Raw genomic sequence first — 57,289 nt, forward strand, 5'->3', positions numbered from 1 at the left:
CGTGACCGCCGGCGGTATCGACACCCATATCCATTTCATCTGCCCGCAGCAGATCGAGCACGCCATCGCCAGCGGCGTTACCACTCTCATCGGCGGTGGAACCGGTCCTGCGCATGGAACCTACGCCACCACCTGCACTCCGGGGAAGTGGAACATCCACCGCATGCTGGAATCGGCCGACGCGTTCCCTATCAATCTCGGATTTCTTGGAAAAGGAAACTGCTCCTCACCCGAACCGCTTCGCGAACAGGTTCTGGCAGGTGTCATTGGCCTCAAACTCCATGAGGACTGGGGCACCACCCCCGCCGCCATCGATACTTGTCTAACGGTCGCTGATGAATTCGACATCCAGGTTGCCATTCACACCGACACGCTCAACGAAGCCGGCTTCGTCGAAAGCACGCTTGCCGCATTCAAAGGCCGCACGATCCACACCTATCACTCCGAAGGGGCCGGTGGAGGACACGCTCCCGACATCATTCGTGTCTGCGGGGAGGCCAACGTCCTGCCATCCTCTACCAATCCGACACGTCCCTTTACGACCAACACCATCGACGAGCATCTGGACATGCTGATGGTTTGCCACCACCTCGACTCGCGCATCCCGGAAGACGTCGCCTTCGCCGAAAGCCGGATCCGCCCGGAGACCATAGCGGCGGAAGATCGGCTTCATGACCTTGGTGCGATTTCGATGATGTCATCTGACTCGCAAGCCATGGGCCGCATCGGCGAAACCATCACCCGCACTTGGCAGACGGCCCACAAGATGAAAGTGCAGTTTGGAAAACTTGAAGGTCCGAGCCATCCCGCCGCGGACAATTTCCGCGCCCTTCGCTACGTTTCGAAATACACGATTTGCCCGGCCATCACCCACGGTATTGCTCACGAGGTCGGCAGTATTGAAGTCGGAAAACTTGCTGACATTGTGATTTGGAAACCCGCCTTCTTTGGGGTGAAGCCGGAAACCATTCTTAAAGGCGGCCTCATCGCCTGGGCCAACATGGGAGATCCCAACGCCTCCATTCCCACGCCTCAGCCGACGATGTATCGCCCGCAGTTCGGAGCTTTCGGCAAGGCCGTCGCGTCCACCTCGGTCACGTTCGTCAGCAGGATCTCTCTTGAATCGGGGGCTCTCTCAGAACTCGGCCTGACCAAGCGTCTCGTCGCCGTGAAAAATTGTCGCACCGTCACCAAGAAGGATCTGCCGTTCAACGACTCGTTGCCGAAGATCACCGTTGACCCCGACACCTACACGGTCACTGCCGACGGCGAGGAGTTGCGTTGTGAGCCGATGTCCGTGCTGCCGATGGCGCAGCGTTATTTCCTTTTTTGATTCCCGTCGGAAATTGCGACATGTGAAAGCGCGGGATTGAACCCGTGCGGGTCTTTGCATTCCGGATGAGATAGTCCGCGTGCCGGAAATCCATGGCATCGAAATAGCTTGGTTCCGCGAAGAGGAAATGTAACCTAGTCGGCAATGTTTGCGACCTGAATCTCGTTTCACACGCTCCAGTTTGCTTGAACCGGCAGGCAGTGTTTGTTGAAACCGAGGAACTTCCCGATCCCGATGAAAGCACAATCACTAGTGACTGATGGGGCCCGAAATCTCCCGGCGGCGGGTGTTCGGGAAACCAAATCCGGCGATGCCGCCGATAGCTTGGTTTCGATTCTGGCGGATGCCGGAATCCGCATCAATCCCGCCAATCCCGAACCGTGGGATATCATCGTGCGGGACGAGCAGCAGTTCGCCCGCCGCATCCTGTCCCCGCTGAAAAACGGGCTAACTGAACTCGGGGACATGTATGTCGAAGGGATCTGGGAATGTGATGATATCGCAGGCTATTTTCACCGTTGCCTGTCATCCGGGCTCAACGCCCGTTTCTATCATGCCCTGCCGAATGTCCTTCAGTATTGGGCCGGTCGGCTGTTGAACCGGCAGACCAGGCCCCGCGCCGCCCGCGATATTGCGAGCCATTACGATCTGGGTCCGGTTTTCGAAGTCACGCTCGACCCGACGATGGCTTACACCTGTGCCTATTGGAAAGAAGGAGTCACCAATCTGGCGGATGCCCAGTTGGCAAAGTATGATCTGGTTTGCAGGAAGCTCCTTCTCGAACCCGGCATGACAATCCTCGATACCGGCTGCGGTTGGGGCGGCTTTCTGAAATTTGCTGTCGGGCAATACGGACTTGATCATGGACTGGGAGTGTCGCTGTCGAAGGATCAGGTAGCGTTGGGAATGGAACGTTGTAAAGGTCTGCCGGTCTCTTTGGTTTTGCAGGACTATCGTGATGTGGAGGGCCAGTTCGACCGTGTCTCCTCCATTGGAATTTTCGAACATGTGGGCCCGAAAAACCACCGCACCTACTGCGAGAAAGTGCATGAGGTCCTGAAGCCGGGCGGCCTGTTCCTGTTGCATACCTTCGGCAACATCAATGCCTCGCCGACCCTGAATACTCCGGAAGTCGAATGGGTCACCAATCATATTTTTCCGGGTCTCGTGAATCCCAGCTTCGGCCAGATCGCCGCCGCCGCCGACGGGCTGTTCACTCTGCTGGACGTGCAGGAATTCGGTGCCTACTACGATCCGACTCTGATAGCGTGGCATGATAATTTCGTCAAAGGATGGCCTTCCATCAAGCATCTCTACGACGAGAGTTTCTATCGAAAATGGCGCTATTACCTGCAGATCTGCGCTGGGGCTTTCCGCTCCGGAAATTTCCGTCTGTGGCAGACGGTTTTCGGGAAGGGCTACGAAGGAGTGTATCAGGCGATCAGGTAAGGTGCTGACAGGGTTCTCTTGTGAATCGACGATTCATTCCGTGGAATGAATTGTGGCTCAATGCGGTGCGCTCCCGGAAGTTCTTTTCGGCATGACATCTGCTCATCATGCGATGAACATGTCGCGACTCTTTTTCATCCGCCACCCATGCATCTGATCCTGCGCAAGCTCGCGGAGACATCTCTCCGATCACCCGACGGACAAATCGTCCTCTCGGCCGAGCGTCGGCAGTTTCTCAAACGCCGCTGGCGGGGGAGCGCTGAAGATGGGACGGAATTCGGATTCGATTTGGAGGATCGCCTCACGGATGGCTGTGTCATTTTCCAACAGAACGGTTGTGACTATGTTGTTCGGCAACTTCCGGAGACGGTCTATCAGATTTTATGTGGAACACCTGATCAAGCCGCGCTCGTAGGCTGGAAAGTGGGCAACCTCCATCTTCCCGCACAGATTGTTGAAGGTGCGATTTGGGTCCTGCACGATGAGGCGATGGCCCAACTCTTGGAACGCGAAGGATGGGAGTATTCCGAACCCGAGGTTCTTTTCACTCCCATGAAGGCGATGGCCCATACCCCATGAGTGCCGATCCCACACTCTGGCTTCTCCAGGCCAATGACACGGCTTATCCGTCCGGTTCCTACGCCCATTCCTTCGGTCTTGAAGAGCTGGTGGAATCCGGCGTCGTTAGGTCTGCACAGGACTTGGAGAATTTCATCGAAAAACAAATCCTACCCGCGCTTCTGATTTTTGAAATCCCTCTCTTCGCCCGTTCGCATGCGGCGGTGAATTCGGGGGATTCAAAAGCGATGTTGGAAATCGACCAAGAGCTCGATGCGTGGAGGATTCCCGCAGAACTCCGCGACGCCAGCCGCCGGATCGGTTCGCAGCGTTTGGACTTGTTAGCGCAGCTCGATCCTTCGCCGCTCGTCCTCCGCTACCGCGAACTTTCGCCGCGCAGCCACCATCTTGTTGTTACGGCGCTGGAGCTTTCGTCGCTGCCGGTCAGCCAGGCGGCGCGCGCGTTTGCTTTCCAAGCCATCGTCGCGCTGACTGCCGCTTCGATGAAGCTGATGCGCATCGGTCAGACCTCCTGTCAGTTGATCGCCCGTCGGTCGCTGGTGAAACTGGGAGAAAAAATCGACGATTCACTTTCCCAACCCGTTGACGGTTGGTTCAATCCGCTTATCGAAATCGCCTCACTTCGTCATGCCCGCGCCAACCACCGACTCTTCATTTCCTGACAAACGTCCTTTCCGTCTCGGTGTCGGCGGCCCTGTCGGCTCCGGGAAAACGATGTGCGTGCTCCGTCTCAGCCAGTGGCTCAAGGACGAGATCTCGCTCGCCGTCATCACCAACGACATTTACACCCGCGAGGATGCCGAGTTCCTTCTCCGCGCGGGCGTGCTGCCAGCCGACCGGGTCATCGGAGTCGAAACCGGTGGCTGTCCGCACACGGCGATCCGCGATGACACGAGCATGAACATGGCGGCTGTCATTGATTTGGAAAACCGCCATCCGGATTTGAAACTCATCCTCATCGAGAGCGGCGGTGATAATCTATCAGCCACGTTTTCTCCCGAGTTGGTGGATGCCTACATCTATGTGATCGACGTTGCGGAAGGAGACAAAATCCCGCGCAAGGGCGGTCCGGCCATCCGCACCAGCGATCTGCTGCTCATCAACAAAACCGAGCTCGCGCCTTACGTCGGAGCGGACTTGGAAGTCATGGCCCGCGATGCGAAGATGCAGCGCGGAACGAGACCTTTTCTCTTTGCCGATCTCAAATCCGAAAAAGGAAAGGACGATCTCCTCGCCTGGCTGAAGCATGAGTATCTCTTCGTCTGAGCCCAACGTTTCCGGCAGTTCCATCAACGGACATCTCGATCTCCGTTGCGAGGTCCGTGCCGATGGCGTGCCCTTCATTTCTCGGCAGAGCTTCCGTGCGCCGATTCATTTGAGCAAATCGCATCTCGACCAAGGACATCTCGTTCAGAGCATCGTCAACCCGACTGCCGGCTTTTTCGATGGGGATCATCTGGAATCTAACATCCATGTCGCCTCCGGTGCGAAACTGGTACTCAGCACGCCGTCGGCCTCACGGGTTTACCGCACCCGCTCGGGAGCGGCGGCGGTGAGTTGCCAACATTTCCGGGTGGAGGAGAATGCATCGCTCGAATGGATCCCCGAGCCGTTCATTCCACATGCCGGTGCACGCTATGTCCAACGGACGAGGATCGATCTCGATCCGGCGGCGAGCCTGCTATTCTTCGATTGGATCGCGCCGGGGCGGGTGGCGATGGGGGAGGTTTTTTCCTATCAGCATCTGCGTTGGGAGCTGGATTTGTTTCTGGGTGAGAAGCTCATCGCTCGCGAGCGCTATGATCTCAAACCTGGCGATGACAGCTTGGAAGCGCTGAGGGCGAAATTTCCAGCAGCGCATTACCTCTCCGTCTATGCCGCAGGGGAGATGGCGGAGAGCTGGCCTGCAGAAGCTTTGGATGCGCTCAACGGCGATGATGTTTATCTCGGCCACGGCCCGCTGATCGGAGGAGTGCATGTGATCCGTGCGCTTTGTCGGGACAGTCTAGCGGCGAGGAGGCTGCTGGAAACACTTCGTCCGCTGCTTTACACCGCCGCGGGAAGCAAGCCGCCGGCGCTGGGGCGGATTTTTTGTTAGTCCGCCTCTTGGGAAAATGAAAAGGCGCGGATTCGTTTCCGAGATCCGCGCCTTATACATATCCCCCCGCGCGAGGGATAGCGGCAATGATTGCAGATGGTTTCCCCCCGGAACCCGATCTGCTTGCAGCAAGCGCGAGGTGGAAAACAACTACCCGGATACTACGGGTATGTAAATAATAAAGTTTTTAAAATTTAATTCCCCGACCCAAAATAATGCCTGAGTGCCTCGACCGAGCCGTGGCCATGGGACGCGCGGGTGACGAGGCCGCCGGTGGCGATGATCTTCCGTTTAATATCGTCCACGGCGTTGGCAGGGCAGGCGGTCATTCCGGCGTTGGCGGGATCGAGCATTTCTAAATCGTTGTGGCTGTCGCCGATGGCGAATCTGCGACCGACCGGGAGCTGATAATGATCCGCGACGTGGCTCAGGCTGCTGCCTTTCTGGAAATCCCGATGGCCGAAGCGCAGATAGATCGAATTCCGCTGCCAGGAGAAATGCGGTTCGGCGGCGACGATGGGCCCGATGTGATCGACGATCCATTCCATTTCCTCCTCGGTCTTGGAGATGATGCCGGCAGGTTCCCCCTCGAGTTCGATCCATTGAGCACCGGTGTGTTGTTCGACCTCCTGGCGGAGTCGGGCGAGGAGTTTTTTCGAGTGCTTGAAAAGTCCGTGGATTTCCTTTTCGCAGCGTTTGTTCCATTTCGTTTCGGGCAACCATCGGCCGAAATTGTTGGGAAAATACACCTCGCGCTCGCGGGCGACCACCCAGTCCGGCAGAAACGGGAACGCACTCTCAATGAAACCCTCAACCATCTGCGGCATTGAGCGGCCGGTGTTGATTCCCCAGACGATACCCTGCTCCTCGCGCAATTTGCGGATGAGTTCGAAAAAACCGACCGGCACCGGCGGATACTCGGCAGCGCAGTGCAGGGTTCCGTCGAAATCGAAGGAGAGGATCGTGGTGGCGGTGGAGGGGGCTGGAAGGGGCGTCATCGCTTATTTTTTCAGGGCATCGCGGCACCAAGCCAGGGCCATCAGCGAGTAGCCGGTGCCGTAGGCCTGATGATAGTCGTAGAGGGGATAGTCCCACCAGGAGCCGTCTTTTTCCTGACGCTCCAACAGAATCGATGCGAGGCGTTTCGCGTAGGCGGCGTGCTTTTCCTTGGGCAGCAATCGAACGGACTCGGTGAAATAATAGATGCCGTAGTAGTAGAAATAACCGGCGATGCGGAACTGCCCTTCGTGGGGCACAGGGCGCTTGCGGACGTTGCTGAGAAATCCCTCGCGCGCGAGGAATCTGTCCGCCCAGGTAGTTAGAACCTCGTCGGTGACGGTCTTTTCCCCGAAGACGCGGAGGGCTGCATTGCAGGCCTGCGAACGGCCGAGCGAACCGGCGGGGCGGTTGATGTCCACCCGCGGACGCATCCGGTGGGCGAATGAGTAAACGTAGGAAAAATCCGGTGTGCGCTGGGCGTTGACGCCGGCGATGGCGTGCTGGACGAGCTTGTCATTGAGTTTCACGCCCATGACATCGCGGGCGTGGTTCATGGCTAACAGGACCGTGGCGGTGGTGAACGATGTGGGAATGCCGGAGGGGACCTGGGTGGTGAGGCTATCGAGATCGAGATAGCCCCAGCCGCCGTTGACGTCTTCGTAGCGGTCCACGAGTTCGATCTGTTCCTGGCCGAGGCGGACCCATTCGGCCTTTTTTACGGGATCGGTTTCCCGCTGATAGAGACGGGTCATGGCGCGGAGTCCGTAGGCGTGGCCCCAGACGTTGTAGGTGGTGGTGGGGTCGGCGCGGCGGAGTTTCGGCAGCTCGGAGGCGGTCCATGCGGCGGCTTTTTCAATGGCGGCATTCACCTCCGGCCGCGCGTCGGCGGAGTCGATGAGGCCGGTTAGGGCCAGTCCTGAAGTGCCGGCCTGATAGGCCTGGTGGGCGCCGGGAAGCGGGGCGTAGATGTTGAGGTCCTTGGTATTCCGGGCGCTGCCCCAGGACCCGTTTTTGTTCTGATGGGTGAGGAGAAAATCGACACCACGTGTGATCGAAGCGTCGATGGCGGCGGGAGTGGCTTCGGCCGCCGAAGACACAAGACTGCAAGACGTAAGACATAAGAAGTAGAGAAGAAAAGAAGCGGCGGGATGACGTGGCATGAACTTTATCTCTCTTCCGTCTTCAAGTCTTATGTCTTGGGTCTTACTTCTCCGGCACCACGATGACCTGGCCGACTTCGAGACCGGAGACGATTTCAGTTTCATCGCTGGAAACCCGGCCCCGTTTGACCGGACGGCGTTCGGTCTTTCCGTCGGCGAGCTTGACCTCGACTGTCCATCCGGATGCCCCGAAGGCGAGAGCTTTGTTAGGAACGACGACAGCAGCGGCTTGTTGGTAGGCAATCAGACGGATCTGGGCAGTGGCTCCCGCGGCGGGTGTCAGATCCTTGGGCCAGGTGAGCGAGAAATCGGCGCGATAGGTGCCGTCCGCGCCGGGCGCGCCAGCCAAGGTGGCAAGCTTGACGGGGATTTCCACATCCTCGCGTCCGGCGAGGGTGGCGATGCCCGACAGGTCCGGCTTGAGTGAGCGCGCGGTGGCGTCGTCCAGGAACGAGATCAGTTCGAGTTTTACGCTGTTAGGAACGAAAGTGGCAAACGCGGTGTGAATCGGAGGACGGCCGTGCGGAACAAGGGCCTCCACAACTTTTCCCGGAGTCCAGCGGCCTTTTTCGATGGGACCGTGATAGAAGAATCCGTCGCCGGGTGCCTTGATTTCAAACAAGGCGCGGTCCGCTTCGAGTTGGGCGAGCTCTTCCTTTGCGCGCTGGTTGGCAGTTTTCAGTGACTCGAGCTGGATTTTGCCTTGCTCAATGGAGCGGGGGATTTCGGCCTCGGCTTTCTTGAGATTGATCGCCGTATCGCGTTCGTTGTTGGCGAGGGTGGTTGCTTCGCGTGGCAGGGTGACTTCGAGGGTACGCTTGTGATCGAGCGTTTCCATGCGGAGTGCGAACTCGGCGGCGGCCACGGCATCCTGCTGGCGGACCAGGATGATTTCCTCGGTCTCTTCGGTGACGTCATCCGCCTGATACATCTTGGTAAGCTGCCGGAGTTCCTCGCGCTGGTTGCCGAGGATTTGCTCGCTGCGCTTGAGGGATTGGGCGGCGGTTTCCTCGGAGGACTTGCGGCGGATCTTGGTGAAATAGGCGTTCTCCTCGGCGGCGATTTCCGCGGCGCGGCGGAGGGCGTCCAGTTTGTTAGGCGCGGTTTCCTGGAGGAGCTTGTTGTCGAGTTCGGCCTGTTGGAGGGCGAGTGTGCCGGCTTCCAACGCGCGCCGGGCATCGACGAGTTTTTTGTCGATGTCTTCGGGATCGAAGCTAACAAGAATATCGCCTTTCGCGACCTTGCTGCCGTGCGCTGCGATTTTCGTGATGGTGAACTCGGCCCACGCTTTCGGATCGAGCTGGATCAAGGTGCCGTCACCGACGGGAAGGGCGACAGCGCTGACGGATTTCTCAACGACGAACGGCTGTTGCTCGATCGTGATTTCACCGGCGTGGGATGCGGCGGCGATCAAGGCGGGAATGAGGTGCAAAGGGGTGATACGGGCCATGGGACGACGCAATCAAACACGCCATCCGTGAAAGATCAATCCACCGCTTTGCCTTTCCGCGCGAGCCAGATCGGCAGGAAACGCGGCTTTCTGGCATTTGGCGAGGAGGGGACGGTGAATTCGGCAACCTCGAAACCGGATCCCTGGAGGCGACGGGTGAGATTGGCGACGTGACGTGAGCCGGCGATGGCGAGCAAACCGCCCGGTTGGAGCGCTTCGAAGGCGGCGGAAACCCAGCGGCGTTCATCGATCCAAGTGCGGTTGCGCGGGCCGGTTGGCGAGGCATCGAGGTGGACGAGGATGGCGTGGAGCGAGCCGTCCTGGCGGATGAGCGCCTGCGGGCTGCAATCGTTTTCTAACAAAATACGGGGTTCCACGAGTAGCGGGCTGTCGGGAATATGGGTGCGGTGCCATTCGGGAATCGCGGCCATTGGTTCGGCAACGATGAAAGTGGCGCGTTTCTGCGGGAGTTCCTTGGCGACCGCGGCGATGGTGTGGCCGAGGCCTAGACCGCAGAACCAGATCTTCGGCTGGCGGGCCGGACGGAAGGGAGCGCAGGCGAGCCGGGCGAGTTCTTCCTCGGCGGCACGGGTCGCCGGGCCGCAGATCTGCTGGCCGTGGACGAGGAGGAACTTGCGTCCGTCGTGTTCCTGGAGTTCAAGGACGTTGCCGTCGGGCAGTTCTGTTTCTGCTAGAGTGATTCGTGGTTTCATGGAGCTTGGAAGCGGTCTTGCCCGCGCGGGGCTTAGCGGATGAATGGTGCCGTGTCCACTGAAGCCGGAAAATCGATTTTGAAAACCCTGATCCGGCTAAAAGAAAACCCCGGCCAGAAGGCCGGGGTTTTTTTGGTTTTTTTTGTCGATGGAAAAGAGGCCGGAGCCTCCGGGGATCACAGGCTGCCCTTGAGGACGGAGGAAGGCTTGAAACCGACCGACTTCGATGCGGCGATCTTCATGGCTTCTCCGGTCTTCGGGTTGCGACCTTGACGAGCGGCCCGCTTCTTGACTTCGAAAGTTCCGAAACCAATGATTTGGACTTTTTTGTCCTTCTTCACACCTTTGGCGATGGAAGAGAGAACGGCTTCGAGGGCTTCATCGGCAGCACGCTTGGTGGCGTCTTTTCCGAGGGCGGCTTGGATGGCTTCAATGAGTTCAGCTTTGTTCATGGCAGCGACGTTTCTGCGAATGCGGTCGGTTGTTGGCAAGAGAAAATCTGATGAAACGACCGCGATTTTTTTCCAGCGACTGCTTGACTTATGCGGGTTTCAGGGTGCCGGAGCGGCTTGGATAGACCGGGTGGAGTTGTCGTTGGCGCAGATGCCATTCGGTTAGCGGACCGCATGGCGACCTCGGATGTGCACCGTAATTCGCTGCGGAATCGGGGATGCCCGGAAGAGGCTGGCTAAATGGCGTGAGGGGAAAAGTTTCGTGCGACCGAAGGATTTGCGGTTGAATTCACAATCCGCTCTGTAGAAATCCGATCACTTGTTAAGCTGCTCGCAATGCTGTGAAACGTTGATCAGCAAAGGATTTTTCGGAGCTTGTGAAATTTTTCACAAATAGATCTTGCGAAGGTTGGTGACGATCCTTTAAAGACCCCGCGCCCACCGTCAGCGGGTTTCCTGCATGCGTTTTTTCCTTTCCACAGCCATTTTCTGGATCTTGAGCCCGCTCGCCGCGTTCGCGGCGGAGGAGGGTGAACATCACGCGCTGCCTCTGCATGCGGAGAGGATTTTCGGCGATCTGCCGATCACCAACTCGATGGTCATGACATGGGTCGCGGCATTGATCGTGATTGTTTTTGCGAAGCTTGCCACCCATCAGATGAAGGCCGTTCCGACCGGTCTGCAAAACCTCGCCGAGTGGCTGGTGGAAAGCCTGTATGGATTTCTGGAAGGTATCCTCGGTGCTCACCTGGTGAAGCGCACATTCTGGTTTTTCGGTGGGGTTTTCATTCTGATTCTATTCACCAACTGGATCGGATTGCTTCCGGGCGTCGGCACCATCGGTTGGGAGACGGTTGATGGCCACGGTCACCAAGGATTCTTGCCTTTCCTTCGTGGTGGAAATGCTGACCTCAACATGACGGCGGCGTTGTCTTTGATCTTCACGGCGCTGTGGTTCTACTGGGCGGTGTCGGAGAACGGCCCGGTTGGTTTCCTGAAACACATTTTCGCTCCCAAGGGTCATTTCAGCGGATTCATGAAGGTTTTCATGATTGTGATCTTCTTCGTCGTCGGTGTGATCGAGGTGTTCTCGATCCTCCTCCGCCCTGTGGCGCTTTCCTTCCGGTTGTTCGGTAACATTTTCGCAGGTGAAACGATGTTGGAAACCATGATGAATCTGGTTCCAAAGCAGATCGCGTTCCTACCCGCGCTGCCATTTTACTTCCTCGAGTTGCTGGTTGGTTTGATCCAAGCCCTCGTCTTCATGCTTCTGACTTCCGTTTTCCTCAAACTGATCTGCGACCACGGCGACGATCACCACGAAGAAGCCCATTGATCCTTTCCCGCCCTGACCATGACATGATCGTGGGGAGCGGAAAAACAAACACAGCAACACCACAATAAATTCATGAACACCATCATCGACCTCAGCCCGTTCCTTGGCGAAATCACCGGCAGCGTGCAAAACGGCATGGCCGCCATCGGCGCCGGCCTCGGCATCGGACTCCTCGGCGCGAAAGCCGCTGAAGCAACGGGCCGCAACCCGGGTGCATCCGGCGCGATCCTCACGCTTTCCATCATTCTTGCAGCGCTCGTCGAAGGTGCCTTCTTCGTTGCCGTTCTCGTCAAGTAATTCATTCCAAGCCGGCGGGTGAATAGCCCGCCGGCTTCGCTCCTTTTCCTTTTCCATTTCATTTTCTCTAACCAGCCAATAGCGCCATGCTAGATTACATCAACGTTCTTGCGGTAGCAGCCGAGGCCGCGCCCGGTTCCGCCAATCCACTCGAATCCATCATCAAGACGTTCCACGTCGAAGGTTGGCTTCTCGGAGCGCAGATCGTGAACATCGTGATCGTGCTTTTGGTTCTCAAGAAATTCGCATTCGGACCGATTCTGGCCATGCTCGAAGAGCGCCGCGCCCGCATCGTCGCCGGTGAGGAAAAGATCAAACTCATCGAGCGCCAACTCGCCGACTCCGTCGAAACGACCGCCGCTGCAATTTCGAAGGCCAACGACGAAGCCGTCCGCATGGTCACCGAGGCGAAACAAGGTGCCGCCTCTTTCACCGAGCAAAAGGCGCAGGAGGCTATTGCCAGTGCCCAACAGATTCTCGCCAAGGCGGAAGCCGCCGCGAAGGCCGACCGCGACCGTCTCGTCGCCGACCTGAAGAGCGAGTTCGGCCGCCTGGTCGCTCTAACGACTTCGCAGGTGACCGGCAAGGTTCTTACGGCGGACGACCAGAAGCGCATCAACGAGGACGCGCTCGCCAAGGTTGAAGGTTGATTCCCAATTTCCCTTTTCAATAGCCCATGAAGATTTCCAAAACCGCCGCCGCCGCCGCCCGCCGCCTGTTCGGGCTTTGCCAGACCAGCGGCCGGTTTGACGAGTCGAAGCTGCGCCAGGTGATCGCGAGTCTGATGGCTTCCAAGCCGCGCGACTACCGCGCCATCCTCGCCGCACTTCAACGTCTGACCCGGCTTGAACTCGAACACCGCAAGGTGACCGTCGAGAGCGCCGTGGAAATGGACGAATCCACCCGTCAGCGGGTGGTTGCCGGACTGACCAGCCAATATGGTGCCGGTCTCGACGTGCAATACCAGGTCACTCCCGCGCTTCTGGGAGGCCTTCGCATCCGCGTGGGCAACGATGTTTTCGACGGTTCCGTCCAGGGCCGCATCGACCGCTTCGCCAACGCATTCTAACGATTTTATCTTCGCTTAAAAACTTTAACTGAAAACCGAATACTTGCCATGAGCAGCATCCTCCAGGAACTCGAACAACAGATCGCCGGCATTGCGTCATCCGTCGAAAAAACAAATATCGGCACGGTCCGCAACGTCGGTGACGGCGTGGCCAAGGTCGAAGGTCTCTCAGACGTCATGCTCAACGAGATGATCGAGTTCGGTGGCGGTGTCACCGGGATGGCTCTCAACCTTGAAGAAAGCGAAGTCGGCGTCGTGCTCCTCGGTGACTATGCCGCGGTTAAAGAAGGTGCCGAGTGCCGCACCACTGGCAAGCTGCTCTCCGTGCCTGTCGGTGAAGCCGTTCTCGGCCGTGTCGTCAACGCCCTCGGTGCTCCGATCGACGGCAAGGGCGACATCGTCGCCGCTGCTTACTATCCGATGGAAAAAATCGCACCGGGCATCATCAAGCGGAAATCCGTTTCCGTCCCCGTGCAGACCGGCATTATGTCGATCGACGCGATGATTCCCGTCGGCCGCGGCCAGCGCGAACTCATCATCGGTGACCGTGCCACCGGCAAGACCACCATCGCGGTGGACACCATCATTTCCCAGGCCCAACAGAACAAGGCTGCCGAGCAAGGCAAGCTGCAGAACCACAAGCCGCTCTATTGTATCTATGTCGCCATCGGCCAGAAGCTGTCGAATGTCGCCCGGATCAACAAGATCCTCGATGACGCCGGCGCGATGGAATACACCACCATCGTTTCCGCTTCCGCTTCGGACGCCGCTGCCATGCAGTATCTCGCTCCTTATGCCGGCTGCGCCATCGCTGAATATTTCATGGATCAAGGCAAGGATTGCTTGATCGTGTTCGACGACCTTTCCAAGCACGCCGTCGCCTATCGCCAGGTGTCGCTGATTCTCCGCCGTCCTTCCGGTCGTGAGGCTTATCCAGGTGACGTGTTCTACCTCCACAGCCGGTTGCTCGAGCGTTCCGCCCGTCTTTCCGAAGCCGCGGGCGGTGGTTCGCTCACCGCGCTGCCGATCATCGAAACACAGGCTGGTGACGTTTCCGCCTACATCCCGACCAACGTGATTTCCATCACCGACGGTCAGATCTATCTGGAAACCGACCTTTTCTATCAAGGTATCCGACCCGCGATTTCGGTCGGTCTTTCGGTGTCCCGCGTAGGCTCCGCCTGCCAGACCAAAACGATCAAATCCGTTGCCGGCACGACCAAGCTCGACCTCGCGCAGTATCGCGAGCTTCAGGCTTTCGCCCAGTTCGGTTCCGATCTCGATGCTTCCACCAAGAAGAAACTCGATCGCGGCGCCCGCATCGTCGAGCTCTTCAAGCAGAACCAATACAGCCCGCTCGCGATGGAGATGGAATCCATCTATCTGTTCGCGATGCAGAACGGTTACTTCGACGACGTTTCCGTCGCCGATGTGAAGCGCTTCCAAGCCGCTCTCGGTGATTTCTTCAACACCCGCAAGGGCGACTTGCTCGACAAGATCCGCAATGAAAAGCCGGATCTCAAGAAGGACGCCGCGATGGTCGATGCCGTGAAGCAAGGCATCGAGGACTTCAAGAAGTCCTGGAAATAATTTCCTCCTCTTCCTTGATTCCGGACTCTTGACTCTACCTATTTCCTAACATGGCAAACCTCCGCGACATCCGCCGACGCATCAAGTCGGTCAAAAACACCGCGCAGATCACCCGCGCGATGCAGCTTGTCGCTGCTGCCAAGATGAAGAAGGCGCAGGACCAGGCGCTGGCCGGCCGCGACTATTCGAAGCAGCTCAACGGCGTCCTTCAGGACATCAGCGAGAGCTTCAGCGACGCAACCCATGCTCTGCTTGAAAAGCGCTCGGGAAATCGCGAATTGGTTCTCATCATCTCGACCGACAAGGGACTTTGCGGCGCGATCAACACCAACCTTGCCAAAGTCATCCGTAAGGAAACGTCTGAGAACGCGGACTTCGTAACCGTCGGTCGCAAGCTGCGCGTTTTGATGGAGAAACTCGGTCGCACCGTGATCGCCGATTTCTCGGTGAAGGATCCGGTGCCGTTTTCGGATGCCCGGACCATCGCCAGTTTGCTTTCCAGACAGTTCATCGAAGGCAATTACGACAAGGTTTCCGTAGCTTACACCCGCTTTGTCAACACGATGAGCCAGCAGCCGGAAGTCGTCCAACTTCTGCCTGTCGAACCGCCGACCAACGCGGGCGAGCATACTGAGACTAACGATTTCCTGTTCGAACCGTCACCTGCGGACGTGTTGAGCGCGATCCTCCCGCTTTATGTCAATTTCCGGGTCTTCCAATCCCTCGTCGAAGCACGCGCTTCCGAGCACTCGGCACGGATGGTCGCCATGAAGTCCGCGACCGACAACGCGAAGAAATTCATCAAGGAGCTCACGCTCGAATACAACAAGCTCCGCCAAGGAGCGATCACCGCCGAGCTTCTCGAAATCACCACGGCCATGAAGGCCATGGAATGATCCGAGACCCGCAATTTCAATTCAAGAACCGAACCCTGAGCCCCAGCCACTTTTTCCCATGAGCAACACCGGAACCATCGTCCAGATCATCGGCGCCGTCATCGACGCCGACTTCTCCAAGGCAACCAAGCTGCCTGAAATTTTCAACGCGTTGGAGATTAACTACATCCTCAACGGCGTTGACACGAAACTCGTGCTCGAAGTCCAGCAACACCTTGGCGACGGCTGGGTGCGTGCGGTTGCGATGTCCACCACGGACGGTCTTAAGCGCGGCATGGCCCTGACCGACCTCGGCCAGCCGATCTCCGTTCCTGTTGGAAAGCAAGTTCTCGGCCGTATCTTCAACGTCACCGGTGACCTCGTGGACGAAAACGTCGCGCTCGCTGACATCAATTTCCGCTCACCGATCCATCGCCCCGCTCCCACGTTCACCGAGCAATCGGCGAACACCGAAGTTCTTCCAACCGGTATCAAGGTGATCGACCTCATCTGCCCGCTGCTCAAGGGTGGTAAAGGTGGCATGTTCGGTGGTGCCGGCGTCGGCAAGACCGTCGTCATCATGGAGCTCATCAACAACATCGCGAAAGCGCACGGTGGCTTCTCCGTCTTCGCCGGTGTCGGTGAGCGGACCCGTGAAGGAAACGACCTCTACTGGGAAATGATCGAGTCCGGCGTTATCGCCACCGAGCGCGATGAAAAAGGCCATCCGAAGCTCAACGAGCAGGGAAATCCTGTCCTCATCGAAGGTTCCAAGGTTGCTCTTTGCTACGGCCAGATGAACGAGCCTCCGGGTGCCCGGCTCCGCGTCGCCCTCTCCGCCCTCACGATGGCTGAGCACTTCCGCGATCAGGACAACCAGGACGTTCTCCTCTTCGTCGATAATATCTTCCGCTTCTCCCAAGCCGGTTCCGAAGTGTCCGCGCTGCTCGGTCGGACGCCGTCCGCCGTGGGTTACCAGCCGACCCTCTCCGAGGAAATGGCCGGTCTTCAGGAGCGGATCACTTCCACTAACAAAGGTTCCATCACCTCGATCCAAGCCGTTTACGTTCCTGCGGACGACTTGACCGACCCGGCTCCCGCCAACACCTTCGCCCACCTTGACGCCACCGTCGTTCTTGAGCGTTCGCTCGCCGAGCAAGCGCTCTTCCCCGCCGTTGACCCGCTCGCCTCGACTTCCAAAGCGCTTGCTCCGGAAATCATCGGGGAGGAACACTACCGCGTCGCCCGTGGCGTCCAGATGGTGCTTCAACGCTACAAGGACCTTCAGGACATCATCGCCATCCTTGGTATGGACGAGCTTTCCGATGAGGACAAAACCAGCGTTTTCCGCGCCCGGAAAATCCAACGTTTCCTCACCCAGCCGTTCCACGTTGCCGAAGTTTTCACCAACGTCCCCGGCGTCCTTGTTTCCATCGCCGACACCGTCAAAGGCTTCGCCGAAATTCTCGATGGAAAACTCGACGACGTGCCGGAAGGCAACTTCTACATGAAGGGTGGAATCGAGTCGGTCCCGCGTGACTAACATCTGGATTCTGGTCTCTGGACTCTGAAAAATCTCATGCCTCTCGAACTCCATATCGTCACCCCCGAGAAGAAAATCTTCTCGGACCTCGTGGACAACGTCTATCTCCCGGGAGCCGACGGTGAAATGGGTATTCTGCCGCAGCACGCCGGTCTGGTGACCGCGCTCAAGCCCGGCGAGCTCCGTTATGCCTATCATGGCACGACCCAGACGCTCGCCATCGGTTCCGGTTTCGCCGAAGTCACCCAGACCAAGGTGATCGTTCTGACCGACAGCGCGCTGGGCGAAGCGGAGATCGATGCGGAGCACGTGGAGGCCGCCATCAAGCGCGCCCACGACAAGCTCGCTACCATCGACCATAACGTGGACCATGAGGAGGTGGCCCATCTCCAGGGAATCATCGCCAAGGCCACATCGGACCTGCACTTCAAGCGGAAATACAGTCGTTAGGATTCGCGGAATCCGTTGATTTTGAAACCCACCCCGGTTTAACCGCGGTGGGTTTTTTGATGGGACGGAGTCCCGCTTGTCGCCTCATCGTTTCCGCGCTAGCTTGCGCGCCAACGCCATGAGCAACGAGATTCCCCATTCAGAGATCGTAATGTTTTCGCCGCAAAGAATCGCCCGGCTCGCCGAGACGATGGCCATCGAGGTGGACGAATTGGCCGCGATCATGGGGCGGGGCGCTTCGCATTCCTATCCGGCAGGGACCTGGCTTTTCCACGAATCCACACCGCGTTTGTGGATGGGCATTGTTGAGGAAGGGGAGCTTGAAATTGTCCGGGGAAATCATGGCAGCACGACCCGCCTCGCCACTCTCCGGCGCGGCAGTGCCTTCAGCGAGGGCGTCCTGTTGGACGATCTTCCGCATTCGGCCTCCGCGGTGGCCATGACGGACGTGCGTGTCTGGCTGATTCCCCGCGCGGTGTTCGAAGCGCTGCGTGTGGAAAAACCGGAGGTGTTCTATCGAATGGTCGGCCATATCGCCCGCCGTCTGAGCGGACGCCTCGCGGCGGCCAACGAGCATCTTGTTTCCGGCCGATCACCGGTCGTCGCCACCTGGCGGAAGGAGCACGATTCGTTAGGCGAGCGTGAGTTGCCGGACACCGCTTATTATGGAGTGCAAACGCTGCGCGGTATGGAGAATTTTCCCATTTCCGGCATCCCTTTGCATCACTTCGGCCATTTCGTCCGCAGCCTTGCTTATGTGAAGAAAGCCGCCGCGCTGGCTAACAAGCAGCTTGGTGTTCTCGATCCGGTCAAGGCCGGTGCGATCACGGCGGCGTGTGATGAAATCATCGCCGGGAAATGGCACGAGCATTTCACCATCGACATGATCCAGGGCGGTGCCGGCACTTCCACTAACATGAATGCCAACGAGGTGATCGCCAACCGCGCACTCGAAATCCTCGGCCATCAGAAAGGCCAATACGAGTTCCTCCATCCGAATGACGATGTCAATCGCTCGCAATCCACCAACGACGCCTATCCCACCGCCATCAAGCTCGGCGTCATTCTAACCATGCGCGACGCCACTTCGGCCCTGCGTGAATTGAAGGCCTCGCTCATCGCCAAGGCCACCGAGTTCGCCGACGTTCTGAAAATGGGCCGCACCGAGAATCAGGACGCGGTGCCGATGACGCTTGGCCAGGAGTTCAGCGCCTATGCCGCGACGATCAAGGACGGTATCCGCTACATCGAACGCGCCGCCGAGGAATTCCTCGACATCAACATGGGGGCGACTGCCGTCGGCACCGGCATCAACAGTCCTCCCGGGTATGCCGAGCTCTGCACCATGCACCTCAGCGACGTCAGCGGATTGCCTGTTAGGATTGCGGAAAATCTCGTCCAGTCCACCCAGGACAGCGGTCCTTTCTCCCTGATGAGCGGCGCGATGAAAACCGCCGCCGTCCAGCTTTCCAAAATCTGCAACGACCTCCGCTGGCTCTCCTCCGGCCCGCGTTGCGGCCTCTATGAAATCCGCCTGCCCGCCATGCAACCCGGATCTTCCATCATGCCCGGCAAGGTCAATCCGGTGATTCCCGAAATGGTCAGCCAAGTTTGCTTCCAGATCATCGGTGCCGACGTCACCATTTCCATGGCCTGCGAGGCGAGCGAACTGGAGCTCAACATGGCCGAGCCCATCATCGCCTTCAATCTGTTCTTCGGGCTAACACTGCTGAGAAACGCCGCCATCGCCCTGCACACCCGGTGCATCTCCGGCATCGAGCCGAACCGGGAGCGCTGCCTCGAATATGTGAGAAATTCCATCGGCCTCGTCACCGCCCTCAACCCCGTCCTCGGCTACGAGCGCAGCGCCGCCATCGCCAAGGAAGCCCTCGCCACCGGAGCCAGCGTTTACAGCCTGGTGCTGGAAAAAGGCTGGCTCAGCAAGGAGCAGCTCGACGACCTGCTCACACCCGAAAAGATGACCAGCCCTCGTTAGGAAAGGGTCCCTGCGGAACGATGCTCGCAATCGATTCGGAATGAATTCAATTGGAGGCGGAGGAGGAAATCGAACTGGCGAAAGAATGGATCCCGCTTGTTTGGGTGCTGCTTGAAGCATAAATCGCCACCATCACACAGCCCCGCTGGTTTCGACTGGCGGGGCTATCTTGTTTCTGCTATCCGCATCGCATCCATGTATTTCGAAAACAACCGCTCCCTTGACGTGGCGCCCGGCTGGACCGCGGAAATCATCTTCCGCTATCAAGTGTCCATGAGCGGCAATGGCTGGGGACTTGTGCTTCACGGGCCGAATGCCCTCACGGTCGACAAGTTCAAGGAATTCATTTGGCTCTGCGAAAAGGAACCCGAGGAGTGGACAAATGAAGAATTCGGAAAACTGTTAAAATCATCCCTTTTCGGGCGCTTCCTTCATATCACCACCCATTTTGATGGTAGGTGGAGAGTGGAATTGGCGACAGGAATGTTGTCCAAGCGATGGTAGCCGTCTGTCCGAGTGGATAGGTGGGGCTTTGTCGCGCCTGATCACGTATGGAGTGTTTCCCTACTTTCATCTAAACTCCTTGCATCGCTCAAGGCTCCCAACAGAGTTTAGGGCATGACACGATTAACTCTCGAAGATGTTTCTGTCAGCAGCTCGGTAGCGACTTTTGCAGTTCGGCTTAGGTCCATTTTCGATCAGGAAGAAGTGTTTTTCCTCATCCCGAAATCGGGCATGCCCTACCGCGTTGAATCCTTGGATCCGATAGGGCGCGGACTCTCAATGCAGCTTCGCGGTTACGGTCCGTTTTCTATCGACTTCGAATCGATTGAAGCGGAGTCGTTTTCCTGTGGGGATAGTCAGGTGCAGAGCATCATTCCGTGCTGGATGATCGCTTGAACTCGCCCTACTAGGAGGCGTGCGGTTGACGCGGTCCAGAATTGGCCTAGATTGCAGCCACCCTTTCAGGTGGCGCGGAGGCGGCGTCTCCGGATCAAAGAACGAATGCCTGCGCTTCTGTGCTTCAAAATCGGACGGCCGCTGAGAGGGGGACTTGTTCCGGCGTTTGCCGGAAGCTCCCTGCTGGTTTGATCTATTTTTTCGGAACAAGGGAATAGACCACTTGACCTGGAGAGGGGACGTCTGGGGAAACTCTCACAGGGCGGAGGAAGGTGAGGTCAACTCCAATGGGTTTCTTGGTGGTGGTGTTCTTGTGCACGGTGGCCTCGCTGTAGCTCCGCCCACGGGTTCCCTTGTGATAGACGTCCGAGGAGGCCGACTTGGAGACAATCGGCAGAGCGATTTTCTGAGGACCGGTTAGGATTTTCCGCGATATATTGAGGGTGACGGTGTCCTTCGGGTGAAACACGGGGACGCCAGGGGGAATCTTGCCGCTTCTCGAGCTGATGACCACGGACTTCACGATGAATGCCTGGGATTTTATCTTTGCCGCGTGAAGCGGGGCAATGGTGACGGCGGCGGCGAAGGCGGCGAACAGGATGGTTTTCATGTAGGTTGCTGGTGAAAAATAATCGTCTGACGATGTAGGGGATCCGGGCGGGCTGCAAGCACGAAGCGGGTAACGGGGACACGCGGAAACCGAAGGCAATTCCATCGGCTGGCGATGCACCGCGGGCGAGGTTCCGTCCTACAAGATTTGATTCATCCGGGGTAGGAAGTTTGACGGAAGGGGACACCTGTAACAGGACTTTTTAGTTTCGAAGCCCCCAACTGGATATTTTTTCTTGTCCCGACGGTATGCATTGGACCGAATGTCTTTATGAATAAAGTTGAAATCGAGCTGTTGGCCGTGCTTGCGCGAGAAGAGGCCGAAGAAGCCAAGAAGCCTCCGGTTCAGAGCTTTTCAGAATTCCTCGAAACGACTCCTCCGAACACCTTGGGACGGGTTTCAGATTCTATCAAAATGTTGCCTGTGCCAAAGGAAGGCGGCCTTAGCCCCTTTCTCGCAACGCCTGAAATTTGGCTTCACTGTAATAATGAAAAATGCGGGGGGCTGCGTAGCTTTCGCTCTTTGAAGCCTACTTTGCCTTTAACTCTCGAAATTGAAAATCAGGTTAACACAGTTTATCTTTGCTCAAATTGTAAAACGGAGAAGAAGCTGTTTTCACTGGCTCTCTCACTGGGCAAAGACAAAAATGAGGTTTCATACGTGATAAAAGTAGGCGAGTTTCCGGCCTTCGGGCCTCCGACACCGCGAAAATTCTTGGATCTCATCGATGCGGACAAGGAGGCGTTCTTGAAAGGTAGGCGCTGCGAGACTCAAGGACTAGGCATCGGGGCGTTCAGTTATTACAGGAGGGTGGTGGAAAACCAAAAAAGTCGAATCTTGGCCAAAATTCTTCAGGTGGCAGAATTGGTGAATTCTGAAGGAACCCATATCGCCGCATTGAAAAATGCGATTGCCGAAACGCAATTTGAGAAATCGATTCGTGGTGTCAAAGACGCAATTCCCCAATCGCTTTTGATCAAGGGTCACAATCCATTGACTGTCCTTCACGATAAGTTGAGCGACGGCCTGCACGGGAGGACGGACGAAGAATGTTTGGAAATCGCCCAAAGCGTGAGAATCATTCTCATTGAACTTTGCGACAGGATTAATAATGCGCTGAAAGATGACAAAGAGATCACGCATGCTCTTTCGACATTATTTCGCAAGAAGCAGCCATCTGCGGGAGAATCTTCGACCTGAATATCACAATTCGTAGTAAGCAAGTATCGGCTCATACTCGCTGTCAGCGGGAATAATGGTCCAGCCTTGTCGGAGATAGAAATCTCGGTTTTTCTCCAAGTCTTCATCCATTTCTCGACCGATCCACACGAACGCGATCCTAGCCCCTTTGGCTCGCGATGCGTTCCAAAATTCTCTCATTCCACGGGCCCCATGACCCTTGTTCCGACTGCGGCGGTTCACAATGAATCGGCGGAGGTAAGCAATGGGCCAAATCTCAGGTAGAGGGATGTCTTTCTCCGTCCGTCCATCGCCGAAGCTTAGATCGATGTATCGATAAAGTTCGTCGACCGAAGTGCAGAGTGCAGCTCTCCACTCGCCATGTTTGGCTCCTCGCAGACCTACAATGTCGGCATTGAATTCGTTCGGTGGTGGCAGCGCGGCCATGAATTCACAAAACTTAACATAGGCCAATGCGGCAGGCATGATCGGGTTGCTCATGGTTCAATAGCTCTCGTCATCATTCCTTTTTTCTAACATGGACCGGGAACCACAGGCGGCTCGTTGATCTCAACTGTAGGAAACGATTTTGCCAGTTGAGCGCCAAGCCGGGTCAGCGAAAAAATGGGGGATCCGCTAGGCGTGTAGTCGGATTGGGAAATTAGATCCGCCCTTTCCAGTGAATCAATATCGTCGGGAACGAATCGTGGCTCGTCCATTGTGAACGACACATTTTCCGGTATGAAAATGAGCGGATGTTCAGTGTATGTCGGACCGACAATCATGTGAGGGCAGCCCGGTTGATCGGCGAACAGCTTCAGGATTTCGCGGGCTTGGGTCGAGAGGGTATCGGTGTCATGAGAGATAGCCCGATCAAGGGTGTTGAGTCCGTCAATTTTCACCGCAAGACCAGCGACAGCGAACGCCAGTTCATCCAGCTTTCCGCTCACCTGATCCAGCGACAACGCAAGGAGGGCGTGCAGCTCGCGGTTCAGCTCATCCGATTCGGCGATCTTGCGGCTCACCTCTTGGAAATTATGATCTTCGAGCCACAGGATAAATTCTTGAAACTGGTTGTCGGACGTGGCCGATCGATCCTGCTTCCATGCGCTCAGGAGTCCAATGAGCTGAACCGACCAGTTCACGCCGCCCATGATCATTTCAGGGTCTATATTCATTGCGTGTTCCTAACACCATCGGCGGCGAGGTGAAACAATAAAAGCTTGTTGAGACATCAGGAGAACCGTTCCCATTTTCGTTCCCATTGTGGCAAATAGGGACCTTTTGATTTCTTAACTCGCTGGAAATCAAAGATGGAGGCGGAGGAGGGAATCGAACCCTCGAATGACGGTTTTGCAAACCATTGCCTTACCACTTGGCTACTCCGCCATTCGCATGGCGCGGGGGCGAGTGATTACGGCGAATGGCGGGGGGTGTCAATACTTGGATTTGGATTCCCGCAATTCGCCGTGCCCTTTTCTGGATCACCGCGAGAAGGTGCCTTGGAACGCGAAGTTCACTCCGTAGCGCGGGACCTCGCACCGGCGGGGAGCCACATAGCGGGGCGGGCAGGGGGCGACGCAAACGGGACGGACCACCGGACGATAGGCCGGGCGAAGGACCCGCTTGCCCCAGATCGGAGTTCCGCAGCGGTCATAGCCGATGAAATAGCGCTCGGTGTAAACGGGGGTTCCGCACGGCAGGTAGCTGCTGATGTAAACCCGGCTTTCGTAGCCGCGTGCCTCGGCCTTTTGTCCGGAACCGAGCCAGGTGAGCGAGATGACGGCGATGGTGGTGAGGATGGTTTTCATGGGATGATGTTGATTGGATAACGGCAGCTTCGACGAGGCGGTTCGCCGTTTATTCAAGAGGGAATTCATCGATTTTCCGCCGGTGGACGGGTGTTAGGCGGCTTCAGGCGATGCTGCCAATTTTTTCTGAAGTCGTTCATGGTGAATGAATGCATGATCCGGGGTTTGACCTTTGCCGTTTGGTCGGCTAGGGATTCGGGCACCTGCCCATGATTCGCGAAATTGTCCAATACGGTCACCCGGTTCTCCGCCAACGCTGCCGGACCATCACGGAAGTCGATGCAACGATCATCGAACTTGTCGCCGATATGTTAGACACGATGGTCGATGCGAACGGCGTCGGTCTTGCCGCACCGCAGGTGGGCGAGGATGTGCGTCTGGCGGTGATCGACGTTTCGCATGATCCGGAGTGTGTTTCCTTTCTCAAGGTGGATGGCGAGGACGCCGATCTGCTGTCGATCATGCCGCTTGTTTTCATCAATCCGGAGATCGCATTCGGGCAGGCCAAGGAGTTCGGAATGGAAGGCTGCCTCAGCATCCGCGGCATTCGAGCCGAGGTGCGTCGGCCGGAAACAGTGAAGGCCACATTGCCCCAACTCGACGGTTCGGTGATGGTTTTGGAAACCGACGGGTTGTTAGCCCGGGCGCTCCAACATGAGATCGACCACCTCAACGGCGTGCTGTTTGTGGACCGTTTGCCGGCGGTGGCGAAGGTCTCGATGAAGAACCGGCTGAAGCGGCTGTTGGAGGCGAACGGCGAATCTTGAAAGTTTTCACCGTGATGCTCGACTTTCCGCGATGATTAAGCTTTCTTCCCTAGCGGCAATGCAAGGCGCTCTTGCGTTGCGCCAAAACTCCACTCCGTATCCGAAATGAGCACGAACCGAGGTATTTTCGAAAGTTTCCCAAATCAACCGGCAGCCCCGCAGGATTCGCCGTTTGCGATTGTTAACGAGTCGGCGGAAGCTGCTCCCGCGACAAGCCCGTTCGCGGCAGTGTCCCGTCAGGAATCACCGTTCACGGTGGTTGATGAGGTGAATGAATCACGTAAGGTGGAGCCTGGTCGTCCGGCCCGTGTTCCCGAGCGCCGGACAGTCGAATCTCCGTTCCAAGTCGCGGAACCTACGGAAGGCTTCGGCTTTGAAGCACCGGCCAAGCCACAGGCAACCTCGCCTTTCGACGCGCCTCCGGTTTTGACTCCTGCGGCCGCATCGCCATTTTCCGCGCCGCCACAACAACAAGCGGCTGCCTCGCCATTTTCCGTGGAGCCGCAACAGGCGGTGTCTCAATCCACCCAGGCGGCCATCGCCGCTTTCGGAAATTGGCAGGAAACTCCCGCCTCGCCGGCACCTTCACCTTTTACCCCAGCGACTCCTTCAGCGTTTGCTGCTCCAGCTCCTGCTTTCCAAGCGCCGGCAGCCCAGTCCGCGCCCGCCGCGGCGGAGCCTTTCGGCGATTCCATGTCGGATTCGTTTTCGATCCGCCAGCTCGAATTACGCGCCATCTTCGGCGTGGACCGCGAGATGAACGTCGAGGAAATCCTCCAACGCACGCGTGCTCTTCCCGGCATGCGCAACGTCGCCCGCGTCAATCAACAGGACATGGGCACGATCGAAGGGCTCAAGAATTTGCTCCCGAATCTTGGGTTCGGAAGCGGTGCCTTGAAACTCTACGCCGGTTCGGTGCCGCTGGAGTTCGTGCGTGAAGGTCAGGTCCTTCTGGCCGTGCAAACCGACGGCGGATTCGCCCCCGGCGTGCGTGAGACCCTGATGCTGGTCGCCCGCGAGCTCGGCCGGCTTTCCTAACGGAATCTACTTTTCGTCATCCGCCTCGGCTTTGAGTGCCTCAAACCGGGCCCGGATGTCGGGCGTGGCGCGATTTAAAATCCCGACTTGCTCGGATTCTGGAAGTTCCAGGATGGATTCGGCCATCCCTGTGATCGCTTCACTTCGGATGACCGGGTCTTGGAGACCAGCAATCCAAGAATAGGCACCTTCCATATTCAGCCCGACCCAAGCGGCTAACACCGCTTTTATTCCCGCGCTGCGCGCCTCGCCGGCATCGAACTGGACGACCCACGCGGCGGCATCTGTTGGAGAGGTCGCAGCCCAACGTTGGATCACCTGCACCACCGCCACGTCGAAATCGCGGCTGGCGACACCGGAGTCCGAAAGCAGTTTTGCCGCGGCTTCGGGATCGTTGGCGGATAAAACCAAGGCGATTTTTCCAAATGCCAGTGACCGTTCCTCATCGGTTTCCAGTGACTTGGCCCATTCCACCGCAGCTTCGGAGTTTTGCTCGGCGAGGCGCATCGCGAAATGTCCGATCATCGCGTTTTTCTCGTCGCTTCCGGCGGTCAATTTACCAATGGCCTCTTTGGCGAGATCCGGGTCGAGTTCCAGAGCGTCCCAAATGACGGCCGACAACGCACGGTCCCGTTCTTCGGGTGTTGCTAACAGATCCGCCTTTTCCAGGGATTCCCGCAAATGCGAACGCGTTTCCGGCGGCGCATCTTCCGGTGGGCGGCTCGATTGGGTCTCGCCTGGAGCGGATGTTTCCGGAGCCGGGGTTTTCGCGGATTCAACGGGCTTGTCGCAGGAAGCGAGAACCAGGCTGAGTCCGAGGAGTGCGTGAAAACGCTGGATCATGGTTTTCATCGCGAAATCACTCTAACCTTTCCGGCCGCGTCTGCCAAGTCGTTAGCTTGATCAGGATATCCCGTGGGACTTGAGGAACGGAATCAGTTCATCGACGCCGAAATCCGCGAGAACCTCGCCGTGCCAATCCATGGTCGGTGCCTTGGATTGGCCGGAAAGATTGACCATTTCCTCCATGGCCGCGCGGTTGCCGGAAACGGCGATGGTTTCCACTTCGATCTTTTTGCGATGCAGGTAATCGACGACTTCGTCGCACCAAGGGCAGCCGGGTTTGATATAGAGGATGGGTAAATCAGCCATGCGCGGAGTTTAGCTCATTTCCGTTCGTCGCCAAGCGCGATGCCATCGATCCTGCGTTTCGTCGGGACGGATCAGTGGAAAAACGGTGATAGTGCCTGGGCCACCGCCGCGTCGATGCGGGCGGCGCGGGTGCCTGCCGACGCGCCCTTGATCACGTCACCCTTGGCGAAATTCCGATAGATCTGCTTGTTGGTGTGGCTGTCGATCACATCGATGATCACGCCGGCTTGGCGGAAGTAATCCGGGCGTTTGTTTTCGAGGGCCCCGCGGGTATGGGCGAGGTCGGAGATTTCCCCCGCATCGCGGCCGTAGCCAAAGTAGTTCGGATAAGTGGCGGTCATGCCCGGCTCTTGATAGATGACGAGGTAGGCCACGACCAGATCCGCGTTGGCATTGCCATAGGACAGGCCCTTGGCGGTGAACTGTTTGGCAATGGATTTCTGGATTATGCCGTGGACCTGCTTTTCGGTGGCATTGGTGATGGCGGGGCTGTTGGGGTCGCTCTTGATCAGACGCGCAGAGTGATAGCCTTTGCTCGTGCCCTTGGGCATTTCGACCGATGGTGCGCACGAGGCGAACAGGCTGGCGGCGAGAATCAGGGCGGAGTGTTTCAGAATGGTGTGGGTCATAGTGGCGAGGGATCGGGTTGGATTGGGAAATATTTTTTCAACACGGTCTCCACCGTTTGGTCCGGCTCGATGGGGCCGTAGAATTTCTCGAAACCCGCGCGACGGAGAGTTTCCCGCACTCCGCTGTGAGCCTCGGCGAGACGGAAATCGATGCCGCGCTCGATCAGCGTTTCGCGGATTTCGGTGAGCAATTCGGCACCTGCCAGATCGAGTCCGGGGACGGTGCCGAGGTAAAACACGGCGATGCGCACGCCAGGTCCTCTGGCGTCCAACAGCTCGAAGAACCGGTCCCGGACATATTCGGCATTGAAATAGAGCACCGCGCCGTCGTTGCGGAAAATGAACGCGTCGGGCACCCGCTGGTTGTTCTGATGGCGGATCACGTCGGCGAAATAATCGGTCCCCGGCACCCGGCCGAGCTCGGTCGAATGCGGGTACATCGAACGATGCAGCAGCAGAAGCAGCGAGAGAATCGCCCCGATCAGCACGCCCATCAGCAGTCCCGAACCGAGCACTCCGAGAAGGGCCATCGCGGCGACGGAAAACTCCGCCCTGCTGAAACTCCAGATTTGTTTCAGCGCCGACAATTTGAAAAGCCCGGTGACCGCCACCAGCACGATCGCCGCCAGCACCGGTTGGGGCAGGAAACGCAGCATGCCCGATAGAAACAGCGTGACCAGCAGGATGAGCAGCGCCGCGATGAATCCCGAAAGCGGCGTGCGCGCTCCGCCGGATTCGTTGACCAGCGATTGCGACATGCCGCCGCTGGTCGGGAAACCCTGCCCGAGACCCGCCATGAGATTCGCTGCGGCGAGGGCGACGAATTCCTGATCCGAGTCCAGCCGGTAATTATGCTTCCGCGCGAACATCCGGCCGATCGCGGCGGTTTCCACCGCTCCTAGCAGAAAACAGGCCATCGCCAGCGGCAGCAGTTCGTTCACATCGCTGCGCTGCATGTGTTGGAACCCGAAGGCGGGCAAACCCTGCGGCACCTGGCCCAGCAATTTCACGCCATGGGCGGCGAGATCAAACTGCGCGCCCGCCCACAATCCGCCGATCACCACGAAAAGCGCGGTGGGTTTGTTAGGTAGGAATTTTTTCCCCAGCAACAGCAGCCCCAGCGCCCCACCGCCGACCGCGATGGAGGCAGGATTCGTGTCTCCGGCGTGGCGGATGAAATGGCCCATTCTCTCCCAGAAATCGCCGTGCGATCCGGAGAGCCCGCAGAGTTTCGGCAGTTGGGAGCTGGCCAGATAGAGTGCCACGCCGCATTTGAAGCCGATGAGCACGGACTCGGAAATGAAGTTGATGATCACGCCCGCGCGGAACAGCCGGGCGAGCAGCGCGAGCGCGGCGACCATCACCGCAGTGGTGGCTGCCAGGGCCGCGTGACGTGCTGGATCGCCCGCCGCCATCGGGCCGAGCGTCGAGCCGACGAGCAGCGAAATCGCCGAGGTGACCGTGACCGTCGTCTGCCGCGAGCTGGTGAACAACCAGAAAACGAGACCGGAAAACAAACACGCATAGAGTCCCGCCGCCGGGGGCAGTCCGGCGAGTGAGGCATCACCGATGCCGGCCGGCATGAGGTAGGCCGCCAGCGTGATGCCCGCGACGATGTCACCGCGGAGCCAGGCGGGCTGATAGGTGCGCAGCCAGCCGAGCGCCGGAACGAGGCTGCGGGTCTTGGTCTGCGGGCCACTCACGATTCCGTTTCAACATCCTTGTCCGAGCCTTCAAGCTTGGCCCTGGCTGCGGCGAGTTTGGCCAGTTGTGCTTCGCTGACCTTCGGGTATTCGAGTCCAAGCCCCTGGATGGAGGTGGTGATGATGTCCGCGACGAGCGCGCGGGCGACGTATTTCCGATCAGCCGGAATGATGTGCCATGGAGCGCGCTTGGTGCTGGTGGCGGAGATCGCGTCCTCGAAGGCTTTCCGATAGCTTTTCCAGTGCTCGCGTTCCGCCAGATCGGCTTCGGAGAATTTCCAGTGCTTGTCCGGATTGGTCAGGCGTTCGAGGAAACGGCGTTTCTGCTCGTCCTTGGAGAGGTGCAGGAAAAACTTGAGGACCAGCGTGCCGTTGCGGCTGAGGTGCTTTTCGAAGTTGTTGATGTCCTCGTAGCGTTTCTCCCAGAAGTGCTTGTCGGGCTTGGCCGGTGCGCCGGGTCCGAGCCACTCCGGGTGGACTTTTACGACCAACACGTCCTCGTAATACGAGCGGTTGAAAATCCCGATCCGTCCGCGCTCCGGCAGCGACTTCATGTAGCGCCAGAGGAAATTGTGATCCAACTCCTCTGCGGACGGCTTCTTGAAACTGAATACCTGGCAGCCCTGCGGATTCACCCCGGACATGACGTGGCGGATGGTTCCGTCCTTGCCGGCCGCGTCCATGGCCTGAAGGACGATCAGCACCGAGTGGGTGTCGCTGGCGTATAACAGCTCCTGAGCCTTGTTCATTTCCTCCCGGCTTTGTTCGAGGATTTCCTTAGCCCGTTCCTTGATCGCATCCTTGCCGAGTTCCTTCGCGTTGTCGGTCTCGGTCCAGTCCGTCACGTATTCCTTGAGATTCACTTCGGAGCCGGGCTCGACGAGGAATTGATTGAGTAATTTCGGATTGATCATGGCGGGTAGTGGGTTGTTGCCGCTTCACGGCGATGGATCAATCTGGCAGATATTCGTTCCGGATGGCAAGCCGTGCATGGGGTCGCTCCTGTCGGACCTTGGTCCCACCTGCCGCGTGGCGTGGAGGACCCGGATCGGAAGGTTGCAAGGATTCAGGGAATTCCAGAATCTCAGCGACCACGGCGAGCCTCACGAGATCAGCTACGGACACGACTCCGGTTTTGCGCATCATGCGTCCGCGATGGACCTTGATGGTTTTTTCGGCGCTGCCGAGTTCCGCGGCGATCTGTTTGTTGAGTAGGCCCGCGATCACCCTTTCCATCACCGCGAACTCGCGTGGAGTGAGTCGGGAGATTTTCATTCTCGCAGTAGCTCGGGCTTCACTGGCGGCAAGGATGGCGTATGAGCGGGCGAGGGCGCGGTCCACAGCTTCCAGCAGGATTTCGGGACTCGCCGGTTTGCTCAGGAAATCGACGGCGCCGGCCTTCATGGCGCGGGCGCACATCGGCACGTCGCCATGGTCGGTGAGAAAAACAAGCTGCTCGGACCGGTTTGCGAGTTCCTTCTGAATCTCGAAGCCGTCCACTTCCGGCGTGCTCACATCAAGCACCAGGCAGCAGGAGCCCGAGTGGTGGTGGTTTTTTAGGAAATCCGCGCCTGAAGCGAAGGTGCGCACTGGCAGCCCTGCGGAGTGGAAAATCTGGCTGATGAAATCCTCCTCGCCCAGTATGCAGACCAAGGGTTCGGCGGTCGTTTGCGGGCGGGCTTGTTCGAGAGATGCAATTTCCTGTACCATGGATTGCGTGGTGCGGTTGTTTTTTCCTGAGAACAGGAAGATTCCTAGCTCATTTATTGGCTTTTCATTCGCGTTCTTACAAGCCGGGAATTGTCGGAAATCAAGACGCACCGAGGAAAACGGAAAATTTGCGTTTCGATGGATGGGACTTTAGTCTGATGGACAATGAATGACATGTCTGATTGAATTCAGCAGATTCGGAATCACGCTAACAAATTTCAAATTCCATGAAAACCACCTTCGTTCTGATGTCGCTCGCCGCCGCAATGACCAGCGCCGGTTTTGGCGAGGAGCCCGCGAAAAAAACCGATGAAGTCTCGCCGGAAATGGCCGCCGTAATCGCCGCCGACCGAGCCTACGAGGAGGCCTACGCCAAGGCGGATGTGGCGGCGCTCGCCGCCTCTTTCACTGACGACGCTGAATACACTTCGGACGACGGCCGGAACTTCAGCGGGCGGCCCGCTATCGAGGAATCTCTGCGTGCCGCCTTCTCCTCCAACAAGGGCGCGAAAATCGCCATCAAGGCGGATTCCGTCAAAGTTCTGACCCCTGAAGTGGTCGCGGAAAAAGGCTCCACCATCGTGACCTCGAAAGCCGGTGACGAATCCGAGGCGCTCTACACCGCCATCTATCTGAAAAAGGACGGCAAATGGAAAATGAGCCAGCTCGTCGAAACCCCCGTGCCGGATGCCACTCCGAATGAGCAGCTTTCGCAACTTGCCTGGCTGATAGGCGATTGGAACGAAGCGGACAAGGATGCGGGCGTCACTGTCCACAGCCACTATCAATGGGCGCGCGGCGGCAATTTCATCACCCGCAACGTCACTGTGAAACGCGGCGATGACCCGGTCCTCGAAGGCTGGCAGATCATTGGTTGGGATCCGGTCGCGGAGGGCATCCACTCTTGGACCTTCGATGACGAGGGCGGCTTTGCCGAGGGAACTTGGACCAACGAAGGCCAGCGCTGGCTCTCGCGTGAGACCGGCTATTCCGCAGACGGCAGCCGCACCACAGCCGACAACACCTTTTCCAAATCCGGCGACGATACCTTCTTTTGGGAATCCGGAAACCGTACGCTCGACGGCGATCCGCAGCCGGGCATTGGACGCGTTGAAATCCATCGTTTGAAAGGAGAATAAAGCCATGCGCTCGAAATTCGCATCCGTTTCAATGTTCGTGGCGATCTTCGCCATGCTGTTCCAATCCATGCCAGTTGCCGAGGGCCGCGGCGGCGGAGGGGGTGGGCGAGGCGGTGGTGGCGGCAGTCGAGGAGGCGGTGGTGGAGCGCGTTCTTCCGGCGGCGGCAGTTTTTCCCGGCCTTCAGGTGGGGGCAGCTCACGCTCCAGTTCCTCACGACCTTCTTCCAGCTATTCTCGCCCATCATCGGGTGGAAGTTCTTCGTCCCGACCCTCTTCGGGAAGTTCGTCACGGCCATCGACAGGGAGTGCTTCAAGGCCATCGGCAGGAAGTGGTTCCCGTCCGTCAAGCGGAGCATCGCAGCGTCCCTCGGCCGGCACCAGTCGGCCCAGTGCCGGACGTGTTCCTGCCTCTCCATCCACCCGCCCCGCAACCGGTAGTCGGCCGTCGACAGGAAATCGGCCGTCGGCAGGGGCCGGAGCGTCGCAGCTTCCCTCAGGGGTAAGCCGTCCATCGACACGGCCCGGCGGCGCGGATCGTCCCGGTTCGGCTAACCGTCCAAGCACTGGCAACCGCCCGAGCGGTGGGGATGTTGGTAATTTCCTCGGCATCGGCGGTCCGGGTGGAGTTGGCGGCGTCGGTGGTGCAGGCCGTCCCGGTGGTCCGGGTGGGGCTGGCGGCATCGGAGGCACAGGCCGTCCCGGTGGTCCGGGTGGGGCTGGCGGCGTCGGTGGTGCAGGTCGCCCCGGTGGTCCGGGTGGAGTTGGCGGCATCGGTGGTGCAGGCCGTCCCGGTGGTCCGGGCGGAGCTGGTGGCATCGGTGGTGCGGGTCGTCCCGGTGGAATCGGCGGCGCTGGAGGACTTGGTGGCCTCGGCGGTGCTGGCGGACTTGGCGATCGCGGCGGCCTCGGTGACAACCGTCCGCAGGATCGGGCGGACTGGAGCGAGCGTTCGCAAAACCGGAACGAAAACTGGAACCAGCGCGTGGACAATCGCCACGAAAGCATGCAGCAGCGCAACGAGGGTCGCCAGGAGCGCCGGGACGACTTCTCGAAAAACCGCGAGGACCGCTGGGACAACATCAGCAACAACCGCGAGGATCGTCAGGACTGGCGAAACCAGAATCGCGAGGACTGGCAGAATCACCGCGAGGACATGTGGGATTACCGCTTCGACCGCGCGGATGAAATCTGGGATAACTGCGGGGATCGCTACGACAACTGCTTTGACGATCGCTGGTGGGGCCACAGCGGCTGGGGCTATGGCGGCTACTATCCCGCCAATCCCTGGTGGTGGTGGAGACCCGTCACTTGGGCGGCCGCAACTTCATTCGTCTATGCCACCGCGCCGCCACAACCGGTCTATATCGACTACGGCACCACCGTCGTTCAGGAAGGTGAAACCGTCTATGTGGACAACAAGCCCGTGCCAGCGGAGAAATACAACGAGCCGGTGGTAAATCTGGCCATCAACGTCGAGCAACCTCCGCCGCCGGCTCCGCCCGCCGCCGAAGGCAAGCCCGCCGAGTGGATGCCGCTGGGAGTCTTCGCGTTGGCTCAGGAGGAAAAGGGAGATCCCGTCATGTTCTTCCAGATTTCCATCAGCAAGGATGGCAAGGTCAGCGGCGGATACGAAAGCGTCCTTACGGGCGACCAGAAGCCAATCGCCGGCCAGATTGACAAAGAGACTCAGAACCTTGCCTGGCGCATCGGGGATAATATCGAAACCGTCTATGCCACCACGCTGGCGAACCTCACCCAAGACGTGAGCACCGTTGCCATCCACTTCGACAAAGACCGAGTGCAGAACTGGCTCCTCGTGCGCATGCCCGAGCCTCCTCCTGCGGACCAGCCGCCAAAAGCCCCCGAGCTCGACCGGAAAATTCCACCCGCCAACCCCATCCCGGTGAAGGCCCAGTGAAATCCTCCGGCATCGCGCTGGCTGTCTGTATGGGTGCCCAGCGCGCTATTACGAACTCAACCAACAAACTAACGAAACTACAATGAGCTACGATGATGACTGGCCGGACATGACCTGGGAAAACCGGAAGGTGATGGTTCAAAAAACCATCCGCACCGTGACCTTGGACGAGTTGAAAAAACTGGGAGAAGTGCGTTTCCCCATCGTCACCGACCCCTGGTGCGTGCGCTACAACGACTTCCTGGCAGCTCACCCGGACGCGGACTACTTCATCGCCCAGTCCCCGGAACACGCGGAAGTCATCTACTGCCGGGACAGCGGCAAAGGCGTGTGGTTCCTACCGGACAAGGGCATGGGGGTCATCCAGCCCAACGGCCTGAGACTCCTCGCGGAAATCACCGCCAAGCTCTGACTCGGCAATCATCGGGAATCGGGCGAAACGTCGGGAAGGTGAATCCTTTCATTACAAACGGGCATCACTTCCCAACCCTGATCGCTAACAGATGAGCTGGCTGTTCGAACTCCATAAAACGCAGCCCATCGCGCACGCCATCGGGGTTCTCTCATTCGTCTGTGTGCTGGGCATGGCGCTTGGCAGTTTGAAATTCCGCGGCATCGGGCTTGGTACCTCGGGGGTGTTGTTCGCGGGGATCATTGTCGGCCACTTCGGCGAAGCGGTGGATCACCAGACGCTCGATTTTGTGAAAGAGTTCGGACTGATCCTGTTCGTGTTCACCATTGGACTTCAGTTAGGCCCCGGGTTCTTCGCCGCGCTTAGGGAACAAGGGGTTAAAATGAACCTTCTCGCCGCTGTGATTGTTGTCTTGGGCGCGGTCAGCGCTCCGCTGGCGGGATGGATCGCGGGCTTCGATCCGGCGGCCGTGCTGGGGATTTTTTCGGGAGCATCCACCAACACCCCGTCGCTCGGCGCGGCGACGCAGACTCTCGGCACCATCCCGGGCATCGGCGCGGACCGCCTGGCGCTGCCGGCGCTCGCCTATGCCGTGACTTATCCGACGGCCATCATCGGCATCATCGGCACGCTGCTCCTGCTCAAACAAATTTTCCGGATCAATCCGGTCGCCGAGGCCGCAGAGTTCGCAGCGAAAAACCGTCGCCACGTGGAACCGCTTGAGCGCCGCACGCTAGTCGTGACCAACCCGAATCTCGACGGTGTCGAGCTCAGCCACATCCCCGGTCGCCTGGAGGCCGGAGTCACCATTTCCCGCATCCGTCATGACGGAGAGACCCACATCGCCGGCGAAACGTCGGTGCTCCATCTCGACGACCGGCTCGCCGTCGTTGGCACATCGGCGGCGCTGGACAATTTCGCGCGCGTCATCGGCCGCAGCAGCGATGAGGATCTTGTAATCAACGACGGCTCTATCAGCTATCGCCGTGTGGTCGTTACCGATCGGAATGTGCTCGGAAAAAACGTCGGCCAGCTTGAGCTTGGCGAACGATTCGGCGTGGCGGTCACCCGTGTCACCCGCGCCGATCTTGAAATGTCAGCCGTTCCCGGCCTGCGTTTGCAATTTGGCGATCAGCTCCAGATTGTCGGCCGTGACAAGGATCTCGATGCGGCGGCCAAGGCACTTGGAAATTCGCTCAAGGAAATCAATGAAACGCACTTCATCCCATTTTTCATCGGCCTTGCTCTGGGCGTCGCGCTCGGCACCATGCCAATCGCATTTCCCGGCATCCCGCAGCCGGTCAAGCTGGGCCTCGCCGGCGGGCCGCTGGTCGTCGCGCTGATTCTCGGCCGGGTCGGCCGCATCCGCCGTCAGGTCTGGCACATGCCGATCAACACGAACCTCGCCTTTCGCGAGTTCGGCATCGCGCTGTTTTTCGCGGCGGTGGGCCTCGGTGCCGGTTCGAAATTCTTCGCCACCGTCTTCAGCACCACCGGCCTGCAATGGCTTGCCGCCGGGATCGCCGTCACAATGCTGCCGCTGCTGATCGTCGGGATCTTCGCCCGTGTCGTTTTGAAAATGAATTTCATGGACCTCAGCGGTTTGCTGGCAGGCAGCATGACCGATCCACCCGCGCTCGCATTCGCTTCTAACATCGCTGGCTCCGACGCGCCCACCGTCGGCTACGCCACCGTCTATCCGCTCACCACCCTCATGCGCATCCTTGCCGCGCAGATTCTCACGATCATTCTCTTCCAGTGAAATTCATGCCCATCACCACGCTTGGCGAGGCCGGATTCGACTCGCCGCTGTCGGTTTGCGACTCCTCCTCGATTTTCGTCCCGTCGGAAATCCAGTGGCCTAACGGCAAGCCGGCGGACGACCTCATGCTGTTCGAAAAAGCCGGTCCGCGCTCGAAACTGCTTTTCGATCCCGCCCGGACCAGGGCCGCCATCGTCACTTGCGGCGGACTCTGCCCCGGCCTCAACAATGTCATCCGGTCCGTGACGCGCGAGCTGCGCCGCAGCTATGGCGTGACGTCCGTGCTAGGGATCCGGGGTGGCTACAAGGGCCTCGATCCCTCGCGGGGCAAGCCGCCGGTCGAACTAACGGATGATCTCGTCGAGGAGATTCACAAAAAGGGCGGTACGTTGTTAGGCACGTCGCGCGGACCGGTGGATATTTCCATCGCCGTGGATTTCCTGATCTCCCAAAAGGTGGACATACTCTTCACCGTCGGTGGCGATGGCACGCAGCGCGGCGGCCACGCGCTCTATCATGAGGCGCTGAAACGCGGCCACCCGCTCGCCGTTGTCGGCATTCCAAAAACCATCGACAACGACGTCCGCCACGTTTCGCGCACGTTCGGTTTCGGCACCGCGGTGGACGAGGCGGTGCGGGTGATCGACAGTGCGCACACCGAGGCGCGCAGTGTGGACAACGGCGTTTCTGTGGTGAAACTGATGGGCCGTCACGCCGGATTCATCGCCGCGGCCGCCACCGTCGCCAGCCAGGACGTGAACTTCTGCCTTGTCCCCGAGCAGCCATTCGCCCTTGAAGGATTTCTAACCGCGCTGGAGCGGCGGCTGGAAAAAAAGGAACACGCCGTCATCGTCGTCGCGGAAGGGGCCGGCCAGGACCTCCTCGGAAAAAGCGGCGAAACGGACGCGTCCGGTAATCCGAAGCTGCAGGACATCGGTCATTTCATGCGGGACGCGATCTGCGCCCACTTCAAGTCCCGCGGCATCGAGATGACCATGCGCTACTTCGATCCAAGCTATCAGATCCGCGGCTGCCCTGCCAATACCGAGGACGCCTTGCTCTGCGACCGCCTCGGCCGCCATGCCGTACACGCTGCGATGGCGGGCCGAACGGGCCTGGTCATCAGCTTTCTCAACGGCCAGTATGTGCAGGTGCCCATCGATGTCATCGCCGCCGGCGGCAAGCACCTCGATTTGGACGGTGAGCTCTGGCGCGCCGTGCTCTCGTCCACCGGACAGCAGCAAATGTTTTGTTAGGATCGTTCGCCGCCCGCCGCCTGGATGGCGGTGACGGCGATAGTGTAGATGATGTCGTCCACCAGCGCGCCGCGCGAGAGGTCGTTGACGGGTTTGCGGAGCCCTTGCAGCACGGGGCCGATGCTGATGAGATTGGCACTGCGCTGGACCGCCTTGTAGGTGGTGTTGCCGGTGTTGAGGTCGGGGAAAATGAAGATGGTTGCCTTGCCGGCGACGGGGCTGTCGGGAGCCTTGGTGGCGGCGACTTCGGCGATGGCGGCGGCGTCGTACTGGAGCGGACCGTCTAGCAGAAGATCCGGCCGCAGGGACTTGGCGATCGCGGTGGCTTTCCGCACTTTTTCCACATCCTCGCCGCTGCCGGACTCGCCGGTGCTGTAGCTGATGAGGGCGACGCGGGCAGGAATGCCGAATTGCTCGGCGGTTTCCGCGCTCTGGATGGCGATGTCGGCGAGGGCTTCGGCATCCGGGTTGGGATTCACGGCGCAGTCACCATAGACGAGCACCTGTTCGGGAAGACACATGAAGAAGACGGAGGAAACGACGCGGGCCTTCGCATGGGTCTTGATGAGCTGGAGCGCCGGGCGGATGGTGTTGGCGGAGGAATGGACGGCTCCGGAAACGAGGCCATCGACCTCGCCCATCGCCAGCATGATGGTTCCTAACATGACGTTGTCCTCCAGCGCTTCCATCGCGTCGTGTTCGCTGAGGTTCTTGCTTTTCCGCATTTCCACGAGGTGGGGGACGTAGCGCGGACGCAACGCGGCGGCGTCGAGAATTTCGATTTCATCCGGCAGCGTGACTCCGTTGGCGGCGGCCACCCGGCGGATTTCATCGGGATTTCCCAACAGCACGCAGCGGGCGATTCCACGCTGGCAGCAGGCGGCCGCGGCCTGGATGGTTCGCGGCTCGTCGCCTTCCGGAAGGACGATGCGCTTGTTCGCCTCGCGCGCCCGCGAGGCCAGCGTGTGGCGGAATGCCGCCGGCGACATGCGGATGGCCAGCTCGACCTTGCAACGGTCTTCCAGCTTCTGGCCGGAAATGGCACGGGCGATGAAATCCATGACGTGGTTCATGCGCTCGATGTCGTCGGGCGGAACCTCGGAGCTCATCTGTGAGAGATTGAGCACCGTCTGATAGCTGCCGGTGCGGACCTTGAGGACGGGCAGGCCGGTTTCGAACGAGCGGCGGCAGAGCTCGTGCAATTCGGGAGCCAGCGGCGCGTCTCCGGTGAGGATGATTCCGGAGAGGACGACTCCATTGAGGGCGGCCAGCGCGGCGGCGATGATGACGTCCTCGCGATCGGCCGGCGTGATGAGCAGCGCGCCAGGGGCGAAAACATGATAGATATGGGAAACCGCGCGTGCGCAAAGCGCTACCGAATGAACACGCCGATGGTGCATGTCGCCGGCGGAGATGCTCTCGGCTTCCAGATGACGCGCCACGTCGGAAGTGCGGAAACTTTGCAACCGGCTGTTCGCCGGAATGGCGCCCAGAAGCTCGAAGCTGCCGCTTTTGAAGATTTCGCAACCGTCTAGCAGAGTTTTCACCGCGGCCGCGGTTTTCTCCTCCGAGGTGATGTCCGAGCCGCTTTCGTCCGCGGACGAGTCCACGATCGGCACGACGCCACTCATGGATTCTCCGCGTGGTTTGCCGATTTTGTTGATGATGCAGCCGATGAGTTTCGGGTTGTCGATGCCACCGTAGAGGGCGGCGAGAGTTTCGACCTTGTGGGAAAACTGTTCCGGCGTTTCGTCGCCCAGCGTGGTGACGAGGATGACCTCGGCATCGAGGCTGCTTGCGATGAGGCGGTTCAGGCGGTTGTTGAAAGTGCGTCCGGCGGCGGGGAGCAGTCCTTCGACGATGACGACATCAGATCCTTCTCCGGCCGCGCTGACTTTCTCGACGATCCGCTCCATCAGATCGCCGGTCTGTTCCTCACGGACGTAATTGTCCGCCTCCTGGATCGGGATCGATTCCGGCGGAGTGTGGCCCATGGTGGACTGCATGAACCGCACGGACGGATCGTTATCTCCGATGCCCGTATGATTCTGCGAGATGGGTTTGCAAAAACCAACGCGGATCCCGCGGCGGTCGAGCGCACGGACGACACCGAGGCTGACCGAAGTCAGGCCCACTCCGTCGCCGGAAGCCGCAAGGAAAAATGTGTGTCTCATGGCGATGGTTTCAGGAAGTCAGGCGGAGGGTTTCGCGGGCGATCATCAGCTCCTCGTTGGTCGGGACGACAAGGCAGGGGATTCGGCTGTTAGTAGAACTTATGAGGTTCGCGTGCGCGGAGTTTTTTGCATCATCGAGATGGATGCCGAAAATCGCCAGGTGGGCGGCGGTCGCGGCGCGGATTTCAGCGGAATTCTCGCCAATGCCTCCGGTGAAAACCACGGCGTCGATGCGCTCCAGCGCGGCCATGAGTCCGGCCGTGGATTTCGCGAGGCGGTAGCAGAAGACCTCGATGGCCAGCGCGGCCCGCTGATGGCCGTTGCGCGCGGCATCGCTGAGGGTTCTCATGTCGTTGCTCAGGCCGGATAAACCTAACAATCCGCTGCGGGAGTTCAGCATGGCGGTGATTTCGCCCAGCCGCATGCCGGTCTGATCTTGAAGAAACTGATGGAGCGCGGGATCGACATCGCCACTGCGGGTTCCCATGACAAGTCCTTCGCTGGGAGTGAGGCCCATGGTAGTGTCCACGCTGCGGCCGTCGCGGATGGCGCAGCCGCTGCAGCCGTTGCCGATGTGCAGAGTGATGAGGCTGGTTTCCTCCGCACGTTTCCCTAACATACGAGCGGCTTCCAGAGAAACGTAGTGATGGCTGGTGCCGTGGAAACCATAGCGCCGCACCTTGAGATCCTCGTAATAGGAATGGGGAATCGCATAATGAAATGCCTTCGGCGGCAGCGTCTGATGGAAGGCGGTGTCGAAGACCGCGACCTGCGGCAACCCGGGAAACAAGCTGCGGGCGGTCCTGATGCCGGTGAGGTTGGCGGGGTTGTGAAGCGGGGCGAGGCTGGCGCAGCGCTCCACGGCTTCCATCACCCCGTCATCGATCAGCGCGGATGCGGTGAACTCTTCTCCACCATGCACCACGCGGTGTCCGATGCCGCGCGGGGTCAGTCCGTCCATTGATCTAACTGTGGCCTGCAGCGCCTCGTGATGGGACGCGGAGGGAATGGACGTGACGGTGGTTTCTCCGTCCTTTTCGACAGTGAGCGTGGCGTCGGGGCCCCCCAGCCGCTCGGCCAGACCTTTCAGCAAAACGGTTTCGCCCTCCGCGGGAAGCACCGCTAATTTCAACGACGAGCTCCCGCAGTTGATCACAATGACGCAGTCTGCGCCGGTGGACGAAGGAGTCTGCATGAGCTCAAGGTTTTTGTGGCTCCGCGTGCTTTCCCGCGGATTCGACGAACTCGCCGAGCCGTGCGATGACGGAGGCGTAGGAGGAAATCGCCTGGAACTGGGTGATCACCAGCGAGAATGCGCCTAACAAGGTGGCGAAGGCCATCGCCGATTGGCCGATCACTCCGAACTCGATCTCGCGCCGGATGAACAACGGGGCGACGATGAGCACCGGGATCAATTGGATCATGTAGTTGTATCCGGTGGTGAAGAAGCTGAGGTTGCGGTTGATGGAAATGATGCGGCGGAAATTTCCGACGAGATTGTCGATGCGCGTCATCAGCCGCTCGCGGATTTCTGGCTGCCTGCCGGTGCTGGCGATGTCCTTCGCGTTTTCCCGCGTGTAGATGAGTTCGGAGCGGAAATTCGCCTCGCAGTCGGCCTGACGGTAGTTCAGCCGGATCAGCGGACGGCCGAGCCAGATGGTGAGAGCGGAGCCGCCGAGCGCGTAGAGCACGGCGATCATGAAAAGTTTCGGGCTGATCGTCCAGAGCACGCCGGAGAACGAGAGCACGGTCATCGTGCCATTCACGATCATGAGCAAAAAGGAAAGCGTGGAGGTGGTGAGCTGTTTCACGTCCTCGCTCATGCGCTGGTCCGGATTGCTGATGCCTTCGTCGCCGGCCATGTGCAGATAGAGCTGGCGGTCTATGTAAGTGCCGGCGATGCGATGAGTTAGATTGTCCCGCCATAACAGGCCGAGGCGCTCTTCGGTGAAGCGGAACATCACGCCGACAAAAGTGGAGCCCGCGAAGACCGCCACGTAAAACCACGCGAAACGGACGAAGCCCTCCGAGTCGTGCTTTTCGATGGCGGACATGAAATAGCGCCCGACAAAACTGTTGGCGACGTTCATGCCGTTGATGCAGAGCATCAGAAGCATCAGCCCCGCCAGCAGCCAGCGGGCCTTGCCGCCGACAGGAGACTTCAGGAACATCGTGACCGCCCTCAGAAGATGGCGGACGGTTTGGCGGCTGATGGCGACGTTTTCCTCACTCACGGGGTTTTGGATTTTTCGGAGTACTTGCTCCTGAGGAAATGGGATAGAAGGTGGTGGACCACGGTGAAGATGATGCCGGTGCTCCAGCCGAACATGAGGACTCCGGTGACGGCTTCGACGGCTCCCAGGATGCGCCATTTTTCCGGCAGCACCACATCGCCGTATCCCACGGTGGAGTAGCTTGCTGCCGAGAAATAGAACGACGTGGAGAGATCCGGGAAACAACCGCGCAGTTGATAGACGGCCGCCCACACGAGGATCTGAAGGAGATGCAGAATCAGCAATCCATAGACCATGCGGACAATCAGCCAGTAAGTCCGAGCCGGAATGTAGTCGGCTTCACGATGCGGCCAGAGGCGTTTCAACCAGTGGATTCCCAAAAACATTCCCGCCGTCTGAATCCCGACGCAGGCGGAAACCAGAGCGAAGAGAATCAGCATCAGGGTGATCATCGGAGGAAGTGTGTTAGGTCACTTCCATCCGCCGCCGAGAGCGCGGTAAGCCTCGACGACCGAGAGCAGCCGGTCGCGGCGGTTGTCGGCCAATTGCAGTTCGGAATCGAACAGGCTGCGTTCGGCATCCAGCACTTCGAGGTAGCTTGAAGCTCCGCCTTGGAAACGATCCTTGGCGACGGAGGAAACCATGCGGTTGGAATTCACCAGCCGGGTTTGCTCCGCGATGATTTCGCCGGTCTTCACATAGGCGTTGATGGCGTCCGCAGCCTCGCGGAATGCCTGCTGGGCGGCCCTGTTGTAGACGGCAAGAGCCTCTCCCGCCAAGGCTCTGGCATTGTCGGCGCGGGCCTTGCCGCGCCCGGCATCGAAGATGGGGCCGGTGAGATCCGGGCCGATGGAATAAGCTCCGGATTTCCCTTCCAGCAGATTTCCGAGATCATTGCTGATCACCCCACCGCTGCCGGTTAGAGAAAGGCTGGGAAGGCGCAGCGCCTCGGCGACACCGATATCCGCCGTGGCGGCTTGGAAGGATTGGTTCGCTGCCGCGATATCGGGACGGCGTTCCATCAGCGTGGACGGGAGGCCGCCGGCAATGCGCAGCGAGGAATCGAGCTTGTCGAGGCTGCCGCCGCGGGCGACTCCGCCGGGGTATTCTCCGAGCAGGGACCGGATCTCGTTTTCCTTTGCGGAAATGGCCTTTTCGATGATCGGGATGGCTGTGAGCGCCTGACCTAACAGGGCTTCCGCCTGTCCGAATTCAAGGTCGGAGCTGACTCCGCCGTCTCTTCGGGCGGTGACGAGTTCGAGGGACGACCGCCGACTATCCGCGGTATTGCGGGAAATGTTGAGACGTTCGTCAAGATTCTGCAGTTCGATGTAGGCACTGGCGACAGAGGCGATGAGGCCGGTTTGGACGGCGTCGCGCTGGTATTCGGCTTGGAGCAGGCGCGAGCGCGCGGCTTCGTTGGAACGACGGATGCCGCCCCAGAGATCGACCTCCCAGCTCAGGAGGGCGGTGAGATTGTAGGAGTCCGAATAGCGGTCGGATCCGGGGGCTGTCTGTCCCGCGTTTGGCGAGGCGTAGTTTGCGGTGGCTCCGCCGCTGCCGTCGATGTGCGGGAACCAATCGGCGCGGGCGGCATTCGCCTGCGCGCGCGCCTGCTCGATGCGATAGGTGGCGGCGACAAGGTCGGGACTGTTGGCGAGCGCCCGGCCTATCAGGTTTTTCAACGTCGGATCAGTGAAGACCTTGTGCCAAGACTTGTCGCCGAACGACTTGCCGTGCGGAGCGGAGTCTCCGCGGATGGAGCCCGGCAGTTTCGTGTCAGGTGATCCAGGTTGCGGGCCGAGGACGCAGGAACCCAGAAAGATCGGAATGGAAACAAGGGCTAACGGACGGGCGGATGTTCGCATCTTGGTATGGATCTGGGAGAGATATTAGCAAATGAAGGGTCGCATCACTCCGCTGAGCCAGCTGCCGCCTACCTGGATAGGTGCGGAGTTGATGGCCGCATCACCGTTCAGCGGAATGGTGACGGCTGTTTTCCCGGCATCAAGTCGATTCTTCCCGGGATGCCGAGGGTGTCATGCGGCGGCTCTGGAATATCGGTAGGGGGCGATTTCCCGGCCTTGTACAACCAAGGTCTTGGTTGACAGGCCAAGCGCAGTTGGGTAGTCAGGTGAAAGTTTGATGTTCACCATGAAAAAGGCGATGGCGGACACTATTTTTTTCGCTGAACCGCGGGTGTGCTGATCCATTTCGAAACAAGAGATACCACAATTTGAAAACTCCTTTCCGAATCTCCATCAACCGTCACGAGCGTATTGTCAAAGCGGGATGTCTGACGATCTCGCTCGTGGCTGCCAGCCTGAGTTCCTGTAAAAAACCGGAGGTTGCCGCTCCGCCTCCGCCGGTGGTCGAAGTGATGGAAATCACGACCTCGGATGCTCCGCTCAGCACCACCCTCATCGGTCAGTTGGACTCGCCGCAGAATGTCGAGGTGCGCGCCCGCGTGGAAGCGTTTGTCGATGACATGACTTTCATCGAGGGAGCGGAAGTGAAGGCTGGCGATGTTTTGTTCAAACTCGATCGCAAGCCACTTCTCGAAAAACTCAGCGCGGCGACCGGAGCGCTGGGAGAGGCGAAGGCCGCCCTCAACAAATACAAAACCGACGTGGCCCGGCTTACTCCGCTGTATGAGAAGCGGGCAATTCCGAAGCAGGATCTGGACAACGCGCTCGCGTCCGTTGACGTCGGCGAGGCGGGAGTCATCACTGCGGAGGCCCGCGTCGAATCCGCACAGATCGACGTCGGGTATTGCGAGGTGAAAGCGCCGATCACCGGACTGATAGGAGCCAAGCAGGTTTCCATCGGCGAGCTGGTGGGCAAGGGGGAGCCAACCCTGTTAGCGACCATGTCCACGCTCGATCCGATCTGGTTTTACTGCAACGTGAGCGAGGTGGAATACATGCGTGCGCAGGTCAAGAGTCAGGAAATCGGCAGAGAGATTGCCAAACTACCGCTTTCCCTATCACTGGGAGACGGAAAAGTGCGTCCTGACCAGGGAAAGTTCGTGTTCATCGACCGCGCGGTGGATGCCAAAACAGGCACCTTGCGGATCAGGGCGGAGTTTCCTAACAAAGACAAGCTTCTCCGGCCTGGCATGTTCGCGCGGGTGAATGTGGATCTTGGTGTCCGCAAGGACAGCGTCCTGATTCCGGAGCGGGCGCTGGTCGAGCTTCAGGGAAAGACCTTCGTTTGGGTGGTCGGTAAGGATGGCAAGGCGAGCCAGCGGCCCGTCAAGGTGGGCGAGCAGGTGGAATCCAATTTCGTCATCCTCGAAGGGCTTCAATCCGGCGAACACATTATCGTTGAAGGACTCCAGAAGGCCCGCGAAGGCGCTACGGTGACCCCGATGACCGCTGCACAGATGGCTGAAATGACTGCAGCAGCAGCTCCTGCGGAAAAGGCCGCCAACAAATAAACCGTCATGGCCGAATTTTTCATCCGCCGCCCCATCGTGGCGATGGTCATCTCGATCGTCACCTGCATCGTTGGCCTGATTTCCCTGACACGACTGCCGATCGCGGAATACCCGATCGTCAGTCCCACGCTGATCCAGGTGACCTCCACCTATCGTGGAGCCGCCGCCGAGGCGGTCATGGAATCCGTGGCCACCCCCATCGAGTCCAAGGTCAACGGAGTGGACAAGCTGCTCTACATGCAGTCCTACAATGCCAACGACGGCAAGTTGACCCTCAACGTCACTTTCGATGTCGGCACGGACGTGGACATCATGCAGGTGAACACGCAGAACCGCGTGGGCCAGGCGGAAGCCCAGCTCCCGGATGCGGTGAAACGCGAGGGCGTCATCACCAACCGCTCAAGCCCCGATATTCTGTTAGCCATCGGCCTTTCCTCGCCGAAGGGCACCTACGACGGCGTGTTCCTCGGCAACTACGCGGACATCAATCTGGTCGACCAGATCAAACGCGTCCGTGGCGTGGGTGATGTGAAAAATTTCACCGCGCAGGACTACTCGATGCGCATCTGGCTGGATCCCCAGAAACTCGCGTCACTGGGCATCACCCCCACCGACATCGGCAATGCGATCAAGGAGCAAAACGCCCAATCACCCGCCGGTCGGATCGGTGCCGAACCCGCGCCGAAAGGGCAGGAAAGCCAGTTCAACGTCCGCGCGCAGGGACTTCTGAAGGATCCCAAGGAATTCGAGGAAATCATCATCCGCGCCAACAGCGACGGCTCGCAGGTGAAGATCAAGGACGTCGGCAGCGTGGAACTCGGTGCACAGACCTACGACCTCCGCGCCCGGATGAACAAGGCACCCGCCGGCGCGCTCGGCGTCTATCTGGCACCCGGTGCCAACGCCCTGGAAACCGCGGACAACGTGAAGAAGATTCTCGAAGAGGCGAAGCTGCGTTTCCCCCCGGACATGAGTTATGAAATCACTCTGGACTCCACCTTGCCGATCAAGGCGTCGATGGAGTCCATCGTCCACACCCTGTTCGAGGCGATCATCCTCGTGCTCATCGTGGTTTACATCTTCCTGCAGAGTTTCCGCGCCACGATCATCCCGATGCTGACCGTGCCGGTGTCGCTGCTCGGCGTATTCATAGCCTTCCCGATGTTAGGCTTCAGCGTGAACACGCTCACCATGTTCGGTCTCGTGCTCGCCATCGGCATCGTGGTTGATGACGCCATCGTCGTCGTCGAAGCTGTGCAGCACCATATCGAGCATGGGCTTTCACCCGTCGACGCCACGCGAAAAGCGATGGCGGAAGTGTCCGGTCCGGTGGTGGCCATCGCGCTCATCCTCTGCGCGGTGTTCGTCCCCGTCGCCTTCATGGGCGGCGTGACCGGTCGCCTCTATCAGCAGTTCGCCATCACCATCGCCGTTTCGGTTATTTTCTCCGCGATCAACGCGCTCACGCTCAGCCCGGCGCTTTCCGCGCTCCTGCTCCGCAAGCCGACACCCGGCCGCGGCCCGATCGCCTGGTTCTTCAAAAAGTTCAACGCGTTCTTCGACTGGATCATCGAGAAGTATGGCAAGATTGTCGGCGGCCTCACGCGCAAGGCGACGTTCTCCATGCTGCTGCTCGTCATCGTCTGCGGCGGCATCTACGCCCTCGGAAAAGTCGTCCCCGGCGGATTCATCCCGGACGAGGACAAGGGCTACATGTTTGTCGCCGTCGAGCTTCCGGAAGGCGCTTCGCTGCAGCGCTCCGATGAGGTTCTGAAACAGGTGGAAAATGTCGTCAATAGCACTCCGGGTGTGCGTTCCGCCCTCGCACTCAGCGGCATGAACATCCTCAACAACCTGAACGTGTCGAACGCCGCGCTCATGTTTATCGGTCTCGACGACTGGAAGGAACGCGAGGCTCCCGAGATGCACGCCAAAGCCCTGGCGGCGACTTGGAACAAGAAATTCGCAAGCATCCCCGGTGCGCGCATCTTCGCTTTCGGTCCACCGCCGCTGCCAGGCTACGGCAACGTGTCCGGCTTCACCATGCAGCTTCAGGAACGATCAGGCGGCAGCATCGACCAGCTTTCCGCGATCGTCAGCCAGGTGCAGGCCGCCGCGGCGAAACGCCCGGAAATCGGCCGCCTCACCACCACCTTCAATCCAGCCACGCCGCAGGTGAAAGTGGAAATGGATCGCGAAAAAGCCCGCACGTTAGGAGTTCCGGTGGACAGTGTTTTTCAAACGCTCCAGTCCTATCTGAGCGGTATGTATGTGAACGACTTCGTGAAATTCGGCCGCGTTTACAAGGTCTTCTTGCAGGCGGAACCCGAGTTCACCAGCAAACCGGACGACATTGGGAAATTCTACGTCCGCAACAACGACGGCGGCATGGTCCCGCTCAGCACGTTGGTGAAAGTGACGAAGATGTCCGGACCGAACTTCGCCACCCGTTTCAATCTCTATCTGTCCGCCGAGATGATGGGCGCGCCCGCACCTGGCTACAGCTCCGCCCAGGCGCTCAAGGCGATGGAGGAAGTCATGGCCACCATGCCGTCCAACGTCGGCTACGAATGGTCCGGCCTCACGCTCCAGGAAAAGAAATCCGAAGGCCAGGCGGGCGTCATCTTCGGCATGGCGATCATCTTCGTCTTCCTGTTGTTAGCCGCGCAGTATGAAAGTTGGTCGCTGCCATTCGCGGTGCTGCTTTCCGTGCCTACCGTCATTCTTGGCACCATGATTGGATTGCTTCTCAATCATTATGAAATGAACGTCTATGCGCAGGTCGGCCTCATCATGCTCATCGGTCTCGCGGCCAAGAACGCCATTCTCATCGTCGAGTTCGCCAAGATGAAACGTGACGAAGGAATTCCAACGCTCGAAGCCGCGCTCGAAGGCGCGAAACTCCGCCTGCGCCCGATTCTCATGACCTCCTTCGCCTTCATCCTCGGCTGTGTGCCGCTGATGTTAGCCAAAGGTTCCGGGGCCGCTTCGCGCGCCACCATGGGTACCGGCGTGGTTTACGGAATGACCATTTCCACCCTCATCGGACTGTTCCTGATTCCCGTCTGTTACGTCTTCGTGCAGAAGTTCTCGGACAAGAAGAAAAAGGATGAGCCGGAAGCAGCGGCGGTTGACGCCTGAGCAATGGAAGCGCACGTCGGCAACTTCCCATGCCAGGGAATCCGGAAATGTTAGTTCAACCCAGCTCTCATCCCGCTCATGACACCCCATCCTTTTTTTTCACTGTTTGACGATCCGGCCCAATGGCAGATATTCGCTTCCGGCCAATCGGAAGGAGTGTTGTCACGGATTGAAACAGCGGACGGCAGATCCGGCATGCGCATGGAGTACGATTTCCACGGTGGTGGAGGCTTCGTGGTCATGCGGCGGGTGATCGGATTCACCCTGCCGGGCACCTTTGAAATCGGCTTCGCGCTGCGTGGCGAAGGGCCGCCTAACAATTTCGAATTCAAGGTTGCCGATCCCTCCAACACGAACGTCTGGCGGCGGCTGCGCGAGAATGTCGAGCTGCCGGATGCGTGGACGGACATCCGCTTCCACGAACGCGATCTGCCCTTCGCCTGGGGACCTGCCGGCGGCGGAGCTCCGTCGGAAGTAGGTTCGGTGGAATTCGCCATCGTCGCGGGCACAGGTGGTAAGGGCGTGCTGGAGCTCGTTGCTCCGATGTTCGAAGACCAGACCCTGAAGTCGCCCCGCTCAATCAACGCGACCAGCCACCAGCAGGGCTTTCCCCCGGAAGCGGTGTTTGCCCCGGAGCGTCTAACCGGATGGCAGGCGGCGACCAATGATGCCCAACCCCGGTGGGAGGTCGATTTCGGGAAATCGCTGCGTTTCGGCGGCATGGTCATCACGTGGCCGGAGTCGCTGCCACGCCGGAAGTTTGAAGTGGAAATCTCCGCCGATGGGACATCGTGGACGTCGATTCATCATTCCACCTCGGCGCTCGGACTGAAGAGCCATATCCCGACACCCGGAGTGGAGGGACGGCTGCTGCGCATCACCTTTGCCAACAGCGAATGCGCCGCATTCTGTTCCCTGTCATTTCGGCCGGACTCGTTCTCCAGCACGCCTAACGAATTCATCCACTCCGTGGCTGCCGACTACCCGCGGGGGTGGTTTCCGCGCTACTGGCTTCGCGAGCAATCCTATTGGACGCCGGTTGGCAGCCCGGAAGGAAAACGCCGTGGGCTGATCAACGAGGAAGGCATGGTGGAAGTGGATGAGGCCGGATTTTCACTCGAACCGTTTGTTCTAACTGCCGAAAAGCGGATCACCTGGGCGGACGTGGAAACCCTCGGCTCGCTGCCAATCGGCGGAGCGCCGATGCCCGCGGTCACTTGGAAAAGCGATGACATCACGCTGGAAATCATGCCGTGGATCGACGGCGGGGATGACAAGCTGACGCTTCACGTCACTTATCGGCTGACCTGCGCCAAGCCGACCTCGAACACGCGGTTGATCGTCACTGTTAGGCCATTCCAGGTGAACCCTCCGTGGCAGGCCTTCCGTAACCTCGGTGGATGCAGCCCAATCCATCAGATCACTTGCGGAACCCGTGGCATGACCGTGGAGGGTCGGAAAATCTCCGTCACGCCCCACGCCGACGCCTGCGGGGCCGGGGCGTTCGAAGAGAGCGGCGTGCTCTGGACTCTCGCAAACGGCGCGATGCCTCCATCCAATGAGGTCAATGACTCCACCGGCATCGCCTCCGCGGCGATGGCTTGGAACCTTCCGCCCGGTGAATCGACGATGGAAGTCACCTTTTCAGTTCCTTATTTTGGCAAGGCCAAGGCCGCGACCAAAACCGGCAGAGCCAAGGCGCTCGCCCGCTGGAACAAGACGCTTGGCGCGGTGCAATGGCAGGTTCCGAAATCCGCCGCGCCCGCCTTCGATGTGTTCCGCACGGCGGCCGGACACATCCTCATCAATCGCGACGGCCCCGCGATCCAGCCCGGCCCGCGCCGATACACCCGTTCGTGGGTGCGGGATTGCGTGATCATGGGAGCCGCCCTCGCCAAGGCCGGTCTGCCGTTCGCACTGCGCGAGTTTCTAACATGGTATGCGCAGTTCCAGCGCGAGGACGGCTTCGTGCCGTGCGTGGTGGACCGCGACGGCGTCGATTGGCTCGTCGAGCACGACAGCCACGGCCAGTTCCTGTGGGGTATTCGCGAGGTCTATCGCGAGGGGTGTGATCGGAAATTTCTGACAGAAATGCTGCCGCACGTCCGCAAGGCCGCTAACTATCTGATTTCGCTGCGGGCGGAACGCGCGACCTGCGTTTACGAATCCGGCGAGCACGCCTCCTGCTTCGGCCTGCTGCCGGAATCCGCCAGCCACGAAGGCTACCTTGCCCACCACGTACATTCCTATTGGGATGATTTCTGGGGTGTGCGCGGTCTCGAAGCCGCCGCCGATCTCGCTGAAATCATGGGTTCCGGCGATGATGCCAAAAGATGGCAAGCCGAAGCTGAGCACTTCCAAGGCGACCTGCTGCGTTCGATCAACAAGGTCATCGCCGACAAAGGACTCGCTTATATTCCCGGCTCGGTCGAGTGGGCGGACTTCGATCCCACCGCCACTTCCAATGCCATCGCCATGCTCGACTTCGCCGGATCGCTTCCGCCCGGCCCGTTGAACGCGATGCTCGACACCTACCTCGACGGCCACCACCGCAAGCACCGTGGCGAAATGGTGTGGACCAACTACACCGCCTACGAAATCCGCATCATCGGTGCATTCGTCCGCCTCGGGAAGCGTGACACCGCCAACGAACTGCTGGATTTCTTTCTATCCGACCGCCGCCCCTGCGAGTGGAACCAATGGCCGGAAATTACCTGGCGCGACCCGCGCTCGCCCGGCCACCTCGGCGACGTGCCCCACACCTGGATCGCCGCCGAATACCTGCTCGCCCTGGCCTCGATGGTCGCCGCCGAACGCGAGGCGACCGACTCCATGGTGCTCGCCTCCGGCATGCCATGGGCATGGATCGCCGATGACAACGGGTTTGCAGTCGATAACCTGCCAACCCGCTACGGCCTGTTGGATTTCCGCATCCGCGCTGTCCGCAACGATTTGATCAGAGTCACCATCGGCGGAATCACCTTGCCGCCAGGCGGACTTACCATTGTCCCGCCGCTGCCTGGTGGAAAACGGATCGCTTCCGTGAAATGCCGTCGCGGGAGCCATTCGGGCATCCGTCCATCAGGAGAATCCGTCACGGTGACCAGCTTGCCATTTGTCGCTGAACTGTATCTGACCGGCAAAGGAGAGGGTGCCTGATAGAAATCGCGCCTTTGGAATTCGTTTCAATTCATGTGGCGGTCATACCACATGTCAGTCCTTTCCTGCCGCGCGTCGGTGCGAATTTCGCGGCGCTCGTTGTAGTTTGAATACGATTCGTTACGCTTATCCATCCGTTGTTGGAGTTGTTCGTTGCTTGCACAGGACGCACAAAATGTTGCGGTGATCAGCAAGATGGCGATGGTTCCGGAATTCATGGTTTGTTTCGGGTAGAATAGGTTTGTTTTGGAAAGGGGGGACTTACGCCAGGGAAATAGTGAGGATGTCGTCTTGGCCGTTGAGGCGCTCTTTCCATGATGTGACCGCAATACGGACACCTCCGGAGCGATAGGGATTTTCCTGACGCGAAAATTCCAGCGGTACGCCGTTCATCTCAACGGAAACAGGTCCGTGCCCTTTTGTTCCAATGCGGTAGATCACTTTGATCAAATGGCCAGTTAGGTTCAAACTCGCTGTCAATCCGTCGAGGTCGGTTGGAATGACCGGGTCGATGATGAGTGACTCGGTTTCCACACGGATGCCGAGGAAGCACTCGATGATGAGACGCACGCCGATGCCTGCGCCGCTGGAATAGACACGCCAGCCGCCTTCCAGATCAACCTTGCTGTTTTTCACGCGATCGTATTCGTCGAATGCTTGGTAGCGGTCTTTGAAGGCGGCGTCGGAGCTGGAATAGTAACAGTTTGCCTGACGCAGGGTGGCGGTCGGCACAAGCTCGCGGATGGCGATCGGATTGGCCTGGCAGAGTGCTTTGAAAAACGTATCCGCATCGCCGAAGCGGGCAAGGGCCTCGCAGTAGCGGAGATGCGCGTGGGTGTACATGATGCCGATTTCGCGGCCGAAGTAGCTCGCGCTTTCCGCCCGTTGGAAATACGTCTGCGGCCCGCCGTGATATGCGATCGGGCGGTCGAACAGGCGCGCACCGTCCGGACCTAGCAGGTGCTTCCTGATCAGGTCGAAATGTTTCCTGGCCTGCTCCGGTGTGAACATGCCGTTGATGATCGCGTGGATCATCGGCAGCACACTGTAGGAAAGTCCGGTCGTCCGGTCCTGCGGGTGGACGAGAAGATCGGTTTGGCCTCCCACGTGGAAATAGGCGAGGCCGGTCACGACATCGTCCACGATCAAGGTGTTTTGGAATTCGCTGAGGATGATCACGGCTTTGGCTTCGATTTCTATCGCCCGATCTTCTTTTCCCACGCTTCGGAAAGCTTCGGCCAGCGTGATGAACGTCTGATAGTTGAGTGTCACGGTCCACGAGCTGCAAAGCTGTTCCCGCATTTCCGCCTTCACCGGTTGGAGGGAATCGTTCCAATCCCCGTGGCCGTACGCCGCGAGGCTGGTTCCGGCGATGACCCGGTTTTCGATCAATTCCAGCGCGCGTTCGACGTGTTGTGAGACCGTCGCTTTTTCCGCCGCCGCATCTCCGTCGAAATGGAAGTAGGGCAGCGTTTCATCGAGAATTCCGGCATCGCCTGTCGCTGATAGATATTGGGCCAGCGCAAGCACCGGCCAATAGACGATGTCTCCGTGCGAGTCTCCCGGGCGGATGTTCCGCTCGCGGTCAAAGAACATGAACCACTGCGGCCAATCGCCATCCGTGTTCTGCTGGCGGAAAACACGCAGCAACAAATCGCGCACCGCGTCGAAGCGGCCGAGCGCCAACAAAAGCTCCAGCGGCCCCTGGCACACATCGCGCGTTCCCCAACCGCCACCGGAGTATTGTTCCAGCCCGCGGGGTGATAGATAGTGAACCAGCGCGTTGTGGATCAGCCACGGGAAAACCTCCACCATCCGCCCCGCGGCGGGAGCTAGGGCAGATGCTGCCGGTGCGGAAATCTCCAATCCCGAGTCGATGGTCTTCCAGAAATCAGCGAGATGGTGCGACTCCAACGGGACCAGACATCCCTCGATGACCAGCCCCGCCGCCAGACAAGGTGCGGTGACAAAGCAGACAAACGGCTGGCTGCGAGAGACTCCATCGGAAAACAGCAGCTCGTCGCCGCCGATCGTTTCGATCTCCACGCCGGCAGCCGGAGTGATGCGGAATCCTCCATCGGGGAAACGGCGGCCGACATCGCAATCCGGCACCGCCTTGATGAACACATCCTTGCCATCCACCTCGCGCCGGAGCGGAACGGACGTGCTGCCGTCGTCGCCATTGATGGCCACATGATGGGAAATCAAAAATCGGGCAACAGGTCCTTCCAAAACCGAAATTGATAGAGTGAGCTCGTGCCTGTCATCCGGAGCGGTGGCCACCACCTCGATCACTCCGCCCGCGTGTTTGTAAATCCAGCGGCAGGAATCCAACGCCATTCCGAATGCGGAGGGCTGTCCGAGCAATTGCCAGCTGCCGTCGATTTCCACAAACACCCGCTGCCCGTGGCTGCGGAAAAGCCCGAGGTAGGTGTGGCAGGTTGATAGAAATCGATTGATGCTCACATGCCCCTGCGTGATCATCGAGTGGAACACGCCCGCCATCCATGCGGTGGAGGTGAGCGAGGATTCGTCTGCTGTTAGCGATCCACCGGAACGCAGCAAATGGCCGTGAGGACGCAGGACTTGCAGTTCCTTTGCCTTGAGCACGACATGGCTGGACTCGTCCGTGAAAAACGAGAGCAATCGCCCGCCCTCACGCTCTTCATGACGCCGGGCTTCGCCGAAAAATGTGGGGATCTCGCTTTCGTCGAGTTCCTGTGTTTCCAAAAACGGAGCGTTCGAAAAGAGTCCTCCGGTTGGGTTTGTCTTGGTGACGATCGGAGTTCTTTCAGGAGCGTTGGCTTCCGGCTGTGCCAGAACCGCATCGATGGATGAAATGTCCGTGGTCGAGGTCGCCATGGGTTTATCCACTTCGAACATTCCGTAAAATCCGCGCTGGATTGTCGCTCCGGGGGCGAGTGTGAAAGCCTTGTCCTGTATGCACGCCATCGAGTGTTCATGCTGATGCCGATCGCCCTGCAATCCTTCGGTTAGGCCGATCGGTTGTCCGCCGGCACGAGTGGAAAGCCCGTGAAACTGCAGCGCATCCGTGGCATACGACACCCCGCGGCCCAGTGAACCGATCACCGTCCAGGGACAACGTCCGCCCATCGATTGGTTCTGTCGCGATGCGACGGCGAAGCCTTTCTCTGCATGCTCCAATGGCGTGTGATCGACATACTGGCTGACGTAATATTCGTTCAGCCGCACCGCTCCGTAATGGGCGAGTGCGAGGTCCTGCGTGTGAATCAGATCGCAGGAAACCGGAGTCGCACCGTTGTTTTCCAACTCCACGTGCCAGAACCACGCGGGCTTGCTTTCGGCCAACACCAGTGTCACCCGAAACGACAAATCGCCCCATTTCCCGGATGCGGAGAATGTCTTGCCGTCACTTTCATAACAGGCCGCGCTGCCCGGCCCGAGCAGCGGCGTCGAATCCGGCTTTTCCCCGAGCAGGCGGAGGAAAATATTCGCTGGCCCGCCTTCGGCCTCATTGCCAAGAAACAGATTCAGAATGATATCGCCATGATCCATCCGCCGGAGCGATCCATTGGCGTTCATCTCCACGCTCAGACCTGAAGAGCTGGCAAGGCGGACCGGTCCTATAACCGGAAACTGGGTTTGCTTTTCCATGGGAAGAGTCTGCCCACCCTCCCGGATTTTGCAACCAAGTCGTGTGGCTCAGTTCCTGATTTCGATGATTTTGAAGGCGAGGGGAGAATCCGGCAAACGTGGTGGCAGTTTGATGTGGAGGGATCCGTTATCCTGAGAGAATTCGATTTTTTCCTGCGACCCCAACAGTTCGATTCGGGTGATTTTCCCATTGCCGCCGAGAGCCTTGATTTCGAGATCCTTGCCGGGTTTGCCCAACAGGATTGCGTAAAAAGCGGCGCCCTTGGTGGTGAAACGCACGTCGCCCTCGCCGAATTGTTGCCAAGGGCGGGTTCCGTAGATTGCGTCGCCATTCACATCGAGCCATTTGCCGATTTCTAACAATGTGTCCTGCTGTTCTTTCGGAATCGTGCCGTCCGCCATGGGTGATAGATTGAGCAGGAAGTTTCCGCCCTTGCTCACGGTATCGACGAGCTTGGGAATGATGGAATCCGCTTTCGAAACCTTCATGCCCTCGGTGTAGCCCCAGGTGCTGCCGATCGGGTGATCGACCTGCCACGGTCCGGGACGGATGGCCGGAGGCGAGCGGCTCCCGATTTTTTCGAAATCGATGATCGAGCCGACCTGTTTGAAATTGTCTCCACCCGGCGCATAGGCGAGTCCCTTGGTGCTGATGGAAACTTCCTTTTTCCAGCCGAGCGCCCGATTGTAATAATGGGCGGCGACGCGGAGTTTCAAAGGATCGAGTTCGCGGCTCTTCGCGCCGTTCACTCCGTTGTCGAACCAGAGCATGTCTGGCTGGTATTTGTCGATGAGCTCGATGTTGCGCTCCACCCAGTCGGTGAGGAACTCCGTCAGAGCCGCCTCACTGCGGTCCGCGTAGTGATAGATGTCCTTCCACTCGGGATCGAATAGATCGACCTTTGCCGCCTTGAGTCGCGCCGCCACATCTTTGTTAGGATTGATGAAGGTGAAGTTTTCGATGCCGTGATTCGAGACCCCGAACTTGAGTCCCTGTTTGCGGGTGGCAATGCACAGTTCGCCGATGAGATCGCGGTGAGGCCCCATGTCCTTGGCATCGATTTTCGTCAGCTTGCTGTCCCACAAGGCGAAGTTGTCGTGATGCTGAGCGGTGGGCATGACGTATTTCGCACCGGCTTTGCGGAAGAGCGTGGCCCATTCGTCACCGTTGAATTTTGTGCAGGTGAACATCGGGATGAAGTCTTTATAACCGAATTTCTCGACGGGTCCGTATTTCTCCTCCTGCCACTTCAATTCGGCGGCATACAGGTGCTTTTCATACCATTCGTTATGCCTCGCGGGCACGGCGTAAACTCCCCAATGCAGGAAAATCCCGAACTTGCCATCCTCGAACCATGTGGGCGTCTTGTAGTTTTTTTCGATGGACTCCCAGGTGGCTGCGAACGGCCCGGGAGCGAGCGGGGATCTGACCTTCGCCACCGCCGCTTCGGAAATCGCGACTGTGGCGGGTGGCCCCATCACACCGGGGTCGAAATGTTTCGTGTAGTCGTCCTGCGCCCGTGCCGCGGACGAAAGTGCGGCGATCGCCACTGCGGTTTTAAAAATCATGGAACCATTTTGATCGCAGCTGCTCACCGTCGTCATCCCCGATTTGCAGACACGATCGGGTTATATCAAACTGCGGAAACGACGATTCCTAGCGGGTGGAAAATCGCCGTGTAAATATAGTAGCTTGATTGCGGCAGATTTCTTTTGATGCGACCCATCATGAAAACCCCCTATGCCATCGGACTGGTTGCCGCGTCGGTCCTGATCACCGTCGCCGTTGAAGAATCCCGCATCTCGTCGCTGCGCGGGAATATGGAAACCATGCAATCGGTCGCTCCCGCGAAAGCTCCCGCAACAGTCTCCGCCGCACCTGCTGAAGAGCCGGGCGCTCCGGTCAAAACGAAAAGCCGTTCCGAGTTGGCACCGGCAGCGCCTGTCAAGGAAGCCGATACCACCGAAGAATCCTTCGCCAAGACCGCCCGCAAGATGTGGGACAACCCCGCCGGGAAATCCATGATGAACCAAGGGGTGAAAATGGCGATCGGCATGATGTATCAGGACTTTGTCGATGGCTTGAACCTGTCGAAGGAAGAAGGCGACTACTTCAAGAATTTGTTAGGAA

General features: G+C 59.0%; 53 protein-coding genes and 1 tRNA gene (2 of these 54 only partly in view). 28 read left to right on the forward strand and 26 right to left on the reverse strand.

Features of this window, described 5'->3' with window-relative positions; all coding sequences use genetic code 11:
• From ureC to ABIQ96_RS20430, 6 genes are all read left to right on the forward strand, one after another.
• A protein-coding gene (gene ureC, locus ABIQ96_RS20405; RefSeq protein ID WP_348216484.1) for an urease subunit alpha crosses the window boundary here: on the forward strand, positions 1–1,333 show its 3' portion. 389 nt of this gene lie to the left of the window's left edge; the window shows 1,333 of its 1,722 coding nt (coding positions 390–1,722); the start codon falls outside the window, past its left edge; the stop codon is at positions 1,331–1,333.
• A 234-nt stretch (positions 1,334–1,567) separates the two neighbouring features.
• The gene (gene cfa, locus ABIQ96_RS20410) at positions 1,568–2,782 is read left to right on the forward strand and encodes a cyclopropane fatty acyl phospholipid synthase (protein ID WP_348216485.1); all 1,215 of its coding nucleotides are present in this window, start codon (positions 1,568–1,570) and stop codon (positions 2,780–2,782) included.
• A 147-nt stretch (positions 2,783–2,929) separates the two neighbouring features.
• Complete coding sequence (locus ABIQ96_RS20415; RefSeq protein WP_348216486.1) at positions 2,930–3,361, forward strand: hypothetical protein; 432 nt, start codon at positions 2,930–2,932, stop codon at positions 3,359–3,361.
• Entirely contained in the window at positions 3,358–4,023 is a 666-nt protein-coding gene (locus ABIQ96_RS20420) for an urease accessory UreF family protein (protein ID WP_348216487.1), read from the forward strand. The genes ABIQ96_RS20415 and ABIQ96_RS20420 overlap by 4 nt, the downstream gene beginning before the upstream one ends.
• The gene (gene ureG / locus ABIQ96_RS20425; protein WP_348216488.1) at positions 3,989–4,627 is read left to right on the forward strand and encodes an urease accessory protein UreG; all 639 of its coding nucleotides are present in this window, start codon (positions 3,989–3,991) and stop codon (positions 4,625–4,627) included. Before ABIQ96_RS20420 ends, ureG begins: the two co-directional genes overlap by 35 nt.
• On the forward strand, positions 4,608–5,459 hold the full coding sequence (locus ABIQ96_RS20430) for an urease accessory protein UreD (protein WP_348216489.1): 852 nt from the start codon (positions 4,608–4,610) through the stop codon (positions 5,457–5,459). Before ureG ends, ABIQ96_RS20430 begins: the two co-directional genes overlap by 20 nt.
• Before the next feature lie 194 nt (positions 5,460–5,653).
• Here the strand turns inward: ABIQ96_RS20430 and ABIQ96_RS20435 are convergent, their stop codons facing one another.
• From ABIQ96_RS20435 to ABIQ96_RS20455, 5 genes are all read right to left on the reverse strand, one after another.
• Positions 5,654–6,457 (reverse strand): HAD hydrolase family protein, encoded by an 804-nt coding sequence (locus ABIQ96_RS20435; protein ID WP_348216490.1) that lies wholly within the window; start codon positions 6,455–6,457, stop codon positions 5,654–5,656.
• Positions 6,458–6,460: 3 nt separating this feature from the next.
• A complete protein-coding gene (locus ABIQ96_RS20440; protein WP_348216491.1) occupies positions 6,461–7,618 on the reverse strand; it encodes a hypothetical protein in 1,158 nt (385 codons plus the stop codon).
• 43 nt (positions 7,619–7,661) lie between these two features.
• Positions 7,662–9,068, reverse strand: coding sequence for a hypothetical protein (locus ABIQ96_RS20445; RefSeq protein ID WP_348216492.1), 1,407 nt, complete (start codon positions 9,066–9,068; stop codon positions 7,662–7,664).
• A 35-nt stretch (positions 9,069–9,103) separates the two neighbouring features.
• Positions 9,104–9,781, reverse strand: coding sequence for a hypothetical protein (locus ABIQ96_RS20450; protein ID WP_348216493.1), 678 nt, complete (start codon positions 9,779–9,781; stop codon positions 9,104–9,106).
• Between the two features lie 176 nt (positions 9,782–9,957).
• The gene (locus ABIQ96_RS20455; RefSeq protein ID WP_348216494.1) at positions 9,958–10,233 is read right to left on the reverse strand and encodes an HU family DNA-binding protein; all 276 of its coding nucleotides are present in this window, start codon (positions 10,231–10,233) and stop codon (positions 9,958–9,960) included.
• Positions 10,234–10,693: 460 nt separating this feature from the next.
• On the opposite strand from ABIQ96_RS20455, the gene atpB reads away from it, so the two are divergent.
• The 10 genes from atpB (at position 10,694) to ABIQ96_RS20505 (ending at position 19,893) form a co-directional block, all read left to right on the forward strand.
• Entirely contained in the window at positions 10,694–11,569 is an 876-nt protein-coding gene (gene atpB / locus ABIQ96_RS20460) for a F0F1 ATP synthase subunit A (protein WP_348216495.1), read from the forward strand.
• Between the two features lie 72 nt (positions 11,570–11,641).
• Positions 11,642–11,866, forward strand: a complete 225-nt coding sequence (locus ABIQ96_RS20465; protein ID WP_348216496.1) for an ATPase — start codon at positions 11,642–11,644, stop codon at positions 11,864–11,866.
• A gap of 86 nt (positions 11,867–11,952) precedes the next feature.
• Positions 11,953–12,516 carry an ATP synthase F0 subunit B gene (locus ABIQ96_RS20470; RefSeq protein WP_348216497.1) on the forward strand — a complete coding sequence of 188 codons (564 nt, stop codon included), beginning with the start codon at positions 11,953–11,955 and terminating at the stop codon, positions 12,514–12,516.
• A gap of 26 nt (positions 12,517–12,542) precedes the next feature.
• A complete protein-coding gene (locus ABIQ96_RS20475; RefSeq protein ID WP_348216498.1) occupies positions 12,543–12,935 on the forward strand; it encodes a F0F1 ATP synthase subunit delta in 393 nt (130 codons plus the stop codon).
• Between the two features lie 48 nt (positions 12,936–12,983).
• Complete coding sequence (atpA, locus tag ABIQ96_RS20480) at positions 12,984–14,525, forward strand: F0F1 ATP synthase subunit alpha (protein ID WP_348216499.1); 1,542 nt, start codon at positions 12,984–12,986, stop codon at positions 14,523–14,525.
• Positions 14,526–14,575: 50 nt separating this feature from the next.
• Entirely contained in the window at positions 14,576–15,421 is an 846-nt protein-coding gene (atpG, locus tag ABIQ96_RS20485; RefSeq protein ID WP_348216500.1) for an ATP synthase F1 subunit gamma, read from the forward strand.
• A 58-nt stretch (positions 15,422–15,479) separates the two neighbouring features.
• Complete coding sequence (gene atpD, locus ABIQ96_RS20490; protein ID WP_348216501.1) at positions 15,480–16,943, forward strand: F0F1 ATP synthase subunit beta; 1,464 nt, start codon at positions 15,480–15,482, stop codon at positions 16,941–16,943.
• 36 nt (positions 16,944–16,979) lie between these two features.
• Complete coding sequence (atpC, locus tag ABIQ96_RS20495) at positions 16,980–17,393, forward strand: ATP synthase F1 subunit epsilon (protein ID WP_348216502.1); 414 nt, start codon at positions 16,980–16,982, stop codon at positions 17,391–17,393.
• Between the two features lie 151 nt (positions 17,394–17,544).
• Positions 17,545–19,389 (forward strand): aspartate ammonia-lyase, encoded by a 1,845-nt coding sequence (locus ABIQ96_RS20500; RefSeq protein ID WP_348216503.1) that lies wholly within the window; start codon positions 17,545–17,547, stop codon positions 19,387–19,389.
• 195 nt (positions 19,390–19,584) lie between these two features.
• A complete protein-coding gene (locus ABIQ96_RS20505; protein WP_348216504.1) occupies positions 19,585–19,893 on the forward strand; it encodes a hypothetical protein in 309 nt (102 codons plus the stop codon).
• A 589-nt stretch (positions 19,894–20,482) separates the two neighbouring features.
• On the opposite strand, the gene ABIQ96_RS20510 is transcribed toward ABIQ96_RS20505, so the two are convergent.
• Positions 20,483–20,899, reverse strand: a complete 417-nt coding sequence (locus ABIQ96_RS20510) for a hypothetical protein (protein WP_348216505.1) — start codon at positions 20,897–20,899, stop codon at positions 20,483–20,485.
• A gap of 270 nt (positions 20,900–21,169) precedes the next feature.
• Here ABIQ96_RS20510 and ABIQ96_RS20515 point away from each other — a divergent pair, with 270 nt between their 5' ends.
• On the forward strand, positions 21,170–22,099 hold the full coding sequence (locus ABIQ96_RS20515; RefSeq protein ID WP_348216506.1) for a hypothetical protein: 930 nt from the start codon (positions 21,170–21,172) through the stop codon (positions 22,097–22,099).
• Positions 22,100–22,102: 3 nt separating this feature from the next.
• Here ABIQ96_RS20515 and ABIQ96_RS20520 read toward each other — a convergent pair whose 3' ends face one another.
• The 4 genes from ABIQ96_RS20520 to ABIQ96_RS20535 form a co-directional block, all read right to left on the reverse strand.
• Positions 22,103–22,579: a hypothetical protein gene (locus tag ABIQ96_RS20520; RefSeq protein WP_348216507.1), complete on the reverse strand. Its 477-nt coding sequence runs from the start codon at positions 22,577–22,579 to the stop codon at positions 22,103–22,105.
• Positions 22,580–22,611: 32 nt separating this feature from the next.
• A complete protein-coding gene (locus tag ABIQ96_RS20525) occupies positions 22,612–23,256 on the reverse strand; it encodes a hypothetical protein (RefSeq protein ID WP_348216508.1) in 645 nt (214 codons plus the stop codon).
• Between the two features lie 136 nt (positions 23,257–23,392).
• Positions 23,393–23,467: transfer RNA gene (locus ABIQ96_RS20530), tRNA-Cys, on the reverse strand.
• Positions 23,468–23,562: 95 nt separating this feature from the next.
• Positions 23,563–23,889, reverse strand: a complete 327-nt coding sequence (locus ABIQ96_RS20535; RefSeq protein WP_348216509.1) for a hypothetical protein — start codon at positions 23,887–23,889, stop codon at positions 23,563–23,565.
• 209 nt (positions 23,890–24,098) lie between these two features.
• Here ABIQ96_RS20535 and def point away from each other — a divergent pair, with 209 nt between their 5' ends.
• Positions 24,099–24,656 carry a peptide deformylase gene (gene def / locus ABIQ96_RS20540; protein ID WP_348216510.1) on the forward strand — a complete coding sequence of 186 codons (558 nt, stop codon included), beginning with the start codon at positions 24,099–24,101 and terminating at the stop codon, positions 24,654–24,656.
• A 105-nt stretch (positions 24,657–24,761) separates the two neighbouring features.
• The gene (locus tag ABIQ96_RS20545) at positions 24,762–25,694 is read left to right on the forward strand and encodes a hypothetical protein (RefSeq protein WP_348216511.1); all 933 of its coding nucleotides are present in this window, start codon (positions 24,762–24,764) and stop codon (positions 25,692–25,694) included.
• 6 nt (positions 25,695–25,700) lie between these two features.
• Here the strand turns inward: ABIQ96_RS20545 and ABIQ96_RS20550 are convergent, their stop codons facing one another.
• From ABIQ96_RS20550 to ABIQ96_RS20575, 6 genes are all read right to left on the reverse strand, one after another.
• The gene (locus tag ABIQ96_RS20550; RefSeq protein WP_348216512.1) at positions 25,701–26,546 is read right to left on the reverse strand and encodes a hypothetical protein; all 846 of its coding nucleotides are present in this window, start codon (positions 26,544–26,546) and stop codon (positions 25,701–25,703) included.
• 51 nt (positions 26,547–26,597) lie between these two features.
• Entirely contained in the window at positions 26,598–26,846 is a 249-nt protein-coding gene (locus tag ABIQ96_RS20555; protein WP_348216513.1) for a glutaredoxin family protein, read from the reverse strand.
• Between the two features lie 71 nt (positions 26,847–26,917).
• Complete coding sequence (locus ABIQ96_RS20560; RefSeq protein ID WP_348216514.1) at positions 26,918–27,475, reverse strand: DUF4136 domain-containing protein; 558 nt, start codon at positions 27,473–27,475, stop codon at positions 26,918–26,920.
• The gene (locus tag ABIQ96_RS20565; protein WP_348216515.1) at positions 27,472–29,178 is read right to left on the reverse strand and encodes a SulP family inorganic anion transporter; all 1,707 of its coding nucleotides are present in this window, start codon (positions 29,176–29,178) and stop codon (positions 27,472–27,474) included. The genes ABIQ96_RS20560 and ABIQ96_RS20565 overlap by 4 nt, the downstream gene beginning before the upstream one ends.
• Complete coding sequence (locus ABIQ96_RS20570; RefSeq protein WP_348216516.1) at positions 29,175–30,092, reverse strand: polyphosphate kinase 2 family protein; 918 nt, start codon at positions 30,090–30,092, stop codon at positions 29,175–29,177. The genes ABIQ96_RS20565 and ABIQ96_RS20570 overlap by 4 nt, the downstream gene beginning before the upstream one ends.
• A gap of 37 nt (positions 30,093–30,129) precedes the next feature.
• A complete protein-coding gene (locus ABIQ96_RS20575; protein WP_348216517.1) occupies positions 30,130–30,888 on the reverse strand; it encodes a LuxR C-terminal-related transcriptional regulator in 759 nt (252 codons plus the stop codon).
• Between the two features lie 227 nt (positions 30,889–31,115).
• Between ABIQ96_RS20575 and ABIQ96_RS20580 the strand changes: the two genes are divergently transcribed.
• Positions 31,116–32,027, forward strand: coding sequence for an SgcJ/EcaC family oxidoreductase (locus tag ABIQ96_RS20580; protein ID WP_348216518.1), 912 nt, complete (start codon positions 31,116–31,118; stop codon positions 32,025–32,027).
• 493 nt (positions 32,028–32,520) lie between these two features.
• Here the strand turns inward: ABIQ96_RS20580 and ABIQ96_RS20585 are convergent, their stop codons facing one another.
• Positions 32,521–33,024: a hypothetical protein gene (locus tag ABIQ96_RS20585; RefSeq protein WP_348216519.1), complete on the reverse strand. Its 504-nt coding sequence runs from the start codon at positions 33,022–33,024 to the stop codon at positions 32,521–32,523.
• Between ABIQ96_RS20585 and ABIQ96_RS20590 the strand changes: the two genes are divergently transcribed.
• The 4 genes from ABIQ96_RS20590 (at position 33,010) to ABIQ96_RS20605 (ending at position 37,375) form a co-directional block, all read left to right on the forward strand.
• A complete protein-coding gene (locus tag ABIQ96_RS20590) occupies positions 33,010–33,945 on the forward strand; it encodes a mu-protocadherin-cell-suface protein (RefSeq protein WP_348216520.1) in 936 nt (311 codons plus the stop codon). The two genes, ABIQ96_RS20585 and ABIQ96_RS20590, sit on opposite strands and share 15 nt — an antisense overlap.
• 82 nt (positions 33,946–34,027) lie before the next feature.
• Positions 34,028–34,357 (forward strand): hypothetical protein, encoded by a 330-nt coding sequence (locus tag ABIQ96_RS20595; RefSeq protein WP_348216521.1) that lies wholly within the window; start codon positions 34,028–34,030, stop codon positions 34,355–34,357.
• Positions 34,358–34,448: 91 nt separating this feature from the next.
• Positions 34,449–36,119: a putative transporter gene (locus ABIQ96_RS20600; RefSeq protein WP_348216522.1), complete on the forward strand. Its 1,671-nt coding sequence runs from the start codon at positions 34,449–34,451 to the stop codon at positions 36,117–36,119.
• 5 nt (positions 36,120–36,124) lie between these two features.
• Positions 36,125–37,375, forward strand: a complete 1,251-nt coding sequence (locus ABIQ96_RS20605; RefSeq protein WP_348216523.1) for an ATP-dependent 6-phosphofructokinase — start codon at positions 36,125–36,127, stop codon at positions 37,373–37,375.
• Here the strand turns inward: ABIQ96_RS20605 and pta are convergent.
• From pta to ABIQ96_RS20635, 6 genes are all read right to left on the reverse strand, one after another.
• The gene (pta, locus tag ABIQ96_RS20610; RefSeq protein ID WP_348216524.1) at positions 37,372–39,549 is read right to left on the reverse strand and encodes a phosphate acetyltransferase; all 2,178 of its coding nucleotides are present in this window, start codon (positions 39,547–39,549) and stop codon (positions 37,372–37,374) included. The genes ABIQ96_RS20605 and pta overlap by 4 nt on opposite strands.
• 10 nt (positions 39,550–39,559) lie before the next feature.
• Positions 39,560–40,744 (reverse strand): acetate kinase, encoded by a 1,185-nt coding sequence (locus ABIQ96_RS20615; RefSeq protein ID WP_348216525.1) that lies wholly within the window; start codon positions 40,742–40,744, stop codon positions 39,560–39,562.
• Positions 40,745–40,748: 4 nt separating this feature from the next.
• On the reverse strand, positions 40,749–41,783 hold the full coding sequence (locus ABIQ96_RS20620; protein WP_348216526.1) for an SbmA/BacA-like family transporter: 1,035 nt from the start codon (positions 41,781–41,783) through the stop codon (positions 40,749–40,751).
• Positions 41,780–42,235 carry a potassium channel family protein gene (locus ABIQ96_RS20625; protein WP_348216527.1) on the reverse strand — a complete coding sequence of 152 codons (456 nt, stop codon included), beginning with the start codon at positions 42,233–42,235 and terminating at the stop codon, positions 41,780–41,782. Before ABIQ96_RS20625 ends, ABIQ96_RS20620 begins: the two co-directional genes overlap by 4 nt.
• An 18-nt stretch (positions 42,236–42,253) precedes the next feature.
• Entirely contained in the window at positions 42,254–43,651 is a 1,398-nt protein-coding gene (locus ABIQ96_RS20630; protein ID WP_348216528.1) for an efflux transporter outer membrane subunit, read from the reverse strand.
• A 171-nt stretch (positions 43,652–43,822) separates the two neighbouring features.
• Positions 43,823–43,996: a hypothetical protein gene (locus ABIQ96_RS20635; protein WP_348216529.1), complete on the reverse strand. Its 174-nt coding sequence runs from the start codon at positions 43,994–43,996 to the stop codon at positions 43,823–43,825.
• A 23-nt stretch (positions 43,997–44,019) separates the two neighbouring features.
• On the opposite strand from ABIQ96_RS20635, the gene ABIQ96_RS20640 reads away from it, so the two are divergent.
• The 3 genes from ABIQ96_RS20640 (at position 44,020) to ABIQ96_RS20650 (ending at position 51,522) form a co-directional block, all read left to right on the forward strand.
• Positions 44,020–45,222 (forward strand): efflux RND transporter periplasmic adaptor subunit, encoded by a 1,203-nt coding sequence (locus ABIQ96_RS20640; RefSeq protein ID WP_348216530.1) that lies wholly within the window; start codon positions 44,020–44,022, stop codon positions 45,220–45,222.
• A gap of 6 nt (positions 45,223–45,228) precedes the next feature.
• Positions 45,229–48,363: a multidrug efflux RND transporter permease subunit gene (locus tag ABIQ96_RS20645; protein ID WP_348216531.1), complete on the forward strand. Its 3,135-nt coding sequence runs from the start codon at positions 45,229–45,231 to the stop codon at positions 48,361–48,363.
• A gap of 78 nt (positions 48,364–48,441) precedes the next feature.
• Complete coding sequence (locus ABIQ96_RS20650; RefSeq protein WP_348216532.1) at positions 48,442–51,522, forward strand: discoidin domain-containing protein; 3,081 nt, start codon at positions 48,442–48,444, stop codon at positions 51,520–51,522.
• A 26-nt stretch (positions 51,523–51,548) separates the two neighbouring features.
• Here the strand turns inward: ABIQ96_RS20650 and ABIQ96_RS20655 are convergent, their stop codons facing one another.
• From ABIQ96_RS20655 to ABIQ96_RS20665, 3 genes are read right to left on the reverse strand one after another with little or no spacing between them, the layout of a single operon-like run.
• Positions 51,549–51,740 (reverse strand): hypothetical protein, encoded by a 192-nt coding sequence (locus ABIQ96_RS20655; protein ID WP_348216533.1) that lies wholly within the window; start codon positions 51,738–51,740, stop codon positions 51,549–51,551.
• A 43-nt stretch (positions 51,741–51,783) separates the two neighbouring features.
• Positions 51,784–55,158: a hypothetical protein gene (locus ABIQ96_RS20660; protein ID WP_348216534.1), complete on the reverse strand. Its 3,375-nt coding sequence runs from the start codon at positions 55,156–55,158 to the stop codon at positions 51,784–51,786.
• Positions 55,159–55,206: 48 nt separating this feature from the next.
• The gene (locus ABIQ96_RS20665) at positions 55,207–56,727 is read right to left on the reverse strand and encodes an alpha-L-fucosidase (RefSeq protein WP_348216535.1); all 1,521 of its coding nucleotides are present in this window, start codon (positions 56,725–56,727) and stop codon (positions 55,207–55,209) included.
• Between the two features lie 159 nt (positions 56,728–56,886).
• On the opposite strand from ABIQ96_RS20665, the gene ABIQ96_RS20670 reads away from it, so the two are divergent.
• Positions 56,887–57,289, forward strand: the 5' end (the start) of a protein-coding gene (locus ABIQ96_RS20670; protein WP_348216536.1) for a hypothetical protein. 536 nt of this gene lie beyond the right edge of the window; only the first 403 of its 939 coding nucleotides appear in the window; its start codon is at positions 56,887–56,889; its stop codon lies off the right edge, out of view.

The organism is Luteolibacter sp. (assembly GCF_039920825.1).
Taxonomy (GTDB): domain Bacteria; phylum Verrucomicrobiota; class Verrucomicrobiia; order Verrucomicrobiales; family Akkermansiaceae; genus Luteolibacter.

Coding starts and splice junctions, on each gene's coding strand:
- ABIQ96_RS20435 (WP_348216490.1), bottom strand. CDS start 6,457: ATGACGCCCCTTCCAGCCCCCTCCACCGCCACCACGATCCTCTCCTTC.
- ABIQ96_RS20440 (WP_348216491.1), bottom strand. CDS start 7,618: ATGCCACGTCATCCCGCCGCTTCTTTTCTTCTCTACTTCTTATGTCTT.
- ABIQ96_RS20520 (WP_348216507.1), bottom strand. CDS start 22,579: ATGAGCAACCCGATCATGCCTGCCGCATTGGCCTATGTTAAGTTTTGT.
- ABIQ96_RS20655 (WP_348216533.1), bottom strand. CDS start 51,740: ATGAATTCCGGAACCATCGCCATCTTGCTGATCACCGCAACATTTTGT.
- ABIQ96_RS20650 (WP_348216532.1), top strand. CDS start 48,442: ATGACACCCCATCCTTTTTTTTCACTGTTTGACGATCCGGCCCAATGG.
- ABIQ96_RS20510 (WP_348216505.1), bottom strand. CDS start 20,899: ATGAAAACCATCCTGTTCGCCGCCTTCGCCGCCGCCGTCACCATTGCC.
- ABIQ96_RS20635 (WP_348216529.1), bottom strand. CDS start 43,996: ATGGATCAGCACACCCGCGGTTCAGCGAAAAAAATAGTGTCCGCCATC.
- ABIQ96_RS20660 (WP_348216534.1), bottom strand. CDS start 55,158: ATGGAAAAGCAAACCCAGTTTCCGGTTATAGGACCGGTCCGCCTTGCC.
- ABIQ96_RS20455 (WP_348216494.1), bottom strand. CDS start 10,233: ATGAACAAAGCTGAACTCATTGAAGCCATCCAAGCCGCCCTCGGAAAA.
- ABIQ96_RS20525 (WP_348216508.1), bottom strand. CDS start 23,256: ATGAATATAGACCCTGAAATGATCATGGGCGGCGTGAACTGGTCGGTT.
- ABIQ96_RS20450 (WP_348216493.1), bottom strand. CDS start 9,781: ATGAAACCACGAATCACTCTAGCAGAAACAGAACTGCCCGACGGCAAC.
- ABIQ96_RS20625 (WP_348216527.1), bottom strand. CDS start 42,235: ATGATCACCCTGATGCTGATTCTCTTCGCTCTGGTTTCCGCCTGCGTC.
- ABIQ96_RS20570 (WP_348216516.1), bottom strand. CDS start 30,092: ATGATCAATCCGAAATTACTCAATCAATTCCTCGTCGAGCCCGGCTCC.
- atpB (WP_348216495.1), top strand. CDS start 10,694: ATGCGTTTTTTCCTTTCCACAGCCATTTTCTGGATCTTGAGCCCGCTC.
- ABIQ96_RS20550 (WP_348216512.1), bottom strand. CDS start 26,546: ATGAAAACCATGATCCAGCGTTTTCACGCACTCCTCGGACTCAGCCTG.
- ABIQ96_RS20575 (WP_348216517.1), bottom strand. CDS start 30,888: ATGGTACAGGAAATTGCATCTCTCGAACAAGCCCGCCCGCAAACGACC.
- def (WP_348216510.1), top strand. CDS start 24,099: ATGATTCGCGAAATTGTCCAATACGGTCACCCGGTTCTCCGCCAACGC.
- ABIQ96_RS20645 (WP_348216531.1), top strand. CDS start 45,229: ATGGCCGAATTTTTCATCCGCCGCCCCATCGTGGCGATGGTCATCTCG.
- atpD (WP_348216501.1), top strand. CDS start 15,480: ATGAGCAACACCGGAACCATCGTCCAGATCATCGGCGCCGTCATCGAC.
- ABIQ96_RS20665 (WP_348216535.1), bottom strand. CDS start 56,727: ATGATTTTTAAAACCGCAGTGGCGATCGCCGCACTTTCGTCCGCGGCA.
- atpC (WP_348216502.1), top strand. CDS start 16,980: ATGCCTCTCGAACTCCATATCGTCACCCCCGAGAAGAAAATCTTCTCG.
- pta (WP_348216524.1), bottom strand. CDS start 39,549: ATGAGACACACATTTTTCCTTGCGGCTTCCGGCGACGGAGTGGGCCTG.
- ABIQ96_RS20430 (WP_348216489.1), top strand. CDS start 4,608: ATGAGTATCTCTTCGTCTGAGCCCAACGTTTCCGGCAGTTCCATCAAC.
- ABIQ96_RS20445 (WP_348216492.1), bottom strand. CDS start 9,068: ATGGCCCGTATCACCCCTTTGCACCTCATTCCCGCCTTGATCGCCGCC.
- ABIQ96_RS20630 (WP_348216528.1), bottom strand. CDS start 43,651: ATGCGAACATCCGCCCGTCCGTTAGCCCTTGTTTCCATTCCGATCTTT.
- ABIQ96_RS20560 (WP_348216514.1), bottom strand. CDS start 27,475: ATGACCCACACCATTCTGAAACACTCCGCCCTGATTCTCGCCGCCAGC.
- ABIQ96_RS20600 (WP_348216522.1), top strand. CDS start 34,449: ATGAGCTGGCTGTTCGAACTCCATAAAACGCAGCCCATCGCGCACGCC.
- ABIQ96_RS20475 (WP_348216498.1), top strand. CDS start 12,543: ATGAAGATTTCCAAAACCGCCGCCGCCGCCGCCCGCCGCCTGTTCGGG.
- ureG (WP_348216488.1), top strand. CDS start 3,989: ATGCCCGCGCCAACCACCGACTCTTCATTTCCTGACAAACGTCCTTTC.
- ABIQ96_RS20605 (WP_348216523.1), top strand. CDS start 36,125: ATGCCCATCACCACGCTTGGCGAGGCCGGATTCGACTCGCCGCTGTCG.
- ABIQ96_RS20580 (WP_348216518.1), top strand. CDS start 31,116: ATGAAAACCACCTTCGTTCTGATGTCGCTCGCCGCCGCAATGACCAGC.
- atpA (WP_348216499.1), top strand. CDS start 12,984: ATGAGCAGCATCCTCCAGGAACTCGAACAACAGATCGCCGGCATTGCG.
- ABIQ96_RS20595 (WP_348216521.1), top strand. CDS start 34,028: ATGAGCTACGATGATGACTGGCCGGACATGACCTGGGAAAACCGGAAG.
- ABIQ96_RS20515 (WP_348216506.1), top strand. CDS start 21,170: ATGAATAAAGTTGAAATCGAGCTGTTGGCCGTGCTTGCGCGAGAAGAG.
- ABIQ96_RS20470 (WP_348216497.1), top strand. CDS start 11,953: ATGCTAGATTACATCAACGTTCTTGCGGTAGCAGCCGAGGCCGCGCCC.
- ABIQ96_RS20615 (WP_348216525.1), bottom strand. CDS start 40,744: ATGCAGACTCCTTCGTCCACCGGCGCAGACTGCGTCATTGTGATCAAC.
- ABIQ96_RS20545 (WP_348216511.1), top strand. CDS start 24,762: ATGAGCACGAACCGAGGTATTTTCGAAAGTTTCCCAAATCAACCGGCA.
- ABIQ96_RS20500 (WP_348216503.1), top strand. CDS start 17,545: ATGTTTTCGCCGCAAAGAATCGCCCGGCTCGCCGAGACGATGGCCATC.
- ABIQ96_RS20465 (WP_348216496.1), top strand. CDS start 11,642: ATGAACACCATCATCGACCTCAGCCCGTTCCTTGGCGAAATCACCGGC.
- atpG (WP_348216500.1), top strand. CDS start 14,576: ATGGCAAACCTCCGCGACATCCGCCGACGCATCAAGTCGGTCAAAAAC.
- ABIQ96_RS20505 (WP_348216504.1), top strand. CDS start 19,585: ATGTATTTCGAAAACAACCGCTCCCTTGACGTGGCGCCCGGCTGGACC.
- ABIQ96_RS20535 (WP_348216509.1), bottom strand. CDS start 23,889: ATGAAAACCATCCTCACCACCATCGCCGTCATCTCGCTCACCTGGCTC.
- cfa (WP_348216485.1), top strand. CDS start 1,568: ATGAAAGCACAATCACTAGTGACTGATGGGGCCCGAAATCTCCCGGCG.
- ABIQ96_RS20420 (WP_348216487.1), top strand. CDS start 3,358: ATGAGTGCCGATCCCACACTCTGGCTTCTCCAGGCCAATGACACGGCT.
- ABIQ96_RS20555 (WP_348216513.1), bottom strand. CDS start 26,846: ATGGCTGATTTACCCATCCTCTATATCAAACCCGGCTGCCCTTGGTGC.
- ABIQ96_RS20415 (WP_348216486.1), top strand. CDS start 2,930: ATGCATCTGATCCTGCGCAAGCTCGCGGAGACATCTCTCCGATCACCC.